Here is a 54,556-nt window from a genome sequence, read left to right on the forward strand (position 1 = left end):
CGGACCAAGCCGCACGTGAACGTGGGCACGATCGGTCACGTTGACCACGGCAAGACCACGCTGACGGCAGCGATCACGACGGTTCTGACCGCGAAGTTCGGCGGCGAGGCGAAGGCGTACGACCAGATCGACGCAGCGCCGGAAGAAAAGGCACGTGGTATTACCATCAACACCGCGCACGTCGAGTACGAAACGGCTAACCGCCACTACGCACACGTCGACTGCCCGGGCCACGCTGACTACGTGAAGAACATGATCACGGGCGCGGCACAGATGGACGGCGCCATCCTGGTGTGCTCGGCCGCTGACGGCCCGATGCCGCAAACGCGTGAGCACATCCTGCTCGCCCGTCAGGTTGGCGTGCCTTACATCATCGTGTTCCTGAACAAGTGCGACATGGTCGACGACGCCGAGCTGCTCGAGCTGGTCGAAATGGAAGTGCGCGAGCTCCTGTCGAAGTACGACTTCCCGGGCGACGACACGCCGATCATCAAGGGTTCGGCCAAGCTGGCGCTGGAAGGCGACAAGGGCGAACTGGGTGAAGTGGCGATCATGAACCTGGCCGACGCACTGGACACGTACATCCCGACGCCGGAGCGTGCGGTTGACGGCGCGTTCCTGATGCCGGTGGAAGACGTGTTCTCGATCTCGGGTCGCGGCACGGTGGTGACGGGTCGCGTCGAGCGCGGCATCGTCAAGGTCGGCGAGGAAATCGAAATCGTCGGTATCAAGCCGACGGTGAAGACGACCTGCACGGGCGTGGAAATGTTCCGCAAGCTGCTCGACCAGGGTCAGGCGGGCGACAACGTGGGTATCCTGCTGCGCGGCACGAAGCGTGAAGACGTGGAGCGTGGCCAGGTGCTGGCCAAGCCGGGTTCGATCACGCCGCACACGCACTTCACGGCTGAAGTGTACGTGCTGAGCAAGGACGAAGGCGGCCGTCACACGCCGTTCTTCAACAACTACCGTCCGCAGTTCTACTTCCGTACGACGGACGTGACGGGCTCGATCGAGCTGCCGAAGGACAAGGAAATGGTCATGCCGGGCGACAACGTGTCGATCACGGTGAAGCTGATCGCTCCGATCGCGATGGAAGAAGGTCTGCGCTTCGCAATCCGCGAAGGTGGCCGTACCGTCGGCGCCGGCGTGGTTGCGAAGATCATCGAGTAATTCGAGTAGAATACTCGGCTTGCTGTAGAAGTTGATGTACCCAGGGACCGTTCTCGCGACACCTTGTCGCGGGTCGGTCCCGCGCTCTTTATATCGTTTGGCGGCGCAAGTCCGCCTCGCTCTTTTCAAGGAATTGTCATGCAGAACCAAAAGATCCGTATTCGCCTGAAGGCTTTCGACTATCGCCTGATCGACCAGTCGGCTGCTGAAATCGTCGACACGGCGAAGCGGACGGGTGCAATCGTTCGTGGCCCGGTGCCGCTGCCCACGCGCATCCAGCGTTTCGACATCCTGCGTTCGCCGCACGTCAACAAGACGTCGCGCGATCAGCTCGAAATCCGCACGCACCTGCGCCTGATGGACATCGTCGACCCGACGGACAAGACCGTTGACGCGCTGATGAAGCTGGACCTCCCGGCTGGCGTGGACGTCGAAATCAAGCTGCAGTAAGAGCCTCGAGCGCTGCCAGAATCTTCTGGTGGCGCTAAGTCTTTGATTGCTTGCGGAAAACGAAGAAGGACGTTATACTTGACGTCTTTTCGCGCGTTTGCGCAAAAAATCGGTGTGTCCCTTTCGGGCCTTTACCTCGAAAACATGCCGGTACTTTGTAAATTAGCCCCGACCAATCGCAGTCGGGAATGGAGAAAACGATGAGCCTTGGACTCGTAGGTCGCAAGGTTGGCATGACCCGTATCTTCACGGCCGAAGGGGATTCGATTCCCGTGACCGTGCTGGACGTGTCCGACAACCGCGTGACGCAGATCAAGACTGTAGAAACCGACGGCTACACGGCCGTGCAGGTTACTTTCGGTACGCGCCGTGCATCGCGCGTGACGAAGCCGCTCGCAGGTCATCTCGCCAAAGCTGGCGTTCAAGCCGGTGAAATCCTCAAGGAATTCCAGATCGACGCCGCTAAGGCCGCCGAACTGTCCGCTGGCGCTGTGATCGGTGTGGAACTCTTCGAAGAAGGCCAGAAGATCGACGTGCAAGGCACCTCGATCGGTAAGGGCTACGCCGGTACCATCAAGCGTTACAACTTCGCTTCGGGTCGTGCTTCGCACGGTAACTCGCGCTCGCACAATGTGCCGGGCTCGATCGGTATGGCGCAGGATCCGGGTCGCGTGTTCCCGGGTAAGCGCATGACCGGTCACATGGGTGACGAAACCGTGACGGTGCAAAACCTCGAAATCGCCCGTATCGACGCAGAGCGCAAGCTGCTGCTGGTCAAGGGTGCTGTCCCGGGTGCAAAGGGCGGCAAGGTTTTCGTGACGCCCGCCGTCAAGGCGCGCGCCAAGAAAGGAGCGCAATAATGGAACTGAAGCTCCTGAACGCTAATGGTCAGGAAGGCGCAGCTGTCAACGCGTCGGACGTCGTGTTCGGCCGTGACTACAACGAAGCGCTGATCCACCAGATCGTTATCGCCTACCAGGCGAACGCGCGCAGCGGTAACCGCGCGCAGAAGGACCGCGAACAGGTCAAGCACACCACCAAGAAGCCGTGGCGTCAGAAGGGTACGGGCCGCGCTCGTGCCGGTATGTCGTCGAGCCCGCTGTGGCGTGGCGGTGGTCGCATCTTCCCGAATTCGCCGGAAGAAAACTTCTCGCACAAGGTCAACAAGAAGATGCATCGCGCAGGTCTCTGCTCGATCTTCTCGCAGCTGGCCCGCGAAGGCCGTATCTCGGTTGTCGAAGAGCTTTCGCTCGAAGCGCCGAAGACGAAGCTGCTGGCCGAAAAGTTCAAGGCCATGGGTCTCGAATCCGTGCTGGTCATCACCGACACGGTCGACGAGAACCTGTATCTCGCGTCGCGCAACCTGCCCCACGTGGCAGTCGTTGAGCCGCGTTTTGCCGACCCGCTCTCGCTGATCTACTTCAAGAAGATCCTGATCACGAAGGCAGCGGTCGCCCAGATCGAGGAGTTGCTGTCATGAGCGAGATTCGCAAGAACGATCATCGTTTGATGCAGGTCCTGCTCGCACCGGTGATCTCCGAAAAGGCGACGCTGGTTGCGGAGAAGAACGAACAAGTCGTCTTCGAAGTCGCGCCGGACGCGAACAAGCAGGAAGTCAAGGCTGCTGTCGAGCTGCTGTTCAAGGTGGAAGTCGAGTCCGTCAACGTGCTGGTCCAGAAGGGCAAAGCCAAGCGCTTTGGCCGCTTCAACGGCAAGCGCAAGGACGTGAAGAAGGCGTATGTCTGCCTGAAGCCCGGCCAGGAAATCAACTTTGAAGCGGAGGCCAAGTAATCATGGCAATCGTGAAAGTTAAGCCGACCTCGCCGGGTCGCCGCGCGATGGTCAAGATCGTCAACAAGGACCTCCATAAGGGCGCGCCGTTCGCGGCACTGCTCGAAAAGAAGTCCTCGACGGCTGGCCGTAACAACAACGGTCGCATCACGACGCGTCACCAGGGTGGTGGTCACAAGCAGCACTACCGTGTGATCGATTTCCGTCGTACGAAGGATGGCATCGCCGCGAAGGTGGAGCGTCTCGAGTATGACCCGAACCGTAGCGCGAACATTGCGCTGGTTCTTTACGCAGACGGCGAGCGCCGCTACATCATCGCGCCGAAGGGCGTGACGGTTGGCACGCAGCTGATGTCGGGTTCGGAAGCGCCGATCCGTGCAGGCAACACGCTGCCGATCCGCAACATTCCGGTCGGTACGACGATCCACTGCATCGAAATGCTGCCGGGCAAGGGCGCGCAAATGGCGCGTTCGGCTGGCACGTCGGCAATGCTGCTGGCACGTGAAGGCGTCTACGCGCAGGTTCGTCTGCGTTCGGGCGAAATCCGCCGCGTGCACGTCGAATGCCGGGCAACGATCGGTGAAGTCGGCAACGAAGAGCACAGCCTCCGTCAAATCGGTAAGGCTGGCGCGAACCGCTGGCGCGGTATCCGCCCGACGGTCCGTGGCGTTGCAATGAACCCGGTCGACCACCCGCACGGTGGTGGCGAAGGCAAGACTGCGGCTGGTCGCGACCCGGTGAGCCCGTGGGGCACGCCGACGAAGGGCTATCGCACCCGCAGCAACAAGCGCACGACGAGCATGATCGTCCAGCGCCGTCACAAGCGTTAAGGAGTAGGCAATGGCACGTTCTATTAAGAAAGGTCCGTTCTGCGACGCCCATTTGCTGAAGAAGGTTGAGGCGGCTGCAGCTACGCGCGACAAGAAACCGATCAAGACCTGGTCGCGTCGTTCGACGATTCTGCCGGACTTCATCGGCCTGACGATTGCCGTGCACAACGGCCGTCAACACGTTCCGGTGTATGTCACGGAAAACATGGTCGGCCACAAGCTTGGCGAGTTCGCATTGACCCGTACGTTCAAGGGTCACGCGGCCGACAAGAAGGCCAAGAAATAAGGGGCAATCAAGATGGAAGTGAAGGCAATTCATCGCGGTGCCCGCATCTCGGCGCAGAAGACGCGCCTTGTGGCTGACCAGATCCGCGGTCTGCCGGTCGACAAGGCACTGAACGTTCTGACGTTCTCGCCGAAGAAAGCGGCTGGCATCGTGAAAAAGGTTGTGCTCTCGGCGATCGCAAACGCGGAACACAACGAAGGTGCTGACATCGACGAGCTCAAGATCAAGAGCATCTACGTCGACAAGGCAGCTTCGCTGAAGCGTTTCACCGCGCGCGCCAAGGGCCGCGGCAACCGCATCGAGAAGCAATCCTGTCACATCACTGTGACGGTCGGGAATTAAGGAGCCATACGATGGGACAGAAAATTCATCCGACTGGCTTCCGTTTGGCCGTCAGCCGCAATTGGGCTTCGCGTTGGTACGCGAACAACAACAATTTCGCGGCGATGTTGAAGGAAGACATCGGTGTTCGTGAATACCTGAAGAAGAAGCTGAAGAACGCTTCGGTGGGCCGTGTTGTGATCGAGCGTCCGGCAAAGAACGCTCGCATCACGATTTACAGCTCGCGCCCGGGTGTGGTGATCGGCAAGAAGGGCGAGGACATCGAACTCCTCAAGGCCGAACTCCAGAAGCGCATGGGCGTTCCGGTTCACGTGAACATCGAAGAAATCCGCAAGCCGGAAACCGATGCTCAACTGATCGCCGATTCGATCACGCAGCAGCTCGAGCGCCGCATCATGTTCCGTCGCGCAATGAAGCGCGCGATGCAGAACGCGATGCGTCTGGGTGCCCAGGGCATCAAGATCATGAGCGCCGGCCGTCTGAACGGTATCGAAATCGCACGTACCGAGTGGTACCGCGAAGGTCGAGTGCCGCTTCACACGCTGCGTGCTGACATCGACTACGCAACCTCGGAAGCGAAGACGACGTACGGCATCATCGGCGTGAAGGTTTGGGTCTACAAGGGCGACACGCTCGGCCGCAACGACGCACCGGTGGTGGAAGAAGTCGCCGAAGAAAAGCGTCCGCGCCGCAACGCGCGTCCGGGCGATCGTCGTCCGCGCCGTGATGGTGAAGGCGCACCGGGTGCCCGTCGTGGCGCACCGCGCCGTGGCGCCGGCGGTGACGGCAAGAGTGGAGAATAACGATGCTGCAACCGAAACGCAGGAAGTATCGCAAAGAGCAGAAGGGTCGTAACACCGGCGTCGCAACGCGCGGCAACGCAGTTTCGTTCGGTGAATACGGTCTGAAGGCTATCGGTCGTGGTCGCCTGACCGCGCGTCAGATTGAAGCAGCGCGTCGTGCAATGACGCGTCACATCAAGCGTGGCGGCCGCATCTGGATCCGTATCTTCCCGGACAAGCCGATCTCGCAGAAGCCGGCGGAAGTGCGTATGGGTAACGGTAAGGGTAACCCTGAGTACTACGTCGCCGAGATTCAGCCGGGCAAGATGCTGTATGAAATGGATGGTGTGTCCGAAGAACTGGCCCGTGAAGCCTTCCGTCTGGCTGCAGCCAAGCTGCCGCTGAAGACGGTCTTCATGGTTCGCCAGCTCGGCGCCTAAGGAGTGATTGATGAAGGCATCTGAACTTCTTCAGAAAGACAAGGCCGCGCTCGACAAAGAGCTGTCGGACCTCTTGAAGGCGCAATTCGGCCTGCGCATGCAACTCGCGACCCAGCAGCTCACGAACACGAGCCAGCTGAAGAAGGTCCGTCGCGACATCGCGCGTGTGCGGACCGTCCTGACTCAGAAGGCGAACCAGAAATGAACGAAAGCGTGAAAACCTCGCTTAAGCGGACGCTGGTCGGCAAGGTCGTCAGCAACAAGATGGACAAGACGGTCACCGTCCTGGTCGAGCGCCGCGTCAAGCACCCGATCTACGGCAAGTACGTCGTGCAGTCGAAGAAGTACCACGCTCACGACGAAGCGAACACGTACAACGAGGGTGACCTCGTTGAAATCCAGGAAACCCGTCCTCTCTCGAAGACGAAGGCCTGGACCGTGTCGAAGCTGATCGAAGCAGCACGCGTCATCTAAAACGTGACGCTACACCCCGGGGAGCCATTTCCCGGGGTGTAGAAGTAGTTGAAATCGCTAAAGATTTCGCTTGCGAGGCCAAGATTGTCTGGTTATAATCTTGGTCTTCCCTCCTTTCAGGTTTGCTGTTGGCAAAGCAGCAGGCGGATGTAGGTGGGGAAGCAGATTCGGGCGCCAGTCCGGGTTAGCAAGATTCACCGGAATGCGATGGCCGGTTTCGTTTGCCGTCGCTGCTGTTCTTACCCAAGCAGCTGAGCGGTCGTTCTAGTGGCGGCGCGGCTGACGGGACCAAGACTGACCGGATGTGCCATGGTGGCGCGACCGGATTAAGTTGGGAAAGATAAACCATGATCCAGACCGAAACTCGGCTTGAAGTGGCCGACAACACGGGTGCACGTGAAGTCCTGTGCATCAAGGTGCTCGGCGGCTCGAAGCGTCGTTATGCCAGCATTGGCGACATCATCAAGGTGAGCGTCAAGGAAGCAACGCCGCGCGGGCGCGTTAAAAAGGGCGAAATCTACAACGCTGTTGTGGTTCGCACTGCGAAGGGCGTGCGCCGTCAAGACGGCTCGCTGATCAAGTTCGATGGCAACGCCGCCGTGCTTTTGAATACCAAGCTTGAGCCGATCGGCACCCGCATTTTCGGGCCGGTTACGCGTGAGCTGCGTAGCGAACGATTCATGAAGATCGTTTCGCTGGCGCCGGAAGTGCTGTAAGGAGTCGCGATGAACAAGATTCGCAAGGGTGACGAAGTTATCGTCATCACCGGTAAAGACAAAGGCAAGCGCGGCGTCGTGCTGGCTATGGGCGACGAGCGCGTCACTGTCGAAGGCGTCAATATCGTCAAGAAGCACGTGAAGCCGAACCCGATGAAGGGTACGACGGGCGGTGTGGAAGCCAAGACGATGCCGCTGCAGATTTCGAACGTCGCACTGGTCGACGCGAACGGTAAGCCGTCGCGCGTGGGCATCAAGGTCGAAGGGGACAAGAAAGTTCGTTTCCTGAAGACGACCGGTGCTGTTCTGAGCGCCTGACGCTGCGGAGTAAAAAATGGCACGTTTGCAAGAATTTTATAAAGAGAAGGTCGTTCCTGGCCTGATCGAGAAGTTCGGTTACAAGTCGGTCATGGAAGTGCCGCGCCTCACCAAGATCACCCTGAACATGGGTGTTGGTGAAGCCGTCGCTGACAAGAAGGTCCTCGAGCACGCCGTTGGCGACCTCACGAAGATCGCCGGCCAGAAGCCCGTCATCACGAAGTCGCGCAAGGCAATCGCCGGCTTCAAGATTCGCGAGAGCTACCCGATCGGCACGATGGTTACCCTGCGTGGCAATGCCATGTACGAATTCCTGGACCGTTTCGTGACGGTTGCGCTCCCCCGCGTGCGCGACTTCCGTGGCGTGTCGGGCAAGGCGTTCGACGGCCGTGGTAACTACAACATCGGTGTGAAAGAGCAGATCATTTTCCCCGAAATCGACTACGACAAGATCGACGCGCTGCGTGGGCTGAACATCAGCATCACGACGACCGCGAAGACCGACGAAGAAGCAAAGGCACTGCTCGCCGGCTTCAAGTTCCCGTTCAGAAACTGAGGTTACCGTGGCTAAACTGGCACTGATCGAACGTGAAAAGAAGCGCGCTCGTCTGGCAGCGAAATTTGCGCCGAAGCGCGCATCGCTGAAGGCGATCATCGACGACCAAAGCAAGTCGGAAGAAGAGCGTTACGCAGCTCGCCTCGAACTGCAACAACTGCCCCGCAACTCGAACCCGACCCGCAAGCGTAACCGCTGCGCGATCACGGGTCGTCCGCGTGGCACGTTCCGCAAATTCGGTCTCGCACGTAACAAGATTCGTGAAATCGCGTTCCGTGGTGAGATCCCTGGCATCACCAAGGCGAGCTGGTAATAGGAGAAACATAAATGAGCATGAGTGATCCTATCGCCGATATGCTGACTCGCATCCGCAATGCGCAGATGGTCGAGAAGGTTTCGGTTGCTATGCCCTCGTCGAAAGTGAAGATTGCGATTGCGCAGGTTCTGAAGGACGAAGGTTATATCGACGACTTCGCGGTGAAAACCGAAGGTGCGAAGTCGGAATTGAACATCGCGTTGAAGTACTACGCTGGCCGTCCCGTTATCGAGCGCATCGAACGCGTCTCGAAGCCGGGTCTGCGCGTGTACCGCGGCCGCAACGACATCCCGCAGGTCATGAATGGCCTGGGCGTTGCGATCGTGTCGACGCCCAAGGGTGTGATGACGGACCGCAAGGCGCGCGCTACTGGCGTCGGCGGCGAAGTTATCTGCTACGTCGCTTAAGGCCTAAGGAGAAGAAACATGTCTCGAGTAGGTAAGAGTCCGGTCGCGCTGCAAGGCGCAGAAGCGACGCTCAGCGACGAGAAGATTACCGTCAAGGGCGCGCTGGGTACGATTTCGCAAGCCGCGAACCGCCTCGTGAAGGTGGTGAACGACAACGGCGCGCTCAAGTTTGAGCCGACCGACGACAGCCGCGAAGCCAATGCGATGTCGGGCACGATGCGCGCGATCGTCGCGAACATGGTGCAAGGCGTGACGAAGGGTTTTGAGCGCAAGCTGACGCTGGTTGGCGTCGGCTACCGTGCTCAAGCGCAAGGCGACAAGCTGAACCTGTCGCTGGGTTTCTCGCACCCTGTGGTGCACCAGATGCCGGAAGGCATCAAGGCCGAAACCCCGTCGCAAACGGAAATCGTGATCAAGGGGATCGACAAGCAGAAAGTCGGCCAAACCGCTGCAGAAGTGCGCGGTTATCGCCCGCCTGAGCCCTACAAGGGCAAGGGTGTGCGTTACGCCGACGAGGTCGTGATCCTCAAAGAAACGAAGAAGAAGTAAGGGTGCGCAATCATGGATAAGACTCAATCTCGCCTGCGCCGCGCTCGTCAGACGCGTCTCAAGATCGCTGAGCTGCAGGTCGCGCGTCTGGCCGTGCATCGCACGAACACGCACATCTATGCGCAAGTGTTCTCGCCCTGCGGCACCAAGGTGCTGGCCAGCGCGTCGACGCTTGAAGCTGAAGTGCGTGCGCAACTGGCTGACCAGTCGGGCAAGGGCGGCAACGTCGCCGCAGCCTCGCTGATCGGCAAGCGTATTGCAGAAAAGGCTAAGGCCGCCGGCATCGAATCCGTCGCCTTTGACCGCTCGGGTTTCCGCTATCACGGCCGCGTCAAGGCGCTGGCTGATGCTGCGCGCGAAGCCGGGCTCAAGTTCTAAGGAAGGAATTCGTCATGGCAAAGATGCAAGCGAAAGTTCAGGCTGACGAACGCGACGACGGCCTTCGCGAAAAAATGATTTCGGTCAATCGCGTGACCAAGGTCGTGAAGGGTGGCCGTATTCTCGGCTTCGCCGCACTGACCGTGGTTGGTGACGGTGATGGCCGCGTCGGTATGGGCAAGGGCAAGTCGAAGGAAGTGCCCGTTGCTGTCCAGAAGGCGATGGAACAAGCTCGCCGCAACATGTTCAAGGTGCCCCTGAAGAACGGCACCCTGCAACACGAAGTGCACGGCAAGCACGGCGCATCGGTCGTCCTCCTCGCTCCGGCGAAGGCAGGTACGGGCGTGATCGCCGGCGGCCCGATGCGCGCCGTGTTCGACGTGATGGGCGTGCAGAACGTCGTGGCCAAGAGCCACGGTTCGACGAACCCGTACAACCTCGTTCGTGCCACGCTGGACGGTCTGCGCAAGCAGTCGACCCCGGCTGACATCGCGGCGAAGCGCGGCAAGTCCGTCGAAGACATTCTGGGCTAAGGGTGGGCACCATGTCTGAAAAAACTGTCAAGGTTCAGCTCGTCAAGAGCCTGATTGGGACCCGCGAAACGCACCGCGCCACCGTGCGCGGTCTCGGCCTGCGCCGCCTGAACTCGGTCTCCGAGCTGCAGGACACGCCGGCTGTGCGCGGCATGATCAACAAGGTCTCGTACCTCGTCAAGGTCATCGGCTAAGCGCTCGACCAGGACTCCAGGAGTTGAAAATGGAATTGAATAACCTGAAGCCGGCAGAAGGCGCGAAGCACGCTAAGCGTCGCGTCGGTCGCGGCATCGGCTCCGGCCTCGGCAAGACCGCTGGCCGTGGTCACAAGGGTCAGAAATCGCGTTCGGGCGGCTTCCACAAGGTTGGCTTCGAAGGCGGTCAAATGCCGCTGCAGCGTCGTCTGCCGAAGCGCGGCTTTACCTCGCTGACGAAGGAATTCGTCGGTGAAGTGCGCCTCGCCGACATCGAGAAGCTGCCGGTCGACGAAATCGATCTGCTGGCTCTCAAGCAGGCAGGCCTCGTGGGCGAACTGACCCGTAGCGCAAAGATCATCGCCACCGGCGAGATCAAGCGCAAGGTCGTCGTGAAGGGTCTGGGTGCGACGAAGAATGCGCGTGCTGCGATTGAAGCAGCAGGCGGTTCTTTTGCCGAGTGATTGTGAGTGGTGCGCGCGGGCTTGCCCGCCGTCACTAACATCTGCATCGGAGAAGGTACTTGGCTAACAGCCCGAGTCTCGCAAAAACCGGTCGCAGCGCACCGAAGTTCGGCGACCTGCGCCGGCGTGCAGTGTTCCTGCTGCTGGCGTTGGTCGTTTATCGTATCGGCGCGCATATTCCGGTTCCGGGTATCGATCCGGACCAACTGGCGAAGCTCTTCCAGAGCCAGTCGGGCGGCATCCTTGGCATGTTCAACATGTTCTCGGGTGGCGCACTGTCGCGGTTCACGATCTTCGCGCTGGGTGTGATGCCGTATATCTCGGCGTCGATCATCCTGCAGCTGATGGCAATTGTTTCGCCGCAGCTGGAAGCGCTGAAGAAAGAAGGGCAGGCTGGGCAACGCAAGATCACGCAGTACACGCGGATCTTCACGGTGGTGCTGGCGACGTTTCAGGCGTTCGGCATCGCGGTCGCGCTGGAAAACCAGCCCGGCCTCGTGATCGATCCGGGCATGGTGTTCCGCTTGACGACGGTCGTGACGCTCGTAACGGGCACGATGTTCCTGATGTGGCTTGGTGAGCAGATCACGGAACGCGGGCTTGGCAACGGTATCTCGATCATCATCTTTGGCGGGATCGCGGCAGGCTTCCCGAATGCGCTCGGTGGTCTTTTCGAACTGGTTCGCACCGGCTCGATGAGCATCATCTCGGCGATCATCGTGGTCGTTCTGATCGCAGCCGTGACGTACCTGGTGGTGTTCATCGAACGCGGCCAGCGCAAGATCCTCGTGAACTATGCGAAGCGTCAGGTCGGTAACAAGATTTACGGCGGGCAGTCGTCCCACCTGCCGCTCAAGCTGAACATGTCGGGTGTGATTCCGCCGATCTTCGCGTCGTCGATCATCCTGTTCCCGGCAACTATCCTGAACTGGTTCAGTTCGGGGTCGCGAACCGGCTGGTTTGCGGACACGCTGCACAATGTGGCCGAAGCCCTCAAGCCTGGCCAGCCCGTGTACGTGTTGCTGTACGCGTTGGCGATCGTGTTCTTCTGCTTCTTCTACACCGCACTGGTGTTCAACAGCAGGGAAACGGCCGACAACCTGAAGAAAAGTGGCGCGTTCGTACCTGGCATCCGCCCGGGCGATCAGACGGCACGCTATATCGACCGCATCCTCACGCGTCTGACGCTGGCCGGTGCGATCTATATCGTGTTCGTTTGCCTGCTGCCGGAGTTTCTGGTGCTGCGCTGGAACGTGCCGTTTTATTTTGGTGGAACGTCGCTGCTGATCATTGTCGTCGTCACAATGGACTTCATGGCGCAGGTGCAGTCGTACGTGATGTCGCAACAATATGAATCGCTGCTCAAGAAGGCCAACTTCAAGGGCGGCGGCGTCCCGATGCGTTGAAAGGACCTATGGCCAAAGACGATGTAATCCAGATGCAAGGCGAGGTGATCGAAAACCTCCCCAACGCTACCTTCCGGGTGAAGCTGGAAAACGGCCATGTCGTTCTGGGACATATTTCCGGAAAGATGCGGATGCACTACATCCGCATTCTCCCGGGCGACAAGGTGACGGTTGAGTTGACGCCTTACGATCTGTCGCGTGCGCGGATCGTGTTCCGGGCGAAGTGATTTAGGAAAAAGGGTAATATCATGAAAGTGATGGCATCGGTAAAGCGCATTTGCCGCAACTGCAAAATCATCAAGCGCAACGGCGTCGTTCGCGTGATCTGCAGCTCGGACCCGCGCCACAAGCAGCGCCAAGGCTGATTAGCGCGCTTGCGCTTTTTGTTTGAGGAAAAACAATGGCTCGTATTGCAGGGGTTAACATCCCGAACCACCAGCACACTGAAATCGGCCTGACGGCAATTTTCGGTGTTGGCCGCACGCGTTCGCGCAACATCTGCGTGTCCGCCGGTGTGCCGTTCAACAAGAAGGTCAAGGACCTGAACGACGCGGATCTGGAAAAGCTGCGTGAGGAAGTGGGCAAGTTTGTCGTCGAAGGCGATCTCCGCCGTGAAGTGACGATGAACATCAAGCGCCTGATGGACCTCGGCTGCTACCGCGGCGTGCGCCATCGCAAGGGCCTGCCCCTGCGTGGCCAGCGTACGCGTACCAACGCACGTACGCGTAAGGGTCCGCGCCGCGCAGCACAGTCGCTGAAGAAGTAAGCGGAACTGAAAGTTACAGGAAAACGTAATGGCTAAGGCTTCGAACAACTCCGCGGCGCAACGCGTTCGCAAGAAGGTTAAGAAGAACGTCGCCGAGGGCGTGGTTCACGTTCACGCGTCGTTCAACAACACCATCATCACGATTACCGACCGTCAAGGCAACGCGCTTGCCTGGGCAACGTCGGGCGGTCAGGGCTTCAAGGGCTCGCGTAAGTCGACGCCCTTCGCAGCTCAGGTCGCAGCTGAATCGGCTGGCCGTGTAGCGATGGAATACGGCGTCAAGAACCTCGAAGTGCGGATCAAGGGCCCCGGTCCTGGCCGCGAATCGGCGGTGCGCGCGCTGCATGGTCTTGGCATCAAGATCACCGCGATCTCCGACGTGACGCCGGTTCCGCACAACGGCTGCCGTCCGCCGAAGCGCCGCCGCATCTAAGGCGTCGTTTTAGCCGAATGCCTGAGCCGCCGGAAACGGCGACCCAGGCTCTCGGCGTTATTGAATTGACTAAGCCCACCGTTCGGCTCAAAGGGCCGGACTAGCGCGATACCGCGGGTTTTCCCACTAAGGTTTCGCGTGATCAATTATCGAAGGAAAGCAACGTGGCACGTTATATCGGCCCGAAGGCCAAGCTGTCCCGCCGTGAAGGCACCGACCTCTTCCTGAAGAGCGCGCGCCGCTCGCTCGCCGACAAGTGCAAGCTCGACAGCAAGCCGGGTCAGCACGGCCGCACCTCGGGCGCGCGCACGTCCGACTACGGCACGCAGCTTCGCGAAAAGCAAAAAGTGAAGCGCATCTACGGCGTGCTCGAGCGCCAGTTCCGCCGCTACTTCGCGGAAGCTGACCGCATCAAGGGCAACACCGGCGAAAACCTGCTGCAACTGCTCGAATCGCGTCTCGACAACGTCGTGTACCGCATGGGCTTCGCATCGACCCGCGCTGAAGCGCGCCAGCTCGTGGGCCACAAGGCTCTCACGCTGAACGGCGTCGTCGCGAACATCCCGTCGATGCAAGTGAAGGCTGGCGACGTCGTCGCGATTCGCGAAAAGGCGAAGAAGCAGGCGCGTATCGTCGAAGCCCTCTCGCTCGCAGAGCAAGGCGGCATGGCAGGTTGGGTGTCGGTCGACGCGAAGAAGTTCGAAGGCACGTTCAAGGGCATGCCTGAGCGCAGCGACATCGCTGGCGACATCAACGAAAGCCTGATCGTCGAATTGTATTCGCGGTAATCGGATTGACGGCCGGGGTAACCTCTGTGCTTCGCGCAGGAGGCGGCCTCGGCCGTTTTTTTCAGGTTGTTGCCATCTCAGCCTTATCGGTGTAACGAGCCGAGGGTATTGAAAAGGAAAACCTATGCAAACCAGTTTGTTGAAACCCAAGATCATCGCTGTGGAATCGCTCGGCGACAACCACGCGAAAGTGGTCATGGAGCCGTTCGAACGCGGTTATGGCCACACCTTGGGTAACGCGCTCCGGCGCGTGCTGCTGTCGTCGATGGTGGGCTACGCGCCGACCGAAGTGACGATCGCAGGCGTCGTGCACGAATACTCGACGCTCGATGGTGTGCAAGAGGATGTGGTCAACCTGCTGCTGAACCTCAAGGGTGTCGTTTTCAAGTTGCATAACCGTGACGAAGTGACGGTTACGCTGCGCAAGGAAGGCGAAGGCGTTGTCACCGCTGGCGACATCGAACTCTCGCACGACTGCGAAGTGATCAACCCGGATCACGTGGTTGCGCGTCTGACGAAGGGCGGCAAGCTCGACGTGCAGATCAAGATCGAAAAGGGCCGTGGCTACGTGCCGGGCAACGTGCGCCGTTACGGCGAAGAGTCGGCCAAGATCATCGGCCGCATCGTGCTGGACGCGTCGTTCTCGCCGGTTCGCCGCGTGAGCTACGCCGTGGAAAGCGCGCGTGTCGAACAGCGTACCGACCTCGACAAGCTCGTGATGAACATCGAAACCAACGGCGTGATCTCGCCTGAGGAAGCGATCCGCCAGTCGGCCCGCATCCTCGTGGATCAGCTGTCGGTGTTCGCGGCACTGGAAGGCACGGAAACGGCCGCGGAAGCGCCTTCGCGCGCACCGCAGATCGACCCGATCCTGCTGCGTCCGGTGGACGATCTCGAACTCACGGTTCGCTCGGCGAACTGCCTGAAGGCCGAGAACATCTACTACATCGGCGATCTGATCCAGCGCACCGAGAACGAGCTGCTCAAGACCCCGAACCTGGGTCGCAAGTCGCTCAACGAGATCAAGGAAGTGCTCGCTTCGCGCGGTCTCACGCTTGGCATGAAGCTCGAAAACTGGCCGCCGGCTGGTCTCGACAAGTAAGAAGTCTGGCACGGACGCGGATTTTCCTTTAAAATCCGCGTCTTGCCTTTTTCACGTACCGGCCCGTGCCTTAGTCGGGGTTGCCAAACCCGCGAGGCGATAGAAGAGCTGGACCAAAACTTTGTTTCAAGGAAATTGAAATGCGTCACCGTCATGGTCTGCGGAAACTGAACCGCACGAGCAGCCACCGTCTGGCAATGCTCCGTAACATGTCCAACTCGCTCATCGAGCACGAAGTCATCAAGACGACGCTGCCGAAGGCGAAGGAACTCCGTAAGGTTGTCGAGCCCCTCATCACGCTGGGCAAGAAGCCGTCGCTCGCAAACCGTCGTCTGGCGTTCAACCGCCTGCGCGATCGTGACTCGGTCACGAAGCTGTTCGACGTGCTCGGTCCGCGTTTCGCGAACCGTCCGGGCGGCTACCTGCGTATCCTGAAGTTCGGTTTCCGTGTTGGCGACAACGCACCGATGGCACTGGTCGAACTGCTCGACCGTCCGGAAGTCGCGGAAGAGAACATCCAGGAAGCGGAATAAGCTTTCCGTCGCTTGATCCCCGGATTGAGCGGCACGCAAAAAAAGCCAGGCCTAGCCTGGCTTTTTTGTTTTCGGGCGTGGAAGAAATCGCTCCGAACCGTGTTTGCCGGTTGCAGTCCCCTTTTGCCACACGGTGCACTAGAGAAGCCGATCGGCGCCGATGGTACGATTACGTTCTGCCCCGAAGCCCGTTTGCTCCCGCACGCGGGCGCCACGCCGGAGTTCGTCGTGACCCTCAATGTGACCCTGATGCTGACTACGGTGCCCGACGAGGGCACCGCCGAAACGCTCGCCGCCGGGGCGCTCGCGCAGCGCCTCGCTGCGTGCGTGACGCGCCTGGGCGCCGTGCACTCGCAGTATCACTGGCAGGGCAACATCGAGTCGGGCAACGAGATCCAGCTGCTCTTCAAGACGAGCCTCGCCCGCGCGGCCGAGCTCGAACAGTTCATCCAGACCCAGCATCCCTACGAGACGCCCGAGATTCTTTCGTGGCAAGCCACGGCGTCGAACGCCTACGGGCAATGGGTCAATGCCGAGACTCAGCGCACTCTTCATGTCTAACCGCTTCGATCGGCGCTCGCGCGCCGCGCCGTACGCTTCGCTGTCCGGCTTTCTCCTGCTCGTCTGCTGTCTGCTGCCGATGCTGTTTGGCACTTCGCTCGCGCGTGCGGCCGACGACGACTTCCTGCCGCCCGACCAGGCCTTCACGTTCAGCGCGAGCGAAGTGCCGGGCATGGTCGACGTGCACTTCAAGATCGCCGACGGCTACTACATGTACCGCGAGCGCTTCGCCTTCGCCGCGCGCAACGGGACGGCGCAGCTCGGCGAGGCGCAGATCCCGCCCGGCCACGTCAAGTTCGATCCGACCTTCCAGAAGAATGTCGAAACCTATCGAGGCGAGCTGACGATCCGCGTGCCGGTGCAAAAGGCGAGCGGTCCGTTCGATCTTGCGGTGACATCGCAGGGCTGCGCCGATGCGGGCATCTGTTATCCGCCCGCGGAACACGTGTTTCACGTAAGCGGCGCGGCGTTGCAGGCCGCTACGGCTGGCCAGAGCCCCGTGCCGGGCGCAGCGAACCCGACGCCCGCGCCCCAGCCGCAAACCAGCGCAGCACCCGCAGCAGGCGGTACCGACGAGCCCTGGTACGAGCGCGCCACGAGCGCCGACTACGCGCAATCGCTGTTGCAGGGCGGCGGCTTTTTCGCCGTGGTGGGCCTGTACTTCGTGGCCGGCATGGTGCTGAGCCTCTTGCCCTGCTCGTACCCGATGATCCCGATCCTCTCGGCGATCATCGTTGGTGAGGGTGCCCGCGTCACGCGCTCGCGCGGCTTCGCGCTCTCGTTCGTCTACGTGCTCGGCATGGCGCTCGTCTACACGGCGCTGGGTATTGCCGCTGCCCTGGTCGGCCAGAGCCTTGGCGCATGGCTGCAGAACCCGTGGGTGCTGGGCGTGTTCGCGGTGCTCCTCGCCGCGTTCGCCGTCATGCTGATTGCCGGCTACGACATCGCGCTGCCGCAGCGCTGGCAGGACGGCGCCTCGCGCGCCACCCAGGGCCGTTCCGGCGGCAAATTCGCCGCTGTCGCCGTGATGGGTGCGCTTTCCGCGCTCGTGGTGGGCGCCTGCATGACCGCGCCGCTCTTCGCGGTGCTGGCGTTCATCGCGCACACGGGCAACGCCGTGCTCGGCGGCGCGGCGCTCTTTGCGATGGGGCTGGGTCTTGGCGTCCCGCTGATGATCCTCGGCATCGGCGCGGGCTCGCTGCTGCCTCGCGCGGGCACGTGGATGGATGGCGTGAAGGTGTTCTTCGGCGTCGTGCTGCTGGCGGCCGCGCTGTGGATCGTCTGGCCGGTGCTCGGCGCCACCGCGCAGATGCTGCTCGCCGCCCTCTGGCTGCTGCTCGCGGCCGCCGCGCTTGGCCTCTTCACGCCGAACGCGGGTGCGGCCAACGTCTGGCGGCGCCTCGGGCGTGGTCTCGGCGCGGCGTTCGCGATCTGGGCCGCGACGCTGATCGTCGGTCTTGCGGCGGGTTCGACCGATCCGCTGCGTCCGCTCGCCGTGCTGGCCGCGCGCGTGGGCGGCGCGAGCGATATTGCCGCCGCCGGCGCGGCACAGTCCGCGGGCGCCAGCGAAGCGAACGCATTGGTCTTCGCGCCCGTGCGCTCGCCCGCGCAACTCGACGCGGCGCTGAAGACCGCGGGCAAGCCCTCGATGCTCGACTTCTACGCCGACTGGTGCGTGAGCTGCAAGGAAATGGAGAAGCTCACGTTCAGCGACCCGCGCGTGCAGGCGCGCCTCGCGGAGCTGGGGCTGCTGCGCGCCGATGTGACCGCCAACAATTCGGACGACCAGGCACTGCTCAAGCGCTTCGGCCTCTTCGGACCGCCGGGCATCATCTTCTTCGATACGCAAGGGCGTGAAGTGTTGCGCGTGGTCGGCTACGAGAACGCCGACCGGTTCCTCGCGCGCCTCGATCGCCTGACTGCGCCGGCGCCGCAAGCGCCGGCAGCGCCATCGGCCTGATCGGCGGCATGGCGCGCGCGTGAGAGCGCGCATCGGCCCAAAAGCAAAAAGGCACGTCCTCGGACGTGCCTTTTTTCATGCGATGCGTGCAGCGCTTACTTCTGTGCGCGCAGCAAACGCGCGGCGTCGAGCGCGAAATACGTGAGAATGCCGTCGGCGCCCGCGCGCTTGAACGCGAGCAGCGATTCCATCATCACCTTGTCGTGATCGAGCCAGCCGTTCTGCGCAGCGGCCTTGAGCATGGCGTACTCGCCGCTCACCTGGTACACGTAGGTCGGAAAGCGGAATTCGTCCTTCACACGGCGCACGATGTCGAGGTACGGCATGCCGGGCTTCACCATCACCATGTCGGCGCCTTCCTCGATGTCGAGGCGCACTTCGCGCAGCGCCTCGTCGGAGTTCGACGGGTCCATCTGGTAGGTCATCTTGTTGCCCTTGCCCAGATTCGACGCCGAGCCCACGGCATCGCGGAACGGACCATAGAACGCCGAAGCGTATTTGGCCGAGTACGCCATGATGCGCGTGTGGATGTGGTTCTCGCTTTCGAGCATCTCGCGAATCGCACCGATGCGCCCGTCCATCATGTCCGACGGCGCGACGATATCGACGCCGGCTTCCGCCTGCGCGCGCGCCTGCGCGACGAGGATCTCGATGGTCTCGTCGTTGATGACGTAACCGTTCTCGTCGAGCACGCCGTCCTGGCCGTGGCTCGTGTACGGGTCGAGCGCGACGTCGCAAAGCACGCCGAGGTCGGGGAAACGCTTCTTCAGTTCGCGCACGGCGCGCGGAATCACGCCGTCGGGGTTCGTCGCCTCGATGCCATCGGGCGTCTTGAGCGCCGGATCGACGACGGGGAAGAGCGAAAGCACCGGAATGCCGAGTTCGACGCACTGCTCGGCGACGCCCATCAGCAGATCGATCGACACGCGTTCGACGCCGGGCATCGACGGCACGGCTTCGCGCACGTTGTTGCCCGCAATGACGAATACGGGGTAGATCAGGTCGTTCGTGGTGAGGAGGTTTTCGCGCATCAGACGGCGCGAGAAATCGTCACGTCGCATGCGGCGCGGACGATGATGCGGATAGAAGCTCATGTCGGCGGATATCTTGAAACGGGATGGGTCCCGGAGCACAGGAAACTTTTCGGGACAATGGTATATCATACCGATCGAGCGAGGCGCCTGGCGCCGAGCTCCCCGCTTCTCCTCCCTGAGCGGGTGCCTGTCGTTTTTCGATAAGGCTGTTTAACCCGCCGGAAATCACGGCGGGTTTTTTTATGTGCGCCGAAAGCGCCGTAGCAAGGCCCCACGGCGCAAACCGGAGAGGGCGCTTGCGCCTGACATTAGCGTGGTCTGTGTGCGGTAGCGCACATAGCGAGGCGAATGCCGCGCCGGCCTTGTGAAAAGATCTGACGAAAGCGCGTGAAAAGCCCGGCAGTGTGGGCTTTTAGACGACTGAGGGCCTGCCTGAAGCGACTGGCCCGAGGGGTGTTATTCCGCTTGCGCGTCGGTTTCGCCGACAGATTCCTGCGGCACGATCCAGCTCTCGATCACGGCGTGCGCCTCGTCGAGCCCCACGCGCTTGAGTGCCGAAAAGAGCTGGGCGCTCAGCTTCCCTTCGTAGCCTTGCTTGCTGTATTCGTCCAACGCCTTGTTCGTCGTGCGCAGCGCGAGCACGCTTTCCTGACGCGTCAATTTGTCGCACTTCGTGAGGAGTGCGTGGATCGGTTTGCCCGTCGGCGCAAACCATTCGATCATGCGGCGGTCGAGGTCGGTGAGCGGGCGGCGGGCATCCATCATCAGGATGAGCCCCGAGAGCTGCGCGCGCGTTTGCAGATAGAGCGAAAGCAGCTGCTCCCAGTGTGCCTTCGCGGCTAACGGGACTTCGGCATAGCCGTAGCCGGGCAGGTCGACGAGATAGCCCGCTGGTTCGTCCGCGGGGCCGACTGAGAAGTAGTTGATATGCTGGGTGCGGCCCGGCGTCTTCGAGGCGAAGGCGAGCCGCTTCTGGTTGCACAGCAGATTGATGGCGGTGGACTTGCCGGCGTTCGAACGGCCGGCGAACGCCACCTCGGGCCGCGCCGTAGCGGGCAGGTCGCGCAGATGGTTCACCGTCGTGAAGAAGCGGGCTTGGTGCAGCAGGAAGGCCATCGGAAAAGGACCACAATGTGAGACAACGCGGCGGGTGGCCCGCCGGACCCGGACGCGCCCGGGATGGATTCTGGGATATCGGGGGCAGGCCCGACTGGCGCCGTGGCGCCTTGCGCGCTATTGTACAATGCGATGGTTTACTGAATACCAGTGAGGCCAGCGCGGGCCTTCGAGGTAGATCGGTCGCTGTCGTCCATTGCAGAACCTGATTCCCACAAGACGAAACAAGGTGCGCGAATGAATCGACTGGGCAAGTGCTTGAAGGTGTTCGAGAGTGCGATAGCGTCAGGTCTTACAGCAGGTCTATTCATGATGGCGGGGCAGGCAAGCGCGGCGGATCAGGGAACGCCGGCCAAGCCCGACGTCGCCCGGGGCCAAGTCATTGCTGCGCAGGTGTGCGCGGCCTGTCACGCGGCCGACGGTAACAGCACCGGCGGCGCGTATCCCAAGCTCGCCGGCCAGCACGCCGACTATCTCGTCAAGCAACTCAAGGACTTCAAACCGCAGCCCGGCGGCAAGCCGGCGGCGCGCGCAAACCCGATCATGGCCGGCTTCGCTGCCGCGCTGTCAGACCAGGATATGATCAACGTCGCAGCCTGGTTCGCCTCCCAGACACCCAAACCCGGCTACGCGCGCGACGCGAAGACCGTGCCGTTCGGCCAGTCGATCTGGCGTGGCGGCATCGCCGACAAGGGCGTGCCGGCCTGTGCGGCGTGTCACGGACCCACGGGCCAGGGTATTCCGATCCAGTATCCGCGCCTCTCGGGCCAGTGGTCGGAATATATCGTTGCACAGCTCAATGCTTTCCAGCAGGGCACGCGTAACAATAACGATCCGATGCGAACCATCGCGCACCGGCTCTCGGACGACGAGATCAAGGCCGTCGCCGATTACGCCGCCGGCCTGCATTGAGCGTAATCGGTTTGCCGCACGTTTGATCAGCAGTTTCACGGCGCGGCCGGCCGAAAAACAAGAAAAGGGTGAGGGCGTCGTCACGCCGACGGCGCGCCTGCACCCTTTTTTGCTGTAGCGCCTGATCGGCGAGAAGCCAGCAAGAGCGATAAAGCGGAGTTTGAATGAGCGTCACCACGCAGGGTTTGCAGTTGAATGTTCGCCAGAAGGCGGTGAAAGTCGCCGTCGAGCTGATCAGTTCGATGCGCTTCGCGATTGCGCTGCTCGTCGTGCTCGCCATTGCGAGCATCATCGGCACGGTGCTCACGCAGGACGACCCGTACCCGAACTACGTCAACCAGTTCGGCCCTTTCTGGGCCGATATCTTCCGCTCGCTGAGCCTCTACACGGTCTACAGCGCGTGGTGGTTCATGACGATCCTCGGCTTTCTCGTGGTGTCGGTCTCGCTGTGCGTGATCCGCAACGCGCCGAAGATGCTCGCCGACATGAAGAGCTGGAAAGACAAGGTCCGCGAAGGCAGCCTGCGCGCGTTCCATCACAAGGGCGAGTTCGCGGTGGAGGGCGGCACGCGTGAGCAAACGGCTGCCATGCTCGGCAAGCTGGCGGGGCGCATGGGCTACCGGTTCGTCACGCGCGAGAGCGATGGCGCCACGCTCATCGCGGCCAAGCGCGGTGCGCTCACGAAGATCGGCTACATCTTCGCGCACCTCGCGATCGTGATCATCTGCCTCGGCGGCCTGCTCGACAGCAATCTGCCGATCAAATTCCAGATGTGGCTGTTCGACAAGACGCCCATCCGCAGCAACGCGGTCATCAACGACATTGCCCCCGAGCACCGGCTCTCGCAGTCGAACCCGACCTTCCGCGGCTACGCCTGGGTGCCGGAGGGCCAGTTCGTTTCCACGGCCATCCTCAACCAGCCCGACGGTTCGCTGATCCAGGACCTGCCGTTCTCCATCCAGCTCAACAAGTTCATCGTCGATTACTACTCGACCGGCATGCCCAAGCTCTTTGCGAGCGACATCGTCGTGATCGACCACAAGACGGGCCAGCGCGTTCCGGCGCGCATCGAGGTGAACGAGCCGTTCGAATACGACGGCGTGTCGATCTATCAGTCGAGCTTCCAGGACGGCGGCTCGCAGATGTCGATGACGGCGTGGCCCATGTCGGGTGCAAGTGCGAAGACCTTCCCGTTCGGCGGCACGATCGGCAATTCGGCGCCGCTCGCGGTGCCTGCTGGCCAGGCGCTGCCGGGCGTGGATGGGCAGACGATCGAATTCGCGGACTTCCGCGCGATCAACGTCGAGAACATCTCGAATGGCAGCGGCGCGAACGACGCGCGCGGCGTGGCGCACCAGTCGCTCAAAGAAGCGTTCGACGAGCGCCTCGGCTCCGGTGCGAAGAGTTCGAAGCCGCTCGACCTGCATAACGTCGGCCCCTCGGTGCAGTACAAGGTGCGCGACAAGGACGGCCAGGCGCGCGAGTACAACAACTACATGCTGCCCGTGGACGTGGGCGGCGGCGATCGCATGTTCCTCGCGGGCATGCGCGAGAATCCCGACGATCCGTTCCGCTACCTGCGTATTCCCGCCGACAGCGGCGGCACGCCGAAGGAGTGGATGATGCTGCGCGCGGCCTTCGAGGACCCCGCATTGCGCGCGCAGGCCGCGAAGCGTTTCGCCGCGCGCTCAGTCCCCGCTTCGAACCGCGAGTTGCAACAGCATCTCGAGGACAGCGCCGATCGCGTCTTGACCCTTTTTGCGGGCTCGGACGCACCGCAGGCAGGTGCTGCGGGGGCTGCAGGTGCCGCAGGCGGCTTCCAGGCCGTGGCCGCGTTCATCGACAAGTCGGTGCCGAAGGAGCAGCAGGAAAAGGCGGCGAGCCTCCTGCTGCGCATGCTCGAGGGTGCGACATGGGACCTCTGGCAGCTCGCGCGCGAGCAGGCCGGCGAGCCCGACCTGAAGCCCGATGCCGACGCCGCGCGCTTCGTACAGGATTCGATCAACGCGATATCCGACAGCTTCCTGTATGGATCTCCTGTCTATCTACAGCTCGATTCATTCAAGCAGGTGCAAGCTTCGGTATTTCAGTTGACGCGCGCGCCGGGCAAGAAAGTCGTGTATCTTGGCAGCCTGTTGCTCGTGCTCGGCATCTTCTCGATGTTCTACGTGCGTGAGCGGCGTCTGTGGTTCTGGCTGAAGGACCGGAAGGGTCAGGACGGTCAGGACCACGGCGTCGACGTCATCATGGCGATGTCGACCGCCCGCCGTACCCTCGACTTCGAGAAGGAGTTCGCCCGTACCCGCGACGCGGTCGGCCGTGTGCTTGGCGCGGCGCCGCAAACGGGCGCCACGAACGATGCGGGCGACACGAACGGCAGCGGCACGGACCGTGCGCCCTGATTCACGCACGTGATTGCAGCCACTCACGATCAACACCGGTAAGCCCATGGACTTGTCTCAGGTTTCCCCCTCCGCGAAGGCCCGGCGCGCCGAACGTGCGCTGGTGGCCAATGCCGCTGTGGCGCACGGCGCCGCGAGTGCCCGCGATCCCCTCGCCGACGCCCTGTTCGACGAACGCCCCTTGCTGCGCCGCCTGACGGTGGTCGACTGGCTGTTCGCACTGGCGCTCGTGGCGGGCGCGGGCTTCGCGCTCTCGCGCTACCACGCGCACATGAACTACTACGACAAGCTGGTGCTCTGCGGCACGACGCCGGCGCTCGTCGTACTGGGCTGGCGCTGGAAGCCGGCGCGGCTGCTCATGGCCGGCATCGCGGTGCTCGCGCTTTTCGCGCTCCAGATCTACCAGGGCGATCTCGCGCGCGCGGATCAGACCTTCTTCCTCAAGTATTTCCTCTCGAGCCAGTCGGCCATTCTGTGGATGAGCGCGCTGTTCGTGCTCGCCACGCTGTTCTACTGGATCGGCCTGCTCTCGCGCTCGCCCTCGGGCGGCTCGATCGGCTCGAAGCTCACGTGGGCGGCGGTGCTCATGGGCTTCGTCGGCCTGATGGTGCGCTGGTACGAGTCCTACCTGATCGGCGCGGACGTCGGGCACATTCCCATCTCGAACCTCTACGAAGTGTTCGTGCTGTTCAGCCTCATCACCGCGCTCTTCTATCTGTATTACGAAAAGCACTACAACACGCGTGCGCTCGGCGCGTTCGTGCTGCTGGTGATCAGCGCGGCCGTGGGTTTCCTCATGTGGTACTCGATCTCGCGCGACGCGCAGCAGATCCAGCCGCTCGTGCCCGCGCTGCAGAGCTGGTGGATGAAGATCCACGTGCCGGCGAACTTCATCGGCTACGGCAGCTTCGCGCTTTCGGCCATGGTGGGCGTGGCGTACATCATGAAGGAGCGGGGCGTGCTGGCGGATCGTCTGCCCGCGCTCGAGGTGCTCGACGACGTCATGTACAAGTCGATCGCCGTGGGTTTCGCCTTCTTCACCATCGCGACCATTCTCGGCGCGCTGTGGGCGGCGCAGGCCTGGGGCGGCTACTGGAGCTGGGACCCGAAGGAAACCTGGGCGCTGATCGTGTGGCTCAACTACGCGGCCTGGCTGCATATGCGCCTCATGAAGGGCCTGCGAGGCGGCGTGGCGGCCTGGTGGGCGCTCACGGGTCTGCTCGTCACGACCTTCGCGTTCCTTGGCGTGAACATGTTCCTTTCTGGCCTGCACAGCTACGGCAAGCTGTAACCGAATCCACCCGCAAGACGAATTAACCGTCGGATGCCTCGCGCTCCGACGGTTTTTTTTCGTCCGCCGGGAAGTTTTCTGCGAATTGCGCGTTTGCCCGCTTGAGGTCATCCAGTCGATCCACGCCGTGCCCAGCACGGCAGGACGGGTCGAGATACGATCAATGTGCTGGCGGCGCACGCCACGCAAGAAGCAGGAGCAGCGATATGTGGATCAAGCGGAGCAGCAGGATCTTGCTCAACGGTGACGACATCCCCGCGAGCGAAATCACGCCGCAAAAGGTGTACGAACAGCGTCGGCGCATTCTGCGGGCTGCGGGCGCGCTCGCGCTCGGCGGCATCGCGGGGCCGTTCGCCGCGCGAGAGGCGCTTGCGGAATACGCCCCCGGCGACCCGAAGGCGCAGAAGCTCGCCGCGCCGACGAACACGAAGTTCGTCGCGCTCGACAAGGTCACGCCCTACAAGGACATCACGACCTATAACAACTTCTACGAATTCGGCACCGACAAGGGCGATCCGGCTCAAAACGCGCACACGCTGCGGCCGCGTCCGTGGAAGCTGAGCGTCGAGGGCGAGGTGAAGAACCCGAAGGTCTATGACATCGACGAGATCCTCAAGCTCGCGCCGCTCGAAGAGCGCGTGTACCGGCATCGTTGTGTGGAGGGCTGGTCGATCGTCGTGCCGTGGATCGGTGTTTCGCTTTCCGAACTGATCCGCCGTGCGCAGCCCACGGGCAACGCGCGCTACGTGCAGTTCATCACACTCGCCGACCCCTCGCAGATGCCGGGTCTCGCCGAGCCGATTCTCGACTGGCCGTATTCCGAAGGCCTGCGCATGGACGAAGCGATGAACCCGCTCACGCTGCTCACGGTGGGCCTCTACGGCCAGGTGCTGCCGAACCAGAACGGTGCGCCGGTGCGCGTGATCGTGCCGTGGAAGTACGGCTTCAAGAGCGCGAAGTCGCTTGTGAAGATCCGCTTCGTCGCGAACCAGCCGCCCACGAGCTGGAACAAGTACGCACCGAACGAGTACGGCTTTTATTCGAACGTGAATCCGAACGTCGATCACCCGCGCTGGAGCCAGGCCACGGAGCGGCGCATCGGCGAGGACGGCTTCTTCCAGCCCAAGCGCAAGACGCTCATGTACAACGGCTACGGCGATCTCGTGGCGTCGATGTACCAGGGCATGGATCTGCGCAAGAACTTCTGAGCAACGAGCTTGATGGAGCGAGAGATGGAATCGACGACGACACCGCAGGCCGCCGCGCGCGTGGGGGCGGGCGAGGCCCGTCCTGCGCGAAAGGCGGGTGCGGCGAGCGTGACGGGGCCGCGCTGGCTGCCGTGGGCGAAGGCGGCGGTGTTCGTCGCGGCGTTGTATCCGCTCGCGCGCCTCGTGCTGTTTGGCTTCACGGACGGGCTCGGTGCGAATCCGATCGAGTTCATCACGCGGTCCACGGGGCTCTGGACGCTGGTGTTCCTCTGCATCACGCTTGCGGTCACGCCGCTGCGACGACTCACGGGCTGGAATACGCTGCTCCGCTTTCGGCGCATGCTGGGCCTCTTCGCGTTTTTCTACGCGACGCTGCACTTCACGACCTACATCTGGTTCGACAAGTGGTTCGACGTTGCCGCGATGTTCAAGGACGTCGGCAAGCGGCCGTTCATCACGGTGGGTTTCGCGGCGTTCGTGCTGCTGATTCCGCTCGCCGTGACGTCCACGCGCGCGATGGCGCGCCGGCTCGGACGCCGCTGGCAGACGCTGCACCGGCTCATCTACGCGATCGGCGTGCTGGCGATCCTGCACTTCTGGTGGATGAAGGCGGGCAAGCACGACCTCGTGCTGCCCAAGCTCTACGGCGCGATCATGCTTGCGCTGCTCGGTTGGCGCGTGGCCGTGTGGCTGCTTGCGCGCTGGCGTGCTTCGCGCGCGGGTGCGGGCGCCGCGTAGGTGCACCGCGCGCAGGCAGGCAAATAAAAAGCGACGCCGTAGCGTCGCTTTTTTACATGGGCGAGCGGACGAAAGACTCAGTCCGGCAGCACGCGCTCGCTCGCGAATAACTGCGCCACGTTTTCGCGCTCGCGCGCGAGATGCACGCGCTTGCCGTCGACCATCACTTCGGCCGCGCGCGCACGCGTGTTGTAGTTCGAGCTCATCACGAAGCCGTATGCGCCCGCGGAGCGGATCGCGAGCACGTCGCCGGGTTCGATCGCGAGCGAGCGGGCGCGGCCCAGCCAGTCGCCGCTTTCGCACACCGGGCCGACCACGTCGTAGGTCTGCGGCGCGGACTGGCGCGCAACCACCGGCTCCATCGCGTGATACGCGTCGTACATGGCGGGACGGGCGAGGTCGTTCATCGCGGCGTCGACGATCGCGAAGTTCTTTTCCGAGCCCGGCTTCAGGAACTCGACCGTGGTGAGCAGGATGCCCGCATTGCCCACGAGGGAGCGGCCCGGCTCGAAATACACCTCGCGCGTCTTGCCCGTTTTCGCGCCATACGCCTCGATGCGGTCGAGCACCGTGCGCACGAACTCGCCGATGTCGGGCGGCGTTTCGTCGTCGTAGGTGATGCCGAGGCCGCCGCCCACGTCGATGTGGCGGATGCTCACGCCGTCCGCTTCGATCTGGTCGACGAGTTCGAGCAGCTTGTCGATGGCGTCGAGATACGGCGCGATTTCGGTGATCTGCGAGCCGATGTGGCAGTCGATGCCGACCACGTCCAGGTGCGCCATGGCCGCGGCGGCGCGATAGGTCGCGCGCGCTTCCTCGAATGCCACGCCGAACTTGTTCGCCTTCAGGCCGGTGGAAATGTACGGATGCGTTTTCGGATCGACGTCCGGGTTCACGCGCAGCGAAACGGGCGCCTTCTTGCCGAGCTTGCCCGCCACGTCGTTGAGGCGGTCGAGTTCGGGGATCGATTCGACGTTGAAGCACTTCACGCCCGCTTCGAGCGCCTCGCGCATTTCGCCGGCGGTCTTGCCGACGCCCGAGAACACCACGTCCTGCGCTTTACCGCCTGCCGCGAGCACGCGGGCGAGCTCGCCTGCCGAAACGATGTCGAAGCCCGCGCCTTCGCGCGCGAACACGTTGAGCACGGCGAGGTTGCTGTTCGCCTTGACCGCGACGTGCACCTTGGCGTGGCGGCCGGCGCAGGCGTCGGCGTAGGCGTGCCATGCGGCGGTGAGCGCCGCGCGCGAATACACATAGAGCGGCGTGCCGTACTGTGCGGCGAGATCTGCGGCCGAGACGCCTTCTACGAAGAGCGTGCCGTTATCGCGGTGAAAAGCGGACTGGGTCATGCGAGCGTTTTACTGGGTTGGCGTGGCGTCGGAAGCCGCTTGCGGGCTGCCGGTGGTCGCGGGTGTGGTGCCGAGTTCGGTGTCCGGGGACAACGAGAGCGGCGTGCCGGAGGTGTCCGGAATCGTGCCGACGGGTGCCGAAGCCGACTCGGGAGCACTCGCGGGCGCGTTTGCAGGCGTCGCGCCGGTTTCCGGCTGCGTGGTTTCGAAATTGGGCTTGGGCGGAAGCGGCGGCACGGTGGGCATATAGAGCGCGCCGCGCTGGCCGCAGCCTGCGAGCGCGACGGCGCCGATCGCAAAAGCCGCTAGAATCGCGCGGGGCGTCCATGCGCTGGGGGCCGCTGCGCGCGTCCGGGAAATGACACGCATAATTGTCCCTGAATGAATAACCGGTGGAGTTTAGCATGCCAGACAATGACTACCTGAGCCGCGCGGAGGCCGTGCTGGCGGCCGTGGAGCGGGCCGTGGACGAGGCCGAAGCCGACATCGAACTGGAGCGCAGCGGCAACGTTCTGACGCTCGAATTCGAGAATCGCACGAAGATCATCGTGAACTTGCAGCCGCCGATGCGCGAAATCTGGATCGCGGCGAAGGCTGGCGGTTTCCACTATCGCTTCATCGACGGCGAATGGCGCGACACGCGCACGGGCACCGAATTCTTCTCGGCGCTCACGGCCTATGCAACGGAGCAGGCGGGCGAGCCGGTGCGGTTCGAGCCGTAAGAGCGCAAGCGTGAGTTCGTAAAAGAAACGGGCGCCAGTTGAAAAACTGGCGCCCGTTTTTCATTGCCACCGTTGCGGCGAGCCTCAGTGCCCGCGGAACAGATTCATGATGTCTTCCTTCTCCTTCGCATTCACGTGCTCCGGCGCGGGTGCGGCGCCCGCATTGTCGGCGCCAGCCGCGCCCGATGCGCCGCTCGCCGACGCCTCGAGCGCCGCCTGACTGATGCCCACGGTCGAGACGAAGCCGTGGCCCGGCGTGGCGTCGGCGTAGTAGAGCTCGTCGCCGAGCGTGACGATGCCGTCCGGCATCGCCATCCTGTACTCGGGCACGCCGTTGAGCGCCTTCTGCATGTAGTCGATCCAGACCGGCAGGGCGAGACCGCCGCCCGTTTCCTTGTCGCCGAGGCTGCGCGGGTTGTCGTAGCCGATCCACGCAATCGCGGCCAGCGTGTGCTGAAAGCCCGCGAACCACGCGTCGCGCGAGTCGTTGGTCGTGCCGGTCTTGCCGCCCAGGTCGGTGCGCTTAAGGACGTTCGACTTCGCGCCCGTGCCGCGCTGCGCGACGCTCTGCAAGAGGCTGTTCATGATGTACGCGTTACGCGGGTCGATGGCGCGCGGCGCGTTCTGCTCGGCCACGAGCGGCTGCGCCTGGGCGACCACCATGCCGCGCTGGTCGGTGACCTCGGCGATCAGATACGGATTCACGCGATACCCGCCGTTGGCGAACACCGAGTAGCCGGCGGCCATCTGCAACGGCGTGACGAGACCCGCGCCGAGCGCCATCGGCAGGTAGGCGGGATGCCGGTCGGCGTCGAAGCCGAAGTGCGTGATGTACTGCTGCGCGTACTTCGTGCCGATGTGGTTGAGGATACGGATCGACACGAGGTTCTTCGACTTCATGAGCGCCGTACGCATGCTCATGGGGCCGTCGAAGCCGCCGCCGTAGTTCTTCGGCTCCCACGGCTGGCCGCCCGTTTCGGCGGCGCTGAAGAAGAGCGGCGCGTCGTTGATGACGGTCGCCGGCCCGAGCCCCTTGTCGAGCGACGCCGAGTAGATGAACGGCTTGAAGCTCGAACCCGGCTGGCGCCACGCCTGGGTGACGTGGTTGAACTTGTTCTTGTTGAAGTCGAAGCCGCCCACGAGCGCGCGGATCGCGCCGTCCTGCGGCACGATCGAGATGAACGCGCCTTCGATTTGCGGCAACTGCGTGATCGACCAGTCGCCCGCGTTGTTGCGCGCGACGCGGATGATCGCGCCCGGCCGGATCTTCTGCGACGGCTGCGCGCGCGCGGAGAGCGCGAACTGCGCGAAGCGCAGCCCGTCGCCGGTGATGCTCGTGGTGTTGCCGTCCATGAGGGTGGCTTTCACTTCCTTCGGGCTCGCCGCCGTCACCACTGCCGCCACGAGTTCGCCGTTGTCGGGGTGCTCGACGAGCGCGTCGTCGATGGCCTGCTCGCGCTCGTCGCTGTCCGTGGGCAGGTCGATGAACGCCTCGGGCCCGCGGTAGCCGTGGCGCCGCTCGTAGTCCATCAGCCCCTTGCGCAGCGCGCGATAGGCGACGTCCTGATCGGCGGAGTCGATGGTGGTGACGACGTTCAGTCCGCGCGTGTACGCCTCCTCGTGGTACTGCGCATACATCATCTGGCGCACCATTTCCGCGACGTACTCGGCGTGGACGCTGAATTCCTTGCCCGCGCCCTTGACGACGAGCGGCTGCGCCGCAGCCTCGTCGTACTGCTGCTGCGTGATGTAGTGCAGCTCGAGCATGCGCTGGAGAATGTACTCCTGGCGCACCTTCGCCCGCTTCGGATTGACGACCGGGTTGTATGCCGACGGCGCCTTGGGCAACCCGGCCAGCATCGCGCACTCGGCGAGCGTGAGGTCTTTCAGATCCTTGCCGAAGTACACGCGCGCGGCGCTCGCGAAGCCATACGCGCGCTGGCCCAGGTAGATCTGATTCATGTACACCTCGAGAATCTGATCCTTCGAGAGCTTCGACTCGATCTTGTAGGCGAGCAGCATCTCGTAAATCTTGCGCGTGTAGGTCTTTTCGCTCGAAAGGAAAAAGTTGCGCGCCACCTGCATGGTGATCGTGCTGGCGCCCTGGGTGGCGTGGCCATTGGTGAGCGCGACGAAGCCCGCGCGCGCGATGCCGGCGAGATCGACGCCGCCGTGATCGTAGAAGCGCGCGTCTTCGATGGCCAGAATGGCCTTCTTGAGGTTGTCGGGCACGTCCCTGAAATGGACGACGTCGCGCCGCTCCTCGCCGAATTCGCCGATCAGCACGTGGTCGCGCGTGTAGATGCGCAGCGGCACCTTCGGGCGATAGTCGGTGAGCGCCTCGAGCGACGGCAGGTTGGGCGTCGCCACGACGAGCGCGTAGCCGAGCACCAGCGCCGCGCACACCACGCCGGCGAAGATGAGGCCGAAAAAGGCGATCAGCAGCGTGGCCCACCACGGGCGCTTGCGCCGCCGGGGCGGCTCGGGCGGCGTGGAAGGCGGTACGGACGAAGGAAGCTGATCTTGCATACGAACACCAGAAAAACGGTCCCGCGATTATAGCCGCCGCTCGCCCGCGGGCTTTCGAGATGCTTACATGGACGGCGCATGCGAGCACGCAACCCGTTGTTTCTGTCGACGCTTTTGCTGACGCTTATTGCTGATATTCGCACTGTAGACGCGCCCCTCGCGCGTGGATAGCGCTGGCGGCGACCGTTGGCCGTTCGGCCGAGTATTCGTGCGCCGCCGCGGTTCGCACAATTTCTCCATCGACGCGCTGCGAACGGTTCGCGGCGCACGGACGTACGGGAGGGATGCGATGGGTTTCGGGAATCCGCTGTTGTTGGGCGCTCGCCGCTTTGCCGCGGGTGTGGATTTAAGCGCGCGCGGGGTCACGCTGGCGGTGTTGAGCCAGCGCATTGTCGGGGCGGGGCCGGTCCGCCTCGAATGGCTGGCGAGCGCGCCGCTCGCGCGCGAGGCGCTCGCCGGCGCGGAGATCGTCGACCGGGCGGCCATCGTCGCGGCGCTTCGCAGCGTGTTTGGCGAGTTGCCGCGCGCCAGCGCCGCGGCGTCGCTGCGGTGTGCCATGGCGCTGCCCACGAGCGCGACGCTCGTCGCGACCGTGCCGCTCGCGCGTCTTGCGCCGGCGGGTGCGATGGACGAGTCGGGTATTCACGCGGCGCTCGAGCCGCTCGTGCTGGCGGAGGCGGAACGCGTGGCGGGCGTGGAGCGCGGCGAGCTGGCGGTCGACTGGAGCGTGCTGCCGGCCACGCCACGCAGCCACGAAGCGCAGGTGACGATCGCGGCAACGGCGCGGCAGCATCTCGAAGCGCGCATCGAGTGTGCGGCCATGGCGGGCATCACGCTGTGCGCCGTGGACGGCGAGGCGCACGCCGCGTTGCGCGCCATGCGGCACGCGGCGGTCTACGAGTTGCCGCCGCACGAACCCTGGGTGGCGATCTGGGTCGGCCCGGAAGGCGTGCACGGCTGGTTGCTCGTCGACGACTCGGTCATCCGGCACATGCGCTTTCCCGCGCTCGAACATGCCGATCTCGTGGAGGCGTTGCGCGACCTCGTCGACGGCGAGCAGGCCGGCTGCGTGCAGGTCTCGGGCGAGCTTGCCATGCTGCGCGGCGCGAACTTCACGATGGCCGACATCGGCGACGCGCTGGGCGCGCCAGTGCTGCCGTTCGAATGCGCACCGCTGGCCGACATCGAGTGGCCGCTCGCAGCGACGCTGTTGCATGATCCGGCGTGCGCGGTGGCGTTCGGACTCGCGTTGCGCGGGGTGGCGGAATGACGCTCGCGCGCGCCGTGCGCGTTTTGCCGGGCCGGGCCGTCGGCGGATTCAATCTGCTGCCGTGGCGGCGGCGCGCGATCCGCAGGCGGCGTTGCTGGCGCCTGCTCGAATGGGGCGCCGCCGTGCTTGGCGGGTGCGCGTGCGCGCTGGGTGTCGTGCTTTGGCAGCGCGTCGAATGCCGCGCGCTCGAGGCTCGGCGCGAGGCGCTGGAACGGCCGCTGGCGCAGTGGCGCACGCCGCTCGCCGAGGCGCAGCGCCTCACGCGGGAGAGCGAAGCGCGGCGCGCCGGCGATCGACTGGCCCGGCAGCACGCGCGGGCAACGGCGCGCTTTTTTGCCCTCGCGGACGCGTTGGCAAGCGACCCTCTGCCGGGCGTCGGCTTGCAGCAGCTCGCACAGTTCGCCGATGAAACCGATCTGCAGGCGAGCGCGGCGGACGAATCGGCAGCTGCGGCGTGGCTCGGACGGCTGCGCTCGCTGCCCGATTTCGAGGCCGTGAGCGTGCGCGAACTCAAGCGCGGCGCGCCGGCTGGCGCTGCACGCGGGAGCGCGCCCGGCGGCGAGCCGATTCGCGTGGCGGCTCATCTCGTCTGGCAAGGCGCGAGCACCGTGCCGCGGGCCGGCTCACCGCGAGCGCACGAGGCGCCGCGAGCGTCGAGCGGCGTCGCAGCGAAGGAGGCGACATGAGCACGATGCCTGCGCACGCTGGAGAGGAGCGGGCGCTCGTTTCGGCTCAGTCAGGCGCGGGCAACGCATTGCGCGGGTGGCCGCCGCTGCACGCATGGGGTACGCGCCGCCGCCAGGCTGTCGCGTTGACGATTGCTGTGCTCGCTCTCGCCACCGCGAGCGGCGCCTGCGTCGTCGGGGATCCGCTTGGCGTGCATGCAGCGCGCGCCGCGCTGGAAGCCGCTCAAAGGCGCTACGGCGATGCCCGGCAAGTCCTGGCGCGTCTGCCCGCGCTGCGCGAAGCCGCGGCGCGAACGACTTCGCGTGCGCCGCGTGCGGGCAATTCCGCCGACGACATTCGCCGCATCTCGCAACTCGCCGCGCAATCGGGCCTCGTGCTGCATGCGCTGGAGCCAGGCGTCGCGGGCGGCGCGCAAGCCGAGGCGTTCCGGTCGATCAAGCTGGTCGCGCAAGGCAGCTTCGCGCAACTGCGCAGACTGCTCGAAGGGTTGGCGCGCGAGCCGGCCCTCACGGTGCCATTCGAGCTGGCAATCCGGCGCATCGGAACCGGCTTGTCGGTCTCGGCAACATTGCGTGTGTACGATGCGCTTCCCGCCGTGCCGCTGGCGGTGGCGTCCGCCGCAGCGGCGGCTCCCGGAGTGGCAGCTCCCGAAGCGGCGGCTCGCGATCCCTTCACCCATGCGGCTGCGGCCGGGAGGGCGGAAGACGGGTGGCGTCTTGCCGGCATCCTCCAGGATCGGCAGCGCATCCTCGCGCTCGTCGAGACGCCCGAGGGCGTCGTGACCGCGCAGGCGGGCGAGGCGATCGGCGACGCTCGCGTGCTGGCAATCGGGCCGGCGCGGGTCGTCGTCGCGGCAGGTGGGACGACGCGCGCGCTCGGCTGGGCGGAGCCGGCGAAATGAGCGCGCTCAAGTGGAACGTTGCTGCACTCGCCGCGTTGATGGTGAGCGTCGCCGCGTGCGCTGCATGGGCCGCGGTGCCGTCGCCTCGACCAGGGTGGGCACGTTCGCCGGCGCCGCTCGTGCGCTACGAAGTGCCGCCGTTGCCCGATGGGGCGGGGGAGCCCGCAGCAAATCAGTGGATCGCCAATCCGTTCACGGGAGGCAGCGATGCCCCTACGCCCGAAGTCGCGCCCGGGGACGCTTCGCGGGCAGACGCGGACGGCGACGCTGGCGTGTCCCAACGCGCCGCCCCGCCTACGCGCGAACCTGGCAGCGACGCGCCAGCGGCCGGGCCGCTCGAAGGGCCGCCCGTACCCATGCGCGCGCCGATGCGCCTCGGCGACACCGCGGCAGCAAACGATGGGTTGCCGCCAGACCGGCCGATCACGCTCAACTTCCAGCGCGCTGAACTCACGGCCGTTCTGCACGCGTTCGCCCAGTTCACGAAGCTCAATATCGTCGCAAGCGAGCGTGCGCGTGGCCAGGTGACCTTGCGCCTCGACCGCGTGCCGTGGCGTACCGCGTTCGACCTGCTGCTGGAGGCAAACGGCCTTGCGATGTCGCGCATCGGCGACGTGATCTGGGTCGCGCCCGCCGCGGAGGTGGCGGCGCGCGAGCGGCAGCGTTACGAAGCACACGCCCGGGCCACGGAGCTGGAGCCGCTCGCGAGCCGCTCGTTCGAGTTGCAATACGCACGCGCCGAGGATGTGCGCCGCTTCCTGACCGGCTCGGGCACACAGCGGGCACTCTCGAAACGCGGCACGGCGGTGGCGGACGCGCGCACGAACCTCCTGTTCGTCACCGACCTGCCGGCGCGACTCGACCAGATCGGCGAACTCGTGTGGCGGCTCGATGCGCCCGCGCGTCAAGTGCTGATCGAGGCCCGCATCGTCGAGGGAGACGAGGGGCTGTCGCGCGAGCTGGGCGTGCGTCTTGGCGTGACGCCGGTGAATGTCGACGGCACGACGGCCCGCGGCTTGACCACCAGAGCCGACGGCACGGTGTACGACCTCGCGGCGGGCCCGATCTCCGGCTTCGAGCCCGCGGGCCTCGGACTGACGCTGCTGGCCGCGCGCGCCACGCGCCTGCTCGACATCCAGTTGAGCGCGCTCGAGGCCGAAGGGCGCGGGCGCGTGGTGTCGAGCCCGCGCGTCGTCACCGCCGACCGCACGAAAGCCGTCGTCGAGCAGGGCACCGAACTGCCTTATCAGGCGAAGGTCGGACAGGGCGTTTCGGGCGTGCAGTTCCGGCGCGCCAGCCTGAAACTCGAAGTCGAGCCGCAGATCACACCCGATGGCCGCGTGATACTCGACCTCGATGTGGCGAAGGACAGTGTCGGCGAGCAAACGGCCGCCGGGCCTGCGATCAACACCAAACACGTGCAGACGCGCGTGGAAATCGAGGACGGCGGGACGGTCTCCATTGGCGGCATCGACGCGACGGATGACCGCGATGATGTGACGCGCGTCCCACTCCTGGGCAAAATACCGGTTCTGGGCGCGCTTTTTTTTTCGCACCGCGCGCACCGGGATAAGCGCAGCGAGCTGGTAGTTTTCATCACGCCGCGCGTCGTGGAGTCAAATTGACCCTCATTGATCGGGCGAACCGGCCGCAAGCGGGCAGCCGCATGCTTTCGGGGCCGGAACGACGGGGCCGCAGGCTCGACAACGCCGCCGCTTTGCCAGTAAGCTGCGGCACCAACCTTTCGTAGGAAACGCTGCAAGTGCGGGACGCAAACGCCAATGTATTTTTCGTAGGGCTCATGGGCGCCGGCAAGACGACCGTGGGCCGGGCGGTCGCGCGCCGGCTGGAGCGTCCGTTCTTCGACTCCGATCACGAGATCGAGGCGCGCACGGGCGCACGCATCCCGGTGATCTTCGAACTCGAAGGCGAAGCGGGCTTTCGCGACCGCGAGGCCCAGATGATCGAAGAGCTCACGGGGCGCGAAGGCATCGTCCTCGCGACCGGCGGCGGCGCGGTGCTGCGGCCCGAGAATCGCGCGGCGCTCAAGGCGCGCGGCTTCGTCGTATATCTGCGCGCGCATCCGCACGACCTGTGGCTGCGCACGCGGCGCGACAAGAATCGCCCGCTCCTGCAAACCGAAGACCCCAAGGCGCGGCTCGAAGCGCTGTACGAAGTACGCGACCCGCTGTATCGCGAAATCGCGGATTTCGTGATCGAAACGGGCCGGCCTTCCGTCAACGGACTCGTCAACATGGTGCTGATGCAGCTCGACATGGCCGGCGTCGTGCGGGCCACGGCGCGCGAGTAGGGCGCAGGTCGCGCAGTTAGTCGTGCAGCAGGCAGCGCATCGGAAACCCACAAGATTCAGAGCATGATTACCGTCAACGTCGAACTGGGCGACCGCGCCTACCCCATCCATATCGGCTCCGGCCTGATCGGTCAGACGGCGCTCTTCGCGCCCCATATCGCCGGCAAGTCGGTGACGATCGTGACGAACACCGTCGTCGACCCGCTCTACGGCGAGACGCTGCGCGCCGCACTCGCGCCGCTCGGCAAGGACGTCAACACGGTGGTGCTGCCCGATGGCGAGGCGCACAAGAACTGGGAAACGCTCAACGAGATCTTCGACGCGCTGCTCACCTCGCGCGCCGACCGCAAGACCACGCTCATCGCGCTGGGCGGCGGCGTGACGGGCGACATGACGGGCTTCGCGGCCGCCTGCTACATGCGCGGCGTGCCGTTCATCCAGGTGCCGACCACGCTGCTTTCGCAGGTCGATTCGTCGGTGGGCGGCAAGACGGGCATCAATCATCCGCTCGGCAAGAACATGATCGGCGCGTTCTACCAGCCGCAGGCCGTGATCGCCGATATCGGCGCGCTTGCCACGCTGCCCGAGCGCGAGCTGGCGGCGGGCGTTGCCGAGGTCATCAAGACCGGCGCGATTGCCGACGCCGAATTCTTCGACTGGATCGAAGCCAACGTCGAATCGCTCAACCGCTGCGAGCCCGAAGCGCTCGCGCACGCGGTCAAGCGCTCGTGCGAGATCAAGGCATCGGTCGTGGCCGCCGACGAGCGCGAGGGCGGCCTGCGCGCCATCCTCAACTTCGGCCATACGTTCGGCCATGCGATCGAGGCCGGGCTCGGCTACGGCGAGTGGCTGCACGGCGAGGCGGTGGGTTGCGGCATGGTGATGGCGGCGGATCTCTCGGTGCGCATGGGCATGCTGGACGAAGCCTCGCGCACGCGCCTCGTGCGCGTGGTCGAGGCCGCGAAGCTGCCGGTGCGTGCGCCCGCGCTCGGCGCCGAACGCTACGTCGAGCTGATGCAGGTCGACAAGAAGGCCGAGGGCGGGGCGATCAAGTTCATCCTGCTCAAGCGCTTCGGCGAGACGCACATCGGCCGCGCGCCCGACGAAGCCGTGCAGGCCACGCTCGCCGCCGCGACGCAGAACTGAGGCGGCGCCGGCCACAACCCCTCGCGGAGGAACGGTGAGCGACACCCGCAGCGATAACCGTAGTGATCCCCGTAGTGTTCAGGAAGGTAGCGACGCGCATGGCGGCGACGCCAGCGCCGCGCTGGTCGCGTCATTCGAGGCGGGCCTCGCGCCTTACGCGGCGCACGCCTCGCGCACGCGCGGGCGGCGCTATCCCGAGCCGCCGCCCGCCGCGCGCACCGAGTTCCAGCGCGACCGCGACCGCATCGTCCATTCCACGGCGTTTCGCCGCCTCGAGTACAAGACCCAGGTGTTCGTGAATCACGAGGGCGATCTCTTTCGCACGCGGCTCACGCACAGTCTGGAAGTCGCGCAGATCGCCCGCTCGGTCGCCCGCAACCTGCGCGTGAACGAAGATCTGGTCGAGGCGATCTCGCTCGCCCACGACCTCGGCCATACGCCGTTCGGCCATGCGGGCCAGGACGCGCTCAACGAGTGCATGCGCGAGCACGGTGGCTTCGAGCACAATCTCCAGAGCCTCGCGGTCGTGGACGAGCTCGAAGAGCATTACGGCGCGTTCGACGGCCTGAACCTGTGCTTCGAGACGCGCGAAGGCATTCTCAAGCACTGTTCGCGCGAGCATGCGCGGCATCTGGGCGATCTGGGAGAGCGTTTTCTGCTCGGCCGGCAGCCGTCGATCGAAGCGCAGATCGCCAACATCGCCGACGAAATCGCCTACAACAACCACGACGTCGACGACGGCTTGCGCTCGGGCTTGCTCGCCATCGAGCAGCTCGCCGAGGTCGAACTCTGGCAAACGCACTACGACGCCGCACGCGCCGAATATCCGCAGATCGAGGGCCGCCGGCTGGTTCACGAGACCGTGCGGCGCATCATCAACACGCTGATCGTCGATCTGATCGGGCAGACGCGACGCAATCTCGCCGAGTGCGCGCCGCAGTCGCTCGACGACGTGCGCGCGGCGCCTGCGCTCGTCGCGCACAGCGAGCGTGTGGCCGCGCAGGCGGCTGCGCTCAAACGCTTCCTCTACCGCAACCTGTACCGCCACTACCGCGTGATGCGCATGGCCAACAAGGCGCGGCGCGTGGTGAAGGGGCTGTTCGAGGCGTTCAGCGAAGACTCGCGCCTGTTGCCGCCGCCGTACCAGACGCAGGACGCCGCCGTGCAGCCGCGGCTGATCGCGCATTACATCGCGGGCATGACCGACCGCTATGCCCTGAAGGAGTACCGCCGTCTCTTCGTCGTCGCCGACGACGTTTGACGGCGCAGCTCGCCCCATCTCACCGCCCCTGCCGATTCCGGGAGCCCATTTGATCAAGTCGTGGCCGTATCCGCGCGTTGCCGCGCACCGAGGAGGCGGCACGCTCGCGCCCGAGAACACGCTGGCGGGTCTGCGCACCGGCGCGAGCCTCGGCCATACGATGGTCGAGTTCGACGCCAAGCTGTCCGTCGACAACGTCGCGTTCCTGCTCCACGACGACACGGTGAACCGCACGTCGAACGGCCACGGCGCCGCGGCGCGCATGCGCTACGCGGAACTGGCCACGCTGGACGCGGGCAGCTGGCGGGATGCGCGTTTTGCGGGCGAGCCGATGCCCACGCTCGCTCAAGTCGCAGCGTGCTGTCGTGAGCTGGGGCTGGCGGCGAACGTCGAGATCAAGCCCTGCGCGGGCCGCGACGTGGAAACAGGGCGCATGGTCGGCGCCGAAACGGCACGCCTATGGGAGCAAGAAGCGCAGGCAGGCATGCCGCCTTTGCTCTCGTCGTTTTCCTACGCGGCACTCGAAGCGGCGCGCGAGAGTGCGCCGGAACTGCCGCGCGGCCTGCTATTCGAGCGCGTGGCCGCCGACTGGCGCGAGCAGACCACGGCGCTCGAGTGTGTGTCGCTCCATGCGAGCCATCGCCATCTCGACGAGGCGCTCGTCGAGCGCATCAAGTCGGCGGGGCTTTTCATCCTCGCCTATACGGTGAACGACCTCGAGCGCGCTCGCCAGCTCGTGAGCTGGGGCGTCGATACGGTCTGTACCGACCGTATCGACCTGATCGGGCCGCACGCGCTCGACGCCTGAGGCCCCAAGCCGGGCGGCCAGCGCCCGGATCCTCATTCAGCGGCGCGCGAGCAGCGCGCCCACTACCAGCGCCACGCCGCCGACGATCGCGACGGCCTGCCAGGGATTGCGGTGCACGTAGTCGTCCGCGCTGGCGATAGCCGCGTCAGTATGATCACGCGCGGCTGCACGCGCCACTTCGAGCCGCTCGCGGGCGGCGTCGAGACGCTTGCGGATGTCGTCGCGCAGCGCGGCGGCATCGGCCTGGGTTCCTTCGCCCAGCGTGTTTTCCAGTTCGGCGAGCAGATCACGCAACTCGTCGGTGATATCGGCGGCGGCGCTGCGGCCGCGGCGCGCGATGCGCCGCGCGTGTCGGCTCGTGCGCGTCCAGGAATCTCCGAGGGCTTCTCGCGTGTTCGGAAAGGCGCTCATGTATGGCTCCGTCGTTGAAAAGTCACAGGTAAAAGGCTCGCCGCGGCGCGCACGAAAAAGGGCGCGGGAGGGCGAGAGCCGGAGTGCAAGTATTGCGCAATTCCAGTGCCCGAGCCTTGAACGAGCGCAGTGAGCCGGGCGCAAACGCCCGCCAGGCGGGGCTTCGCTCTCTGGTGACAAAACAGGTGATTACGGGGACAGCACGCTTTTTCGCAGAGGCATAGAATCAGGATAAGCCCATGCGAAGGCGGGAAAAAATCGATGGAGACGCGAAGACGGGAAGGGCACTGCCGGGCGGGAAACGCCGCCCTCCGCCAGACGCCGCAAGGGCGAGGCGAAGGGCCGGCGCGAGGTAGTGCGGGGCGCCGCAGCGCGTTAGAAGTTGTAGCCGACCTTCAGGTACGTCACGAGCGGGTTCAGGTGAATCTTCGATTCCGCGACTCGCTGGGTGCCGAACTGGTTGTTCAGCGTCGTGTGGTACGTGGCCGTCACGTTGATCGGAATGTACGAGAGCGAGAAACCGGCGAACCAGTGCTTCGTGAAGTTGTAGTTGAAGCCCAGGTTAAACACGGGGGCCCAGGAACGATCCGTCGAAACACTGGTCGGACCCCCAAGCACGCCCTGTTCGAAGGAGCCGTTGGTGATCTTCGCGTCGGTGAACCAGGCGTAGGTCACGCCGATGCCGAGGTAAGGACGGAATTTTGCTTCCGGGCTGTTGAAGTAGTACTTGAACAGCAGCGCGGGGCTCCACAGTTTCGCCGAGCCGACCTTGCCGAAGCTGCTGAAGCTGCCGCCGCCGGAAATATCGAACTTCGGCGGAATGCCCAGTTCGGCTTCGGTAGCGAAGTGGTCGGTGATGTAGTAGCCGAGGGAGAAACCCACGGTGTCGGCCGAGCCGACACTGGCGCCCGTATTCGGAATGGCCATGTTGACGGGCGAGCCGCCGACGCTGTCGATCTTGAGCGGATCGCTGGTGTCCTGCGGCATGAAGCGGAACCAGCCGGTGGTGACGTAGAACGTGTTTGCGGATTGTGCGTGTGCTGCCGTGAAACTGGCGAGCGCGGCGACCCCTGCCAGCGCCTGTTTTAATTTCATATTAATTGCTCCTCCATGAAAGGCCCGCTCATTATGAACACAACGTTTGCAACAAACCAGACGCGACCGTTAGAGCTTTTTTACTAAGCGCCGCGAGCTTTCCGCCGAAGCCGCATGCCAGCGAGAACTAGCGCTGGTGGGGCCTGGCGGGTCTGCGGGTATTCACCAACGGAACCAGGAAAATCGAGCATGGCACGGCTTGCACGTCTTTATGTTCCCGATCAGCCACAGCATGTGATCCTGCGCGGACTCGATCAGCAGCCCGCGTTCGTCGATGACCAGGACTACGAACTGTTCATCGACTGCCTGAAGGCCGCGGCGCGCGATCATCATCTGGCGGTTCATGCGTGGGTTTTGATGCCCGGCGCGGTGCAACTGCTCGTCACGCCTTCCGACGAATCCAGCCTGCCCAAGGCAATGCAGGCGGTCGGCCGGCGCTACGTGGCGCATTTCAACCGGCGCTATGCGCGTCGCGGCACGCTCTGGGAGGGGCGCTACCGCGCGACGGTTATCGAGGGCGAGCGCTTCTTCCTGCTGGCGAGCCGCGTCGTCGAGCTCGCACCAGTGCGCAGCCACCTCGTGACGGCGCCCGAAGACTATCGATGGTCGAGCTACCGGCATCACATCGGCCTCACCGTCGACAGCCTCATCACCGACCATCCGCTCTACTGGGCGCTCGGCAATACGCCGTTCGAGCGTCAGCGCGCGTATCGCGAACTCTGCGAGCAGGTGCTCGACGAGCGCGAAACGACGCAGCTCATGCAGGCCACGCTCAAGGGCTGGGTGCTCGGCAGCGACACTTATCGCGATTGGGCGTCGCGCACGGCGAACCGGCGCGTCTCGCCGCTGCCGCGCGGGCGCCCGCGCAAGGTGCGCGAAGCGCCGGGCGCGCCCGCGGCAACGCCGGGTGCCGTTGGCGCGGCGGCCACCGCGAGCGCGGCTTCGACACCTGCGGCCGGATCAGGCGGAGCCGGCGGTCAGTCGGCAGGCCATGGCGCCGCTCAATCTGGCCCTCATTCAACTCCGCACTCTGGCGCCACTCCGGCCGGCTCGACCCCGACGCATGGAGGAGGCCACGCGGGTAGTGGTTCAGCTACAACATCGGGGGGAAATCCGGGTAGCTCAAGTGGCCAATCCGGTGGTTCGCAGGGCTCCGGCAGCGGTGGCTCCTCCGGTTCGAGTTCGGAACACGACGAGCGCAAGCCGGGCACTGGCACCCACTGATTGCTTTCGGATCAAATGTTTACGACATAAACGGCATCTCCGGATGCCGTTTTCTTTCGCTCAAATTGAATGTGACCCCAATAAAAAAATGTGCGAATGCACCAACTCGATAATTGGGGTTCTAACATCACGTTTTATTTGCATCCCCTTGATTCGTCGCGTATATTCGCCTTTCGGCTCTCCTGGGCGCATAACGCGGGAAGCATGTAATACCCCGCGCAACGCCGTACAGCGGTCACGCAAGCGGCGTAAATCAAGAAAATGGATTCAACGGCTGGCAACAGCCCCACTCTGACGGTGTCCCCATGAACGATCACCAGCAGCGCGCCGCGGTGCCCGCCGCGCAAGGTCTCTATGACCCGCAAAACGAACACGACGCCTGTGGCGTCGGCTTCGTCGCCCACATCAAGGGCAAGAAGAGCCACGAAATCATTCAGCAAGGCCTGAAGATTCTCGAGAACCTCGACCACCGGGGCGCCGTGGGCGCCGATCCGCTGATGGGCGACGGCGCGGGCATCCTGATCCAGATTCCGGACGCGTTCTACCGCGAAGAGATGGCCAAGCAGGGCGTGACGTTGCCGCCGTTCGGCGAGTACGGCGTCGGCATGATCTTCCTGCCGAAGGAACACGCCTCGCGTCTCGCGTGCGAGCAGGAGCTCGAGCGCACGGTGCGCGCCGAAGGCCAGGTCGTGCTGGGCTGGCGCGACGTGCCGGTCGATCACGCCATGCCGATCTCGCCCACGGTGAAGGCGAGCGAGCCGCTGATCCGCCAGATCTTCATCGGCCGCGGCAAGGACGTGATGGTCACGGACGCGCTCGAGCGCAAGCTGTACATCATCCGCAAGACCGCGAGCCACCGCATTCAGGCGCTCAAGCTCAAGCACGGCAAGGAATACTTCGTGCCGTCGTGCTCGGCGCGCACGGTCGTCTACAAGGGCCTGCTGCTCGCCGGCCAGGTTGGCGTGTACTACCGCGACCTGCAGGACGAGCGCGTGGTCTCGGCACTGGCGCTCGTGCACCAGCGCTTCTCGACGAACACGTTCCCGGCGTGGGAACTGGCTCACCCGTACCGCATGATCGCCCACAACGGTGAAATCAACACCGTAAAGGGCAACGTGAACTGGCTGAACGCCCGTACCGGCGCGATCGCCTCGCACGTGCTCGGCGACGACCTGCCGAAGCTCTGGCCGCTGATCTATCCGGGCCAGTCCGACACGGCATCGTTCGACAACTGTCTCGAACTGCTGGTGATGGCGGGCTACCCGCTCGTCCACGCGATGATGATGATGATCCCGGAAGCCTGGGAGCAGCACACGCTGATGGACGAGAACCGCAAGGCGTTCTACGAATACCACGCCGCGATGATGGAGCCGTGGGACGGCCCCGCGGCGATCGCGTTCACCGACGGCCGCCAGATCGGCGCGACGCTCGACCGTAACGGTCTGCGTCCGGCGCGCTACATCGTCACGGACGACGACCTGGTCATCATGGCGTCGGAAGCCGGCACGCTGCCGATCCCCGAGTCGAAGATCGTCAAGAAGTGGCGCCTGCAGCCGGGCAAGATGTTCCTGATCGACATGGAACACGGCCGCATCATTGACGACAAGGAACTCAAGGACAACCTCGCCAACGCCAAGCCGTACAAGAGCTGGATCGACGCCGTGCGCATCAAGCTCGACGAGATCGAGCCGAAGGCGGAAGACGTCGCGACCGCGCGCGCCGAAGCCGCTGCGCTGCTCGACCGTCAGCAGGCGTTCGGCTACACGCAGGAAGACCTCAAGTTCCTGATGGCGCCGATGGCGATGTCGGGCGAAGAGGCGGTCGGTTCGATGGGCAACGACTCGCCACTGGCGGTCATGTCCAACAAGAACAAGACGCTCTACAACTACTTCAAGCAGCTGTTCGCGCAGGTCACGAACCCGCCGATCGACCCGATCCGCGAAAACCTGGTGATGTCGCTCGTGTCGTTCATCGGCCCGAAGCCGAACCTGCTCGACACCAACAACATCAACCCGCCGATGCGTCTCGAAGTGTCGCAGCCGGTGCTCGACTTCAAGGACATCGCGAAGATCCGCGCGATCGAGCAGTACACGGGAGGCAAGTTCAGCAGCTACGAGCTGAACATCTGCTACCCGGTGGCCTGGGGCAAGGAAGGCATCGAAGCGCGCCTCGCGTCGCTGTGTGCGGAAGCCGTCGATGCGGTCAAGTCTGGCTACAACATCCTGATCGTGTCGGACCGCCGCGCGGACCGCGACAACGTCGCGATTCCGGCGCTGCTCGCCACCTCGGCGATCCACTCGCACCTCGTGCAGCACGGTCTGCGCACGAGCACGGGTCTCGTCGTGGAAACGGGTTCGGCGCGTGAAACGCACCACTTCGCGCTGCTCGCCGGTTTCGGCGCGGAAGCCGTGCACCCGTACCTCGCGATGGAAACGCTCGCGCAAATGGCGCAGGGCCTGAAGGGCGACCTGTCGGGCGAGAAGGCCGTCTACAACTTCACCAAGGCAGTGGGCAAGGGCCTGCTCAAGGTGATGTCGAAGATGGGCATCTCCACGTACATGTCGTACACGGGCGCGCAGATTTTCGAAGCCGTTGGTCTGGCTGACGACCTCATCGCCAAGTACTTCAAGGGGACGGCCTCGAAGGTGGGCGGCATTGGCCTGTTCGAAGTGGCTGAAGAAGCGATCCGTCTGCACCGCGACGCCTTCGGCGACAACCCGGTTCTCGCCAACATGCTCGACGCGGGCGGCGAATACGCCTACCGCGTGCGCGGCGAAGACCACATGTGGACGCCGGACGCGATCGCCAAGCTCCAGCACTCGGCGCGCAGCAACTCGTACCAGACGTACAAGGAATACGCGCACCTGATCAACGATCAGACGAAGCGCCACATGACGTTCCGCGGTCTGTTTGAATTCCGCCTCGACCCGGCGCGCGCGATCTCGATCGACGACGTCGAGCCCGCCAAGGAAATCGTCAAGCGTTTCGCCACGGGCGCGATGTCGCTCGGCTCGATCAGCACGGAAGCGCACGCCACGCTCGCCGTCGCGATGAACCGCATCGGCGGCAAGTCGAACACGGGTGAAGGCGGCGAAGACGAGAAGCGCTACCGCAACGAACTGCGCGGCATTCCGATCAAGAACGGCGACACGATGCAGTCGATCATCGGACCGGAAGTCGTGAAGGACATCCCGCTCAAGGATGGCGACTCGCTGCGTTCGAAGATCAAGCAGGTGGCGTCGGGCCGCTTCGGCGTGTCGGCGGAGTACCTGTCGTCGGCGGACCAGATCCAGATCAAGATGGCGCAGGGCGCGAAGCCGGGCGAAGGCGGTCAGCTGCCGGGCCACAAGGTTTCCGAGTACATCGGCAAGCTGCGTTACTCGGTGCCGGGCGTGGGCCTCATCTCCCCGCCGCCGCACCACGACATCTACTCGATCGAAGACCTGGCGCAGCTCATTCACGATCTGAAGAACGTGAACCCGGTTTCGTCGATCTCGGTGAAGCTGGTGTCGGAAGTGGGCGTGGGCACGGTGGCGGCCGGCGTGGCGAAGGCCAAGGCCGACCACGTCGTGATCGCCGGTCACGATGGCGGCACGGGCGCCTCGCCGCTCTCGTCGCTCAAGCACGCCGGCACGCCGTGGGAACTCGGTCTGGCGGAAACGCAGCAGACCCTGGTGCTGAACCAGTTGCGCGGCCGTATCCGCGTGCAGGCCGACGGCCAGATGAAGACGGGCCGCGACGTGGTGATCGGCGCGCTGCTCGGCGCGGATGAATTCGGCTTTGCGACGGCGCCGCTCGTCGTCCAGGGCTGCATCATGATGCGCAAGTGCCACCTGAACACCTGCCCGGTTGGCGTGGCGACCCAAGATCCGGTGCTGCGCGCGAAGTTCTCGGGCCAGCCTGAGCACGTCGTCAACTTCTTCTTCTTCATCGCTGAAGAAGTGCGTGAAATCATGGCGCAACTGGGTATCCGCAAGTTCGACGATCTGGTCGGCCGCGCGGATCTGCTCGATACGCGCCGTGGTGTGGAGCACTGGAAGGCGAAGGGTCTCGACTTCTCGCGCGTGTTCTACCAGCCGCAAGTGGGCGCCGAAGTCGCGCGTATGCACGTGGAGTCGCAGGACCACGGTCTGGACCGCGCGCTCGATCACACGCTGATCGAGAAGGCAAAGGCCGCGATCGAAACGGGCGAACACGTCTCGTTTATCCAGCCGGTGCGCAACGTGAACCGCACGGTCGGCGCGATGCTCTCGGGCGTCGTCGCGAAGAAGTACGGCCACGACGGTCTGCCGGAAGACACGATCCACATCCAGTTGAAGGGCACGGCGGGGCAGAGCTTCGGCGCGTTCCTCGCACGCGGCATCACGCTGGACCTCGTGGGCGACGGCAACGACTACGTCGGCAAGGGCCTCTCGGGCGGCCGCATTATCATCCGTCCGACCAACGACTTCCGCGGCAAGTCCGAAGAAAACATCATCTGCGGCAACACGGTGATGTACGGTGCACTCGAAGGCGAAGCCTTCCTGCGCGGCGTGGCGGGCGAGCGTTTCGCGGTGCGTAACTCGGGCGCGACCGCGGTTGTCGAAGGCACGGGCGACCATGGCTGCGAATACATGACGGGCGGCACGGTGCTCGTGCTCGGCGAAACGGGCCGTAACTTCGCGGCGGGCATGTCGGGCGGTATCGCCTACGTGTACGACCCGGACGGCGCCTTTGCCAACAAGTGCAACAGGTCGATGGTTGCGCTCGACCCGGTCCTGCAACAGGCCGAACAGGAGCGCACTGTAGACCGCGCGCTGTGGCACATGGGCCAGACCGACGAAGCGCTGCTCAAGGGACTCGTCGAGCGTCACTTCCAGTTCACGGGCTCGACGCGCGCCAAGGCGCTGCTCGAAAACTGGGATGCGGCGCGCCGCCAGTTCGTGAAGGTGTTCCCGACGGAATACAAGCGCGCACTGACCGAACTCGGCGCGAAGAAAGCGAACCAGGAAGAACTGGCCGCCTGATCCGCAAGACGACGACTGAACGAAGACGAAGCGCCCGCCGCGCTCACTGAAGCGGCGGCGGGCGCGGTCCCCTCACCGAATAGATAGAGATAGACGAGAACCCTATGGGTAAGGCAACCGGTTTTCTCGAGTTCGAGCGCCAGCATGAGGCGTACGAAGCACCGCTTACGCGCGTGAAGCATTACAAGGAATTCGTGGCGGCGCTCTCCGACGCCGACGCGAAGATCCAGGGCGCACGCTGCATGGACTGCGGCATCCCGTTCTGCAATAACGGCTGCCCGGTCAACAACATCATTCCGGACTTCAACGACCTCGTGTTCCGCCAGGACTGGAAGAGCGCGATCGACGTCCTGCATTCCACGAACAATTTCCCCGAGTTCACGGGCCGTATCTGCCCGGCGCCCTGCGAAGCGGCGTGCACGCTCGGCATCAACGACGATCCCGTAGGCATCAAGTCGATCGAGCACGCGATCATCGACAAGGCCTGGGCCGAAGGCTGGGTCGCGCCGCACGTCGCGAAGCACAAGACGGGCAAGAAGGTTGCCGTGGTCGGTTCGGGCCCCGCGGGCCTCGCCGCCGCACAGCAGCTTGCGCGCGCCGGTCACGACGTGACGGTGTTCGAGAAGAACGACCGCGTCGGCGGCCTGCTGCGCTACGGCATCCCCGACTTCAAGCTGGAGAAGTGGCTGATCGACCGCCGCATGCGCCAGATGGAAGCCGAAGGCGTGACGTTCCGCACCAACGTGTTCATCGGCAAGGGCGAGCTGCCCGCGTACATCGGCAACACGGCGAAGGAAACCCTCTCGCCGGACGAACTGAAAGAGCAGTTCGACGCCGTGGTGATCGCAGGCGGTTCGGAAACGCCGCGTGACCTGCCCGTGCCGGGCCGCGAACTCGAAGGTATCTACTACGCCATGGAGTTCCTGCCGCAGCAGAACAAGGTCAACGCCGGCGACAAGCTGCCGAACCAGCTGCTCGCCAAGGGCAAGCACGTGGTCGTGATCGGCGGCGGCGATACGGGTTCCGACTGCGTGGGCACCTCGAACCGTCACGGCGCGAAGAGCGTCACGCAGTTCGAACTGCTGCCGCAGCCGCCCGAGGAAGAGAACAAGCCGCTCGTGTGGCCGTACTGGCCGATCAAGCTGCGCACGTCGTCGTCGCACGACGAAGGCTGTTCGCGCGACTGGGCGGTGGCGACCAAGCGCCTCGAAGGCAAGAACGGCAAGATCGAGAAGCTGATCGCCGCGCGCGTGGAGTGGAAGGACGGCAAGATGGTCGAAGTGCCGGGCTCGGAATTCGAGATGAAGGCCGATCTCGTGCTGCTCGCCATGGGCTTCACGCAGCCGGTTTCGCCGGTGCTCGAAGCATTCGGCGTCGAGAAGGATGCGCGCGGCAACGTGCGTGCCTCGACCGAAGGCGAGAAGGCGTACTACACATCGGTCGACAAGGTCTTCACCGCTGGCGACATGCGCCGCGGCCAGTCGCTCGTGGTGTGGGCGATCCGCGAGGGACGTCAGTGCGCGCGCTCCGTCGATGCGTTCCTGACGGGCAGTTCGGAGTTGCCGCGTTAAACCGCGGATTGGGACCAGAGTAAGCGCTAAAGCACTAACTCTGGTCGACACGCGAAGGTCGTCAGTGCGCGCGCTCCGTCGATGCGTATCTGACGGGCAGCTCGGAGTTGCCGCGTTAAATCCAGTGTGTCCCGCAATTCGCTGGGACGCACGGGAGACGGCAGGAGACGCAACGACAGAAGCCGGGCATCCGCAAGGATGACCCGGCTTTTTTACGTCCGTGCTGCGGGTTTGCATGGGCGCGCGCCTCGCGCGAGAGGATTACCATGACGCGATTGCCCGACCGAACGAGGCCCGCCGATCATGTCCGAAGCCCGCGAGACCGATCGTGACACGCAGCAATGGCGGCGCTGCTTCATCGCGCTTTCGCCCGCTGCGGCGTCGCGCGATGCGCTCGCCGCGCTGGACGTGCCGCCCAATGCGCGGCGCGTGCCCTATGCGCAACTCCATCTGACAGTGACGTTCATCGGCGCGATGTCGTTCGATCAGGGGCACGCGCTCTCGCGGCGGCTCGCCGAGCACGCGCCGCTCCTCCCGCCCGCGCAGGTCACGCATATCGAATGCTGGCCGGGACGCGCGCATCCGCGCCTGATGGTGGCCGTGCTCGCGATGTCGGATGCCTTCACCGCGCTCGACTGGCGTGTGCGCTCACTCATGGGAGACGTGGGATTGCCGCTCGACGCGCGAGCGTTCCGCCCGCACGTGACGCTCGCGCGCTTCGCGCGCGACGCCGTGGGCGCACCGGCGGCAAGCGGCGGGGAAGCGCTGCCGCCGTTGCGCTTCGAGTCGCTGGTGCTGTACTCGAGCACGCTGGCGAGGCAGGGCGCGCGCTACGAGGCGCTGGCGAGCGTCGCGCTCGCTTGAGGCGTCGTCGCGCGTTGGAGTCTTGACCGACGCTTAGTGGCGATACCGCGCCAGCGTCAATCCATCGAGATCGATTTCCGGCGCGCGCTGCGTGACGAGGTCCGCGAGCACGCGGCCCGAACCCATCGACATCGCCCAGCCCGTCGAGCCGTGCCCGACGTTCAGCCACAGGCCATCCACGCCCGACGTGCCGAGCAGCGGCGCACCGTCCGGCACCATCGGCCGGCGCCCCACCCAGAATTGCGCCGACGAAGGCGTCGCGGCGTGCGGGAACCAGTCGTCGAGCACCTTCATGAGCGTTTGCAGCGCCTGCTCGCGCAGCGTCGCGCGGTGGTCGCCCAGCTCCGCCGTCCCCGCCACACGCAGATACGGGCCGAAGCGCGTGATCGCCGTTTTGAGCGACTCGTCCATGAGCGCGGCGCGCGGCGCCTTCTGCTCGTCAACCACGGGCAGCGTGGCCGAATAGCCTTTCACCGGATACAGCGGCACCCGCACGCCAAGCGGCGCGACGAGCGCCGCGCTCTCCACGCCGAGTGCGACCACCACGGCGTCGGCGGCGAGCGTGTGCGGTTCGGTATCGCCTACCTCGTTCAAGTCCGCGGGGCGCAGCACCTGGGCGGGGGCGCGGCGATCCTCACGTCGCTGCACCCGCAGCTCGCGGCGGTTGTTCGCCGTGCGCCGCCCGGGCACCGCGCGTACGCGCACGCCGTTCACCTTGCCGCCCGCGGCCTCGAGCGCGAGCACTTCGGTATCGAACAGAAACGTGACGCCGCGTGCTTCGCATACGGAGCGCAGTTCGCGCGTGAAGCGTGCGCAGTCGCCGGCCTCGTCTTCGGGCAGATAGACGCCCGCCACCGGTTTCACGCGCGACCAGGCGAGCCCCGGCTCGACCTGCGCGCAGGCGGCGGCATCGAGTTCGCGATAGACGATGCCCGCATCGCGCAGCACGCCGAGCGCCGGTTGCGCGAGTTCGAGGTCATAGTCGCTGCGAAACAGCTGGAGATAGCCCTGGCTGCGCCCGTACTCGAACGCGTGCGTGGCGCGAAACGCGTGCAGGCATTCGCGGCTGTAATAGGCGATGCGCTGCATGCGCTGCTTGTTCACGCGAAAGCGCGCGAGATCGCATTCGCGCAGCCAGCGCGCGATCCAGCGCCACTGCGCGGCGTCGAGCGTGGGCCGGAAGATGAGCGGCGAGGTGGGCTTGAACAGATACTTGATGAGCTTCGCGGGCATGCCGGGCGCGGCCCACGGCGTGACATAGCCGGGCGCGATGACACCCGCGTTGCCGAAGCTCGTGCCGAGCGCAACGCCCGGTTCCCGTTCGACGACCGTGACGTCGCAGCCTCGTTCGCTCAGATAGTACGCAGTAGCGACGCCGATCACACCGGCGCCGAGGACGATCGTTTTCATGCCGGTCGCACAACAGGGAGGGACGGTCGGTATTGCAGCATGTTCGCGCTCATCGTGCAGTGGACTCCGCAGACGCTCGCTCGCTTCCGGCAGCAGGCGCTTCCTCGCTCAGCACCTTGCCCTTCGTCTCCGGCAGGCACAGCGCCGCGACGATCACGAGCAGATAGCCCGCGCCGGCCACCATGCCGATCGCCTTCACGAGCGAGATGGTCTGCGCGAACGTGCCCACGAGAATGGGGAAAAACGAGCCGAGCCCGCGTCCGAGGTTGTAGCAGAAGCCCTGGCCCGAGCCGCGGATCGCGTTCGGGTAGAGCTCCGAGAGATACGCGCCCACGCCCGCGAAAATGCCTTGCACGACGATGCCGAGCGGAAAGCCGAGCAGGAGCATGGCGGTGTCGGTGATGGGCAGCATCGTGTAGGCCATGCCGAGCGCAAACGAGCCGATGGCGAACAGGATGAACGAGGCGCGCCGGCCGATCCTGTCGCACAGGATCGCGCCGACGATATAGCCCGTGAACGAGCCGACGATCAGCACGATCAGGTAGCCGCTCGTGTTGAACACCGAAAGGTGGCGCACCGTCTTCAGGTAGGTGGGTAGCCAGGTGGTGATCGCGTAGTAGCCGCCGAGCATGCCGGTGCACAGCGCGCTGCCGAGCAGGGTAGTGGCCAGATGCGCGGGTGCGAAGATCTGCATGAAGTGGCTTTGGATCGCGCCGCTTTCGCGCGCGCGGCGCGTGGCGACGAACACGTCGGGGTCGCTCACGTTGCGGCGCACATAGAGAATCCAGAGCGCAGGCACGATGCCGATCCAGAAGCACGCGCGCCACGCGTATTCCTCGGGTAGCAGGGCGAAGAAGGCCCAGTACAGGATGGCGGCCGCGCCCCAGCCGAACGACCAGCTGCTCTGCACCGTGCCCACGGCTTTGGCGCGATGCTGGGGAGAGCGGATCGTTTCAGCCATCATCATCGTGACGACCGTCCATTCGCCGCCAAAGCCGATGCCCTGCAGCGTGCGCGTGGCGAGCAGTTGCCAGAACGAATGCGTGAAGCCGGAGAGGCAGGTGAAGAGCGCGAAGGTGGCGATGGTCCACTGCAGCACGCGCACGCGGCCGTAGCGGTCGGCGAGGATGCCGGCGAGCCAGCCGCCGATCGCCGAGGAGATCAGCGAGCTGGTCGCGATCATGCCGGCCTCGCCCTTGGTCATGCCCCAGGTCGCGATGAGCGTCGGGATCAGGAACGAGTAGATCATGAAGTCGAACGCGTCGACAGCGTAGCCGCCGAATCCCGCGTAGAGCGTGCGCCGCTCGCGCGCGTTCAACTCGGTGAACCAGTGAAAGTAGCCCACAGCGTGTCTCCCATATTTGTTGTGCGCGCAACGAGCCGGGTGAGCGGCGCGTGCTGTGCAAGCGACCCGGCTTGCGCAGACGCGTTGGGTGGCGTGTGCGCTTGACGCTGGCGGGCTGCGCGCCGTCTCCGGTGTGCTGGAGGGGTATTTTACGGTGCGAAACCGCGCTGAGGCGAGGGGCAATTTTTGGCGCCCGCTATCGTTATATTCCGATATTTAGTTCGCTAGCGAGCGAACGATGGCGCGTGGGAACCGCACGGCGCTAGAGCGTGAGCCCGCCATCGACATGAATCACCTGGCCGGTGATGTGACGCGCGGCGTCCGAGAGCAGGAAGGCGATGAGTTCGGCGACATCGGCGGGATCGGCCACGTGGCCGAGGGGCGTTTCCTGCGCCGCGCGCTCCCACACCGGCGCGTTTTCCGGCGTGGGGCCCTTGTCCTTGCGCGTATAGCCCGGCGCGACGCAGTTCACGGTCACGCCGTGCGGCGCGAGTTCCGCCGCGGCGGTTTTTGCCAGCGATTCGAGCGCGGCCTTCGCGGCGGCGGTGGCGGCGAACGGCGCGCCGGCGCGGTAGCGGTGCGCGACGAACGAACTCAGCGCGACCACGCGGGCGCGCGCCGAGCGTTCCAGCGCCGGCTGCGCGCGTTGCACGAGCGCCGCGAACGCGGCGGGCATGGCCGCGAATGCGCCTTCGAGCGACGCGGCGTCGAGCGCGGCGAGCGTCTGGCGCTGCGCATGCCCGGCGTTGGCGACGAGCTGGTCGAGCGTGCCGAAGTGCGCGAGCGTGGCGTCCACGAGTGCGCTCGCCTGGCCGGCCTGCGCGAGATCGCCGTACGCGGTGGCGCAGGTCGAGCCGCGCTGCTCGCACTCGGCGGCGACGGCGGCGAGCCGGGCGCGCGACGCCTCATCCGCGCCGCGTGCGTGCAGCATCAACGCCGTGTGAGGCGCCGCGATGCGCCGCGCGAGCGCCGCGCCGATGCCCGAGCCCGCGCCCGTGATCAGCACGACGCGCGCCGCGCTTGCGCTCACGCGGCAACCCGCTCTTCCGGCATGCGCTCGATCTCGAGCGTGTCGTGGTGGTACGCCGCGAGCGACTCGCGGTGCGCGACGCTCACGATCGCCGCCTTGGGCAGGCGTTCCATGAACAGCTTGTAGAGCCGGCTTTCGTTGTCGGGATCGAGCGCGCTCGTCGCTTCGTCGAGGAACAGATAGTCGGGCTTGTGCAGCAGCACGCGTGCGCCAGCGAGGCGTTGCTGCTCGCCCGGCGAGAGCACGCGCGACCAGTGCGCCGATTCGGCGAGGCGATCCATGTACTCTTCGAGGCGGCAGGCGCGCAGCGCTTCGCGGCAGTCTTCGTCGCTGTAGTCGTCGGCGGGCGAGGGGTAGGTGAGCGCCGCCT

Annotated in this window: 60 protein-coding genes and 1 pseudogene (1 of these 61 cut by a window edge); 50 read left to right on the plus strand and 11 right to left on the minus strand. The window is 64.6% G+C overall.

The annotated features are described in order from the left end of the window. From tuf to dsbD, 32 genes are all read left to right on the plus strand, one after another. Positions 1–1,170: elongation factor Tu (tuf, locus tag A3CW_RS0127990; protein WP_028206510.1), on the plus strand; the 1,170-nt coding region annotated here is incomplete at its 5' end. Between the two features lie 138 nt (positions 1,171–1,308). Then, positions 1,309–1,620, plus strand: a complete 312-nt coding sequence (gene rpsJ / locus A3CW_RS0127995) for a 30S ribosomal protein S10 (protein ID WP_017777154.1) — start codon at positions 1,309–1,311, stop codon at positions 1,618–1,620. Between the two features lie 200 nt (positions 1,621–1,820). Continuing rightward, the gene (rplC, locus tag A3CW_RS0128000; protein ID WP_028206511.1) at positions 1,821–2,480 is read left to right on the plus strand and encodes a 50S ribosomal protein L3; all 660 of its coding nucleotides are present in this window, start codon (positions 1,821–1,823) and stop codon (positions 2,478–2,480) included. Then, the gene (gene rplD / locus A3CW_RS0128005) at positions 2,480–3,100 is read left to right on the plus strand and encodes a 50S ribosomal protein L4 (protein WP_028206512.1); all 621 of its coding nucleotides are present in this window, start codon (positions 2,480–2,482) and stop codon (positions 3,098–3,100) included. Before rplC ends, rplD begins: the two co-directional genes overlap by 1 nt. Then, positions 3,097–3,411: a 50S ribosomal protein L23 gene (gene rplW, locus A3CW_RS0128010; protein WP_028206513.1), complete on the plus strand. Its 315-nt coding sequence runs from the start codon at positions 3,097–3,099 to the stop codon at positions 3,409–3,411. The genes rplD and rplW overlap by 4 nt, the downstream gene beginning before the upstream one ends. Positions 3,412–3,413: 2 nt before the next feature. Continuing rightward, positions 3,414–4,241, plus strand: coding sequence for a 50S ribosomal protein L2 (gene rplB / locus A3CW_RS0128015; RefSeq protein WP_028206514.1), 828 nt, complete (start codon positions 3,414–3,416; stop codon positions 4,239–4,241). A gap of 10 nt (positions 4,242–4,251) precedes the next feature. Then, complete coding sequence (gene rpsS, locus A3CW_RS0128020) at positions 4,252–4,527, plus strand: 30S ribosomal protein S19 (protein ID WP_027797286.1); 276 nt, start codon at positions 4,252–4,254, stop codon at positions 4,525–4,527. 12 nt (positions 4,528–4,539) lie between these two features. Continuing rightward, positions 4,540–4,869, plus strand: coding sequence for a 50S ribosomal protein L22 (rplV, locus tag A3CW_RS0128025; protein WP_004199272.1), 330 nt, complete (start codon positions 4,540–4,542; stop codon positions 4,867–4,869). An 11-nt stretch (positions 4,870–4,880) separates the two neighbouring features. Then, positions 4,881–5,672, plus strand: a complete 792-nt coding sequence (gene rpsC, locus A3CW_RS0128030; RefSeq protein WP_027797287.1) for a 30S ribosomal protein S3 — start codon at positions 4,881–4,883, stop codon at positions 5,670–5,672. A 2-nt stretch (positions 5,673–5,674) separates the two neighbouring features. Beyond that, positions 5,675–6,091, plus strand: coding sequence for a 50S ribosomal protein L16 (gene rplP, locus A3CW_RS0128035; RefSeq protein ID WP_027797288.1), 417 nt, complete (start codon positions 5,675–5,677; stop codon positions 6,089–6,091). A gap of 10 nt (positions 6,092–6,101) precedes the next feature. Beyond that, entirely contained in the window at positions 6,102–6,296 is a 195-nt protein-coding gene (gene rpmC, locus A3CW_RS0128040) for a 50S ribosomal protein L29 (RefSeq protein ID WP_028206515.1), read from the plus strand. Continuing rightward, complete coding sequence (gene rpsQ / locus A3CW_RS0128045) at positions 6,293–6,565, plus strand: 30S ribosomal protein S17 (protein WP_028206516.1); 273 nt, start codon at positions 6,293–6,295, stop codon at positions 6,563–6,565. The genes rpmC and rpsQ overlap by 4 nt, the downstream gene beginning before the upstream one ends. Positions 6,566–6,912: 347 nt before the next feature. Further along, the gene (gene rplN, locus A3CW_RS0128050; RefSeq protein WP_028206517.1) at positions 6,913–7,281 is read left to right on the plus strand and encodes a 50S ribosomal protein L14; all 369 of its coding nucleotides are present in this window, start codon (positions 6,913–6,915) and stop codon (positions 7,279–7,281) included. Positions 7,282–7,290: 9 nt separating this feature from the next. Beyond that, positions 7,291–7,599, plus strand: coding sequence for a 50S ribosomal protein L24 (gene rplX, locus A3CW_RS0128055; RefSeq protein ID WP_028206518.1), 309 nt, complete (start codon positions 7,291–7,293; stop codon positions 7,597–7,599). A gap of 16 nt (positions 7,600–7,615) precedes the next feature. Next, positions 7,616–8,155 (plus strand): 50S ribosomal protein L5, encoded by a 540-nt coding sequence (gene rplE / locus A3CW_RS0128060; protein ID WP_028206519.1) that lies wholly within the window; start codon positions 7,616–7,618, stop codon positions 8,153–8,155. A gap of 7 nt (positions 8,156–8,162) precedes the next feature. Continuing rightward, on the plus strand, positions 8,163–8,468 hold the full coding sequence (rpsN, locus tag A3CW_RS0128065; protein WP_028206520.1) for a 30S ribosomal protein S14: 306 nt from the start codon (positions 8,163–8,165) through the stop codon (positions 8,466–8,468). Between the two features lie 14 nt (positions 8,469–8,482). Further along, positions 8,483–8,878: a 30S ribosomal protein S8 gene (gene rpsH / locus A3CW_RS0128070; RefSeq protein WP_027819345.1), complete on the plus strand. Its 396-nt coding sequence runs from the start codon at positions 8,483–8,485 to the stop codon at positions 8,876–8,878. A gap of 18 nt (positions 8,879–8,896) precedes the next feature. Beyond that, positions 8,897–9,427 (plus strand): 50S ribosomal protein L6, encoded by a 531-nt coding sequence (rplF, locus tag A3CW_RS0128075; protein ID WP_028206521.1) that lies wholly within the window; start codon positions 8,897–8,899, stop codon positions 9,425–9,427. A 12-nt stretch (positions 9,428–9,439) separates the two neighbouring features. Next, complete coding sequence (gene rplR, locus A3CW_RS0128080; protein ID WP_027819343.1) at positions 9,440–9,805, plus strand: 50S ribosomal protein L18; 366 nt, start codon at positions 9,440–9,442, stop codon at positions 9,803–9,805. A 14-nt stretch (positions 9,806–9,819) separates the two neighbouring features. Next, a complete protein-coding gene (gene rpsE / locus A3CW_RS0128085; RefSeq protein WP_028206522.1) occupies positions 9,820–10,338 on the plus strand; it encodes a 30S ribosomal protein S5 in 519 nt (172 codons plus the stop codon). Positions 10,339–10,349: 11 nt separating this feature from the next. After that, complete coding sequence (rpmD, locus tag A3CW_RS0128090) at positions 10,350–10,532, plus strand: 50S ribosomal protein L30 (RefSeq protein ID WP_010106952.1); 183 nt, start codon at positions 10,350–10,352, stop codon at positions 10,530–10,532. 29 nt (positions 10,533–10,561) lie between these two features. Further along, a complete protein-coding gene (gene rplO / locus A3CW_RS0128095) occupies positions 10,562–10,996 on the plus strand; it encodes a 50S ribosomal protein L15 (protein ID WP_028206523.1) in 435 nt (144 codons plus the stop codon). Positions 10,997–11,055: 59 nt separating this feature from the next. Beyond that, a complete protein-coding gene (gene secY, locus A3CW_RS0128100) occupies positions 11,056–12,402 on the plus strand; it encodes a preprotein translocase subunit SecY (RefSeq protein ID WP_028206524.1) in 1,347 nt (448 codons plus the stop codon). A gap of 8 nt (positions 12,403–12,410) precedes the next feature. Further along, complete coding sequence (gene infA / locus A3CW_RS0128105) at positions 12,411–12,629, plus strand: translation initiation factor IF-1 (protein ID WP_004521905.1); 219 nt, start codon at positions 12,411–12,413, stop codon at positions 12,627–12,629. 21 nt (positions 12,630–12,650) lie between these two features. Then, positions 12,651–12,767: a 50S ribosomal protein L36 gene (gene rpmJ, locus A3CW_RS0128110; RefSeq protein ID WP_027819338.1), complete on the plus strand. Its 117-nt coding sequence runs from the start codon at positions 12,651–12,653 to the stop codon at positions 12,765–12,767. 35 nt (positions 12,768–12,802) lie between these two features. After that, positions 12,803–13,168 (plus strand): 30S ribosomal protein S13, encoded by a 366-nt coding sequence (gene rpsM, locus A3CW_RS0128115; RefSeq protein WP_028206525.1) that lies wholly within the window; start codon positions 12,803–12,805, stop codon positions 13,166–13,168. Between the two features lie 28 nt (positions 13,169–13,196). Then, the gene (rpsK, locus tag A3CW_RS0128120) at positions 13,197–13,601 is read left to right on the plus strand and encodes a 30S ribosomal protein S11 (protein WP_006052224.1); all 405 of its coding nucleotides are present in this window, start codon (positions 13,197–13,199) and stop codon (positions 13,599–13,601) included. A gap of 164 nt (positions 13,602–13,765) precedes the next feature. Further along, positions 13,766–14,389: a 30S ribosomal protein S4 gene (rpsD, locus tag A3CW_RS0128125; protein ID WP_028206526.1), complete on the plus strand. Its 624-nt coding sequence runs from the start codon at positions 13,766–13,768 to the stop codon at positions 14,387–14,389. A 124-nt stretch (positions 14,390–14,513) separates the two neighbouring features. Next, positions 14,514–15,491: a DNA-directed RNA polymerase subunit alpha gene (locus A3CW_RS0128130; protein WP_028206527.1), complete on the plus strand. Its 978-nt coding sequence runs from the start codon at positions 14,514–14,516 to the stop codon at positions 15,489–15,491. Between the two features lie 140 nt (positions 15,492–15,631). Further along, complete coding sequence (rplQ, locus tag A3CW_RS0128135) at positions 15,632–16,024, plus strand: 50S ribosomal protein L17 (RefSeq protein WP_028206528.1); 393 nt, start codon at positions 15,632–15,634, stop codon at positions 16,022–16,024. A 249-nt stretch (positions 16,025–16,273) separates the two neighbouring features. Next, positions 16,274–16,585 carry a divalent-cation tolerance protein CutA gene (gene cutA / locus A3CW_RS0128140; protein ID WP_211254093.1) on the plus strand — a complete coding sequence of 104 codons (312 nt, stop codon included), beginning with the start codon at positions 16,274–16,276 and terminating at the stop codon, positions 16,583–16,585. Continuing rightward, positions 16,578–18,545 (plus strand): protein-disulfide reductase DsbD, encoded by a 1,968-nt coding sequence (gene dsbD / locus A3CW_RS0128145; protein ID WP_028206530.1) that lies wholly within the window; start codon positions 16,578–16,580, stop codon positions 18,543–18,545. Before cutA ends, dsbD begins: the two co-directional genes overlap by 8 nt. A gap of 95 nt (positions 18,546–18,640) precedes the next feature. On the opposite strand, the gene hemB is transcribed toward dsbD, so the two are convergent. Both hemB and yihA read right to left on the minus strand, forming a co-directional pair. Further along, the gene (gene hemB / locus A3CW_RS0128150; protein WP_028206531.1) at positions 18,641–19,639 is read right to left on the minus strand and encodes a porphobilinogen synthase; all 999 of its coding nucleotides are present in this window, start codon (positions 19,637–19,639) and stop codon (positions 18,641–18,643) included. A gap of 396 nt (positions 19,640–20,035) precedes the next feature. Then, positions 20,036–20,695: a ribosome biogenesis GTP-binding protein YihA/YsxC gene (gene yihA, locus A3CW_RS0128155; protein ID WP_028206532.1), complete on the minus strand. Its 660-nt coding sequence runs from the start codon at positions 20,693–20,695 to the stop codon at positions 20,036–20,038. A 237-nt stretch (positions 20,696–20,932) separates the two neighbouring features. On the opposite strand from yihA, the gene A3CW_RS0128160 reads away from it, so the two are divergent. The 5 genes from A3CW_RS0128160 to msrQ all read left to right on the plus strand — a co-directional run bounded on the left by A3CW_RS0128160 (position 20,933) and on the right by msrQ (position 27,246). Further along, the gene (locus A3CW_RS0128160) at positions 20,933–21,607 is read left to right on the plus strand and encodes a c-type cytochrome (RefSeq protein ID WP_028206533.1); all 675 of its coding nucleotides are present in this window, start codon (positions 20,933–20,935) and stop codon (positions 21,605–21,607) included. Between the two features lie 164 nt (positions 21,608–21,771). Next, entirely contained in the window at positions 21,772–24,009 is a 2,238-nt protein-coding gene (locus A3CW_RS0128170; protein WP_028206534.1) for a cytochrome c biogenesis protein ResB, read from the plus strand. A gap of 46 nt (positions 24,010–24,055) precedes the next feature. Continuing rightward, positions 24,056–25,300 (plus strand): c-type cytochrome biogenesis protein CcsB, encoded by a 1,245-nt coding sequence (ccsB, locus tag A3CW_RS0128175; RefSeq protein ID WP_035514211.1) that lies wholly within the window; start codon positions 24,056–24,058, stop codon positions 25,298–25,300. Positions 25,301–25,506: 206 nt separating this feature from the next. Then, positions 25,507–26,508 carry a protein-methionine-sulfoxide reductase catalytic subunit MsrP gene (gene msrP, locus A3CW_RS0128180; protein WP_028206536.1) on the plus strand — a complete coding sequence of 334 codons (1,002 nt, stop codon included), beginning with the start codon at positions 25,507–25,509 and terminating at the stop codon, positions 26,506–26,508. A gap of 12 nt (positions 26,509–26,520) precedes the next feature. Beyond that, positions 26,521–27,246 carry a protein-methionine-sulfoxide reductase heme-binding subunit MsrQ gene (msrQ, locus tag A3CW_RS0128185; RefSeq protein WP_028206537.1) on the plus strand — a complete coding sequence of 242 codons (726 nt, stop codon included), beginning with the start codon at positions 26,521–26,523 and terminating at the stop codon, positions 27,244–27,246. A gap of 77 nt (positions 27,247–27,323) precedes the next feature. Here the strand turns inward: msrQ and lysA are convergent, their stop codons facing one another. Both lysA and lptM read right to left on the minus strand, forming a co-directional pair. Continuing rightward, positions 27,324–28,595 (minus strand): diaminopimelate decarboxylase, encoded by a 1,272-nt coding sequence (lysA, locus tag A3CW_RS0128190; RefSeq protein WP_028206538.1) that lies wholly within the window; start codon positions 28,593–28,595, stop codon positions 27,324–27,326. A gap of 9 nt (positions 28,596–28,604) precedes the next feature. Beyond that, the gene (gene lptM, locus A3CW_RS0128195; protein ID WP_028206539.1) at positions 28,605–28,964 is read right to left on the minus strand and encodes an LPS translocon maturation chaperone LptM; all 360 of its coding nucleotides are present in this window, start codon (positions 28,962–28,964) and stop codon (positions 28,605–28,607) included. Between the two features lie 35 nt (positions 28,965–28,999). Here lptM and cyaY point away from each other — a divergent pair, with 35 nt between their 5' ends. Next, on the plus strand, positions 29,000–29,317 hold the full coding sequence (cyaY, locus tag A3CW_RS0128200) for an iron donor protein CyaY (RefSeq protein ID WP_028206540.1): 318 nt from the start codon (positions 29,000–29,002) through the stop codon (positions 29,315–29,317). Between the two features lie 84 nt (positions 29,318–29,401). Here cyaY and A3CW_RS0128205 read toward each other — a convergent pair whose 3' ends face one another. Continuing rightward, positions 29,402–31,846 carry a penicillin-binding protein 1A gene (locus A3CW_RS0128205; protein WP_028206541.1) on the minus strand — a complete coding sequence of 815 codons (2,445 nt, stop codon included), beginning with the start codon at positions 31,844–31,846 and terminating at the stop codon, positions 29,402–29,404. Positions 31,847–32,135: 289 nt separating this feature from the next. On the opposite strand from A3CW_RS0128205, the gene pilM reads away from it, so the two are divergent. From pilM to ugpQ, 8 genes are all read left to right on the plus strand, one after another. Next, a complete protein-coding gene (gene pilM / locus A3CW_RS0128210) occupies positions 32,136–33,116 on the plus strand; it encodes a type IV pilus biogenesis protein PilM (RefSeq protein WP_028206542.1) in 981 nt (326 codons plus the stop codon). Then, positions 33,113–33,802: a hypothetical protein gene (locus A3CW_RS47870; RefSeq protein ID WP_051481764.1), complete on the plus strand. Its 690-nt coding sequence runs from the start codon at positions 33,113–33,115 to the stop codon at positions 33,800–33,802. Before pilM ends, A3CW_RS47870 begins: the two co-directional genes overlap by 4 nt. Then, positions 33,799–34,704 (plus strand): hypothetical protein, encoded by a 906-nt coding sequence (locus tag A3CW_RS47875; RefSeq protein WP_051481765.1) that lies wholly within the window; start codon positions 33,799–33,801, stop codon positions 34,702–34,704. Before A3CW_RS47870 ends, A3CW_RS47875 begins: the two co-directional genes overlap by 4 nt. Further along, complete coding sequence (pilQ, locus tag A3CW_RS0128225; RefSeq protein WP_035514213.1) at positions 34,701–36,329, plus strand: type IV pilus secretin PilQ; 1,629 nt, start codon at positions 34,701–34,703, stop codon at positions 36,327–36,329. Before A3CW_RS47875 ends, pilQ begins: the two co-directional genes overlap by 4 nt. 131 nt (positions 36,330–36,460) lie before the next feature. Then, positions 36,461–37,015 carry a shikimate kinase AroK gene (aroK, locus tag A3CW_RS0128230; RefSeq protein ID WP_028206544.1) on the plus strand — a complete coding sequence of 185 codons (555 nt, stop codon included), beginning with the start codon at positions 36,461–36,463 and terminating at the stop codon, positions 37,013–37,015. Between the two features lie 63 nt (positions 37,016–37,078). Further along, positions 37,079–38,161, plus strand: a complete 1,083-nt coding sequence (gene aroB / locus A3CW_RS0128235) for a 3-dehydroquinate synthase (RefSeq protein ID WP_028206545.1) — start codon at positions 37,079–37,081, stop codon at positions 38,159–38,161. Positions 38,162–38,195: 34 nt separating this feature from the next. Beyond that, positions 38,196–39,422 carry a deoxyguanosinetriphosphate triphosphohydrolase gene (locus A3CW_RS0128240; protein WP_028206546.1) on the plus strand — a complete coding sequence of 409 codons (1,227 nt, stop codon included), beginning with the start codon at positions 38,196–38,198 and terminating at the stop codon, positions 39,420–39,422. Between the two features lie 52 nt (positions 39,423–39,474). Beyond that, on the plus strand, positions 39,475–40,230 hold the full coding sequence (gene ugpQ / locus A3CW_RS0128245) for a glycerophosphodiester phosphodiesterase (protein ID WP_028206547.1): 756 nt from the start codon (positions 39,475–39,477) through the stop codon (positions 40,228–40,230). A 36-nt stretch (positions 40,231–40,266) separates the two neighbouring features. On the opposite strand, the gene A3CW_RS0128250 is transcribed toward ugpQ, so the two are convergent. Together A3CW_RS0128250 and A3CW_RS0128255 are read right to left on the minus strand one after the other, a co-directional pair. Next, positions 40,267–40,641, minus strand: coding sequence for a DUF883 family protein (locus A3CW_RS0128250; RefSeq protein ID WP_028206548.1), 375 nt, complete (start codon positions 40,639–40,641; stop codon positions 40,267–40,269). A 375-nt stretch (positions 40,642–41,016) separates the two neighbouring features. Beyond that, entirely contained in the window at positions 41,017–41,736 is a 720-nt protein-coding gene (locus A3CW_RS0128255; protein ID WP_028206549.1) for an OmpW/AlkL family protein, read from the minus strand. 189 nt (positions 41,737–41,925) lie between these two features. Here A3CW_RS0128255 and A3CW_RS47880 point away from each other — a divergent pair. The 4 genes and pseudogenes from A3CW_RS47880 to thpR all read left to right on the plus strand — a co-directional run. Continuing rightward, a pseudogene (locus tag A3CW_RS47880) lies at positions 41,926–42,615 on the plus strand (transposase); the annotation flags it as partial. 650 nt (positions 42,616–43,265) lie between these two features. After that, a complete protein-coding gene (locus A3CW_RS0128265; RefSeq protein WP_028206550.1) occupies positions 43,266–47,966 on the plus strand; it encodes a glutamate synthase-related protein in 4,701 nt (1,566 codons plus the stop codon). Positions 47,967–48,070: 104 nt separating this feature from the next. Beyond that, a complete protein-coding gene (locus A3CW_RS0128270) occupies positions 48,071–49,537 on the plus strand; it encodes a glutamate synthase subunit beta (protein ID WP_028206551.1) in 1,467 nt (488 codons plus the stop codon). A 303-nt stretch (positions 49,538–49,840) separates the two neighbouring features. Then, entirely contained in the window at positions 49,841–50,401 is a 561-nt protein-coding gene (thpR, locus tag A3CW_RS0128275) for an RNA 2',3'-cyclic phosphodiesterase (protein WP_051481766.1), read from the plus strand. Positions 50,402–50,434: 33 nt separating this feature from the next. Here the strand turns inward: thpR and A3CW_RS0128280 are convergent, their stop codons facing one another. The 4 genes from A3CW_RS0128280 to A3CW_RS0128295 all read right to left on the minus strand — a co-directional run. After that, positions 50,435–51,811, minus strand: coding sequence for a D-amino acid dehydrogenase (locus A3CW_RS0128280; RefSeq protein ID WP_028206553.1), 1,377 nt, complete (start codon positions 51,809–51,811; stop codon positions 50,435–50,437). A gap of 49 nt (positions 51,812–51,860) precedes the next feature. Next, entirely contained in the window at positions 51,861–53,156 is a 1,296-nt protein-coding gene (locus tag A3CW_RS0128285; protein WP_028206554.1) for an MFS transporter, read from the minus strand. Positions 53,157–53,418: 262 nt separating this feature from the next. Next, complete coding sequence (locus A3CW_RS52570) at positions 53,419–54,186, minus strand: SDR family NAD(P)-dependent oxidoreductase (RefSeq protein WP_028206555.1); 768 nt, start codon at positions 54,184–54,186, stop codon at positions 53,419–53,421. Beyond that, positions 54,183–54,556 carry the 3' end of an ABC transporter ATP-binding protein/permease gene (locus tag A3CW_RS0128295; protein ID WP_028206556.1) on the minus strand. It continues 1,384 nt past the right edge of the window, so the window shows 374 of its 1,758 coding nt (coding positions 1,385–1,758); the start codon falls outside the window, past its right edge — the gene reads right to left on this strand; its stop codon occupies positions 54,183–54,185. Before A3CW_RS0128295 ends, A3CW_RS52570 begins: the two co-directional genes overlap by 4 nt.

It is taken from the genome of Paraburkholderia nodosa DSM 21604 (assembly GCF_000519185.1).
Classification (GTDB): Bacteria; Pseudomonadota; Gammaproteobacteria; order Burkholderiales; family Burkholderiaceae; genus Paraburkholderia; species Paraburkholderia nodosa.

What these genes read in the sequence shown, in the direction of transcription:
- rpsJ (WP_017777154.1), top strand. Translation starts at nt 1,309, where the DNA reads ATGCAGAACCAAAAGATCCGTATTCGCCTGAAGGCTTTCGACTATCGC.
- rplC (WP_028206511.1), top strand. Translation starts at nt 1,821, where the DNA reads ATGAGCCTTGGACTCGTAGGTCGCAAGGTTGGCATGACCCGTATCTTC.
- rplD (WP_028206512.1), top strand. Translation starts at nt 2,480, where the DNA reads ATGGAACTGAAGCTCCTGAACGCTAATGGTCAGGAAGGCGCAGCTGTC.
- rplW (WP_028206513.1), top strand. Translation starts at nt 3,097, where the DNA reads ATGAGCGAGATTCGCAAGAACGATCATCGTTTGATGCAGGTCCTGCTC.
- rplB (WP_028206514.1), top strand. Translation starts at nt 3,414, where the DNA reads ATGGCAATCGTGAAAGTTAAGCCGACCTCGCCGGGTCGCCGCGCGATG.
- rpsS (WP_027797286.1), top strand. Translation starts at nt 4,252, where the DNA reads ATGGCACGTTCTATTAAGAAAGGTCCGTTCTGCGACGCCCATTTGCTG.
- rplV (WP_004199272.1), top strand. Translation starts at nt 4,540, where the DNA reads ATGGAAGTGAAGGCAATTCATCGCGGTGCCCGCATCTCGGCGCAGAAG.
- rpsC (WP_027797287.1), top strand. Translation starts at nt 4,881, where the DNA reads ATGGGACAGAAAATTCATCCGACTGGCTTCCGTTTGGCCGTCAGCCGC.
- rplP (WP_027797288.1), top strand. Translation starts at nt 5,675, where the DNA reads ATGCTGCAACCGAAACGCAGGAAGTATCGCAAAGAGCAGAAGGGTCGT.
- rpmC (WP_028206515.1), top strand. Translation starts at nt 6,102, where the DNA reads ATGAAGGCATCTGAACTTCTTCAGAAAGACAAGGCCGCGCTCGACAAA.
- rpsQ (WP_028206516.1), top strand. Translation starts at nt 6,293, where the DNA reads ATGAACGAAAGCGTGAAAACCTCGCTTAAGCGGACGCTGGTCGGCAAG.
- rplN (WP_028206517.1), top strand. Translation starts at nt 6,913, where the DNA reads ATGATCCAGACCGAAACTCGGCTTGAAGTGGCCGACAACACGGGTGCA.
- rplX (WP_028206518.1), top strand. Translation starts at nt 7,291, where the DNA reads ATGAACAAGATTCGCAAGGGTGACGAAGTTATCGTCATCACCGGTAAA.
- rplE (WP_028206519.1), top strand. Translation starts at nt 7,616, where the DNA reads ATGGCACGTTTGCAAGAATTTTATAAAGAGAAGGTCGTTCCTGGCCTG.
- rpsH (WP_027819345.1), top strand. Translation starts at nt 8,483, where the DNA reads ATGAGCATGAGTGATCCTATCGCCGATATGCTGACTCGCATCCGCAAT.
- rplF (WP_028206521.1), top strand. Translation starts at nt 8,897, where the DNA reads ATGTCTCGAGTAGGTAAGAGTCCGGTCGCGCTGCAAGGCGCAGAAGCG.
- rplR (WP_027819343.1), top strand. Translation starts at nt 9,440, where the DNA reads ATGGATAAGACTCAATCTCGCCTGCGCCGCGCTCGTCAGACGCGTCTC.
- rpsE (WP_028206522.1), top strand. Translation starts at nt 9,820, where the DNA reads ATGGCAAAGATGCAAGCGAAAGTTCAGGCTGACGAACGCGACGACGGC.
- rpmD (WP_010106952.1), top strand. Translation starts at nt 10,350, where the DNA reads ATGTCTGAAAAAACTGTCAAGGTTCAGCTCGTCAAGAGCCTGATTGGG.
- rplO (WP_028206523.1), top strand. Translation starts at nt 10,562, where the DNA reads ATGGAATTGAATAACCTGAAGCCGGCAGAAGGCGCGAAGCACGCTAAG.
- infA (WP_004521905.1), top strand. Translation starts at nt 12,411, where the DNA reads ATGGCCAAAGACGATGTAATCCAGATGCAAGGCGAGGTGATCGAAAAC.
- rpmJ (WP_027819338.1), top strand. Translation starts at nt 12,651, where the DNA reads ATGAAAGTGATGGCATCGGTAAAGCGCATTTGCCGCAACTGCAAAATC.
- rpsM (WP_028206525.1), top strand. Translation starts at nt 12,803, where the DNA reads ATGGCTCGTATTGCAGGGGTTAACATCCCGAACCACCAGCACACTGAA.
- rpsK (WP_006052224.1), top strand. Translation starts at nt 13,197, where the DNA reads ATGGCTAAGGCTTCGAACAACTCCGCGGCGCAACGCGTTCGCAAGAAG.
- A3CW_RS0128130 (WP_028206527.1), top strand. Translation starts at nt 14,514, where the DNA reads ATGCAAACCAGTTTGTTGAAACCCAAGATCATCGCTGTGGAATCGCTC.
- rplQ (WP_028206528.1), top strand. Translation starts at nt 15,632, where the DNA reads ATGCGTCACCGTCATGGTCTGCGGAAACTGAACCGCACGAGCAGCCAC.
- cutA (WP_211254093.1), top strand. Translation starts at nt 16,274, where the DNA reads ATGCTGACTACGGTGCCCGACGAGGGCACCGCCGAAACGCTCGCCGCC.
- dsbD (WP_028206530.1), top strand. Translation starts at nt 16,578, where the DNA reads ATGTCTAACCGCTTCGATCGGCGCTCGCGCGCCGCGCCGTACGCTTCG.
- hemB (WP_028206531.1), bottom strand. Translation starts at nt 19,639, where the DNA reads ATGAGCTTCTATCCGCATCATCGTCCGCGCCGCATGCGACGTGACGAT.
- yihA (WP_028206532.1), bottom strand. Translation starts at nt 20,695, where the DNA reads ATGGCCTTCCTGCTGCACCAAGCCCGCTTCTTCACGACGGTGAACCAT.
- A3CW_RS0128160 (WP_028206533.1), top strand. Translation starts at nt 20,933, where the DNA reads ATGAATCGACTGGGCAAGTGCTTGAAGGTGTTCGAGAGTGCGATAGCG.
- A3CW_RS0128170 (WP_028206534.1), top strand. Translation starts at nt 21,772, where the DNA reads ATGAGCGTCACCACGCAGGGTTTGCAGTTGAATGTTCGCCAGAAGGCG.
- ccsB (WP_035514211.1), top strand. Translation starts at nt 24,056, where the DNA reads ATGGACTTGTCTCAGGTTTCCCCCTCCGCGAAGGCCCGGCGCGCCGAA.
- msrP (WP_028206536.1), top strand. Translation starts at nt 25,507, where the DNA reads ATGTGGATCAAGCGGAGCAGCAGGATCTTGCTCAACGGTGACGACATC.
- msrQ (WP_028206537.1), top strand. Translation starts at nt 26,521, where the DNA reads ATGGAGCGAGAGATGGAATCGACGACGACACCGCAGGCCGCCGCGCGC.
- lysA (WP_028206538.1), bottom strand. Translation starts at nt 28,595, where the DNA reads ATGACCCAGTCCGCTTTTCACCGCGATAACGGCACGCTCTTCGTAGAA.
- lptM (WP_028206539.1), bottom strand. Translation starts at nt 28,964, where the DNA reads ATGCGTGTCATTTCCCGGACGCGCGCAGCGGCCCCCAGCGCATGGACG.
- cyaY (WP_028206540.1), top strand. Translation starts at nt 29,000, where the DNA reads ATGCCAGACAATGACTACCTGAGCCGCGCGGAGGCCGTGCTGGCGGCC.
- A3CW_RS0128205 (WP_028206541.1), bottom strand. Translation starts at nt 31,846, where the DNA reads ATGCAAGATCAGCTTCCTTCGTCCGTACCGCCTTCCACGCCGCCCGAG.
- pilM (WP_028206542.1), top strand. Translation starts at nt 32,136, where the DNA reads ATGGGTTTCGGGAATCCGCTGTTGTTGGGCGCTCGCCGCTTTGCCGCG.
- A3CW_RS47870 (WP_051481764.1), top strand. Translation starts at nt 33,113, where the DNA reads ATGACGCTCGCGCGCGCCGTGCGCGTTTTGCCGGGCCGGGCCGTCGGC.
- A3CW_RS47875 (WP_051481765.1), top strand. Translation starts at nt 33,799, where the DNA reads ATGAGCACGATGCCTGCGCACGCTGGAGAGGAGCGGGCGCTCGTTTCG.
- pilQ (WP_035514213.1), top strand. Translation starts at nt 34,701, where the DNA reads ATGAGCGCGCTCAAGTGGAACGTTGCTGCACTCGCCGCGTTGATGGTG.
- aroB (WP_028206545.1), top strand. Translation starts at nt 37,079, where the DNA reads ATGATTACCGTCAACGTCGAACTGGGCGACCGCGCCTACCCCATCCAT.
- A3CW_RS0128250 (WP_028206548.1), bottom strand. Translation starts at nt 40,641, where the DNA reads ATGAGCGCCTTTCCGAACACGCGAGAAGCCCTCGGAGATTCCTGGACG.
- A3CW_RS0128255 (WP_028206549.1), bottom strand. Translation starts at nt 41,736, where the DNA reads ATGAAATTAAAACAGGCGCTGGCAGGGGTCGCCGCGCTCGCCAGTTTC.
- A3CW_RS0128265 (WP_028206550.1), top strand. Translation starts at nt 43,266, where the DNA reads ATGAACGATCACCAGCAGCGCGCCGCGGTGCCCGCCGCGCAAGGTCTC.
- A3CW_RS0128270 (WP_028206551.1), top strand. Translation starts at nt 48,071, where the DNA reads ATGGGTAAGGCAACCGGTTTTCTCGAGTTCGAGCGCCAGCATGAGGCG.
- thpR (WP_051481766.1), top strand. Translation starts at nt 49,841, where the DNA reads ATGTCCGAAGCCCGCGAGACCGATCGTGACACGCAGCAATGGCGGCGC.
- A3CW_RS0128280 (WP_028206553.1), bottom strand. Translation starts at nt 51,811, where the DNA reads ATGAAAACGATCGTCCTCGGCGCCGGTGTGATCGGCGTCGCTACTGCG.